Annotated in this window: 36 protein-coding genes (1 of these 36 running past the window's edge); 16 read left to right on the top strand and 20 right to left on the bottom strand. The window is 67.8% G+C overall.

Annotation, left to right across the window (positions count from 1 at the left end; all coding sequences use genetic code 11):
- Positions 1–349, top strand: partial view of a hypothetical protein gene (locus A6A40_RS23415; RefSeq protein WP_108548296.1) — the 3' portion only. Its footprint begins 80 nt before the window's first position; only the last 349 of its 429 coding nucleotides appear in the window; its start codon lies beyond the left edge, outside the window; it ends in the stop codon at positions 347–349.
- A gap of 187 nt (positions 350–536) precedes the next feature.
- Here the strand turns inward: A6A40_RS23415 and A6A40_RS23410 are convergent, their stop codons facing one another.
- The 4 genes from A6A40_RS23410 to A6A40_RS23395 form a co-directional block, all read right to left on the bottom strand.
- Positions 537–2,861 carry an O-linked N-acetylglucosamine transferase family protein gene (locus A6A40_RS23410; protein ID WP_108548295.1) on the bottom strand — a complete coding sequence of 775 codons (2,325 nt, stop codon included), beginning with the start codon at positions 2,859–2,861 and terminating at the stop codon, positions 537–539.
- A gap of 84 nt (positions 2,862–2,945) precedes the next feature.
- The gene (locus tag A6A40_RS23405) at positions 2,946–4,982 is read right to left on the bottom strand and encodes a hypothetical protein (protein ID WP_108548294.1); all 2,037 of its coding nucleotides are present in this window, start codon (positions 4,980–4,982) and stop codon (positions 2,946–2,948) included.
- 2,210 nt (positions 4,983–7,192) lie between these two features.
- The gene (locus A6A40_RS23400; protein WP_108548293.1) at positions 7,193–9,652 is read right to left on the bottom strand and encodes a beta strand repeat-containing protein; all 2,460 of its coding nucleotides are present in this window, start codon (positions 9,650–9,652) and stop codon (positions 7,193–7,195) included.
- A gap of 82 nt (positions 9,653–9,734) precedes the next feature.
- The gene (locus A6A40_RS23395; protein WP_108548292.1) at positions 9,735–14,165 is read right to left on the bottom strand and encodes a beta strand repeat-containing protein; all 4,431 of its coding nucleotides are present in this window, start codon (positions 14,163–14,165) and stop codon (positions 9,735–9,737) included.
- Positions 14,166–14,932: 767 nt separating this feature from the next.
- Here A6A40_RS23395 and A6A40_RS23390 point away from each other — a divergent pair.
- From A6A40_RS23390 to A6A40_RS30535, 6 genes are all read left to right on the top strand, one after another.
- Positions 14,933–17,107 (top strand): tetratricopeptide repeat protein, encoded by a 2,175-nt coding sequence (locus tag A6A40_RS23390; RefSeq protein WP_236783990.1) that lies wholly within the window; start codon positions 14,933–14,935, stop codon positions 17,105–17,107.
- Positions 17,108–17,148: 41 nt separating this feature from the next.
- Positions 17,149–20,175 (top strand): class I SAM-dependent methyltransferase, encoded by a 3,027-nt coding sequence (locus tag A6A40_RS23385; RefSeq protein ID WP_108548291.1) that lies wholly within the window; start codon positions 17,149–17,151, stop codon positions 20,173–20,175.
- Positions 20,176–20,299: 124 nt separating this feature from the next.
- The gene (locus tag A6A40_RS23380) at positions 20,300–21,253 is read left to right on the top strand and encodes a glycosyltransferase family 2 protein (RefSeq protein ID WP_158279357.1); all 954 of its coding nucleotides are present in this window, start codon (positions 20,300–20,302) and stop codon (positions 21,251–21,253) included.
- Complete coding sequence (locus A6A40_RS23375) at positions 21,250–22,143, top strand: glycosyltransferase family 2 protein (protein WP_211112048.1); 894 nt, start codon at positions 21,250–21,252, stop codon at positions 22,141–22,143. Before A6A40_RS23380 ends, A6A40_RS23375 begins: the two co-directional genes overlap by 4 nt.
- A gap of 71 nt (positions 22,144–22,214) precedes the next feature.
- Positions 22,215–23,111 (top strand): glycosyltransferase, encoded by an 897-nt coding sequence (locus A6A40_RS23370; RefSeq protein ID WP_108548288.1) that lies wholly within the window; start codon positions 22,215–22,217, stop codon positions 23,109–23,111.
- Entirely contained in the window at positions 23,108–23,962 is an 855-nt protein-coding gene (locus tag A6A40_RS30535) for a hypothetical protein (RefSeq protein ID WP_146191623.1), read from the top strand. Before A6A40_RS23370 ends, A6A40_RS30535 begins: the two co-directional genes overlap by 4 nt.
- A gap of 30 nt (positions 23,963–23,992) precedes the next feature.
- Here A6A40_RS30535 and A6A40_RS23365 read toward each other — a convergent pair whose 3' ends face one another.
- The 7 genes from A6A40_RS23365 to A6A40_RS23335 all read right to left on the bottom strand — a co-directional run bounded on the left by A6A40_RS23365 (position 23,993) and on the right by A6A40_RS23335 (position 31,253).
- Positions 23,993–25,030 carry a glycosyltransferase family protein gene (locus tag A6A40_RS23365; RefSeq protein ID WP_108548287.1) on the bottom strand — a complete coding sequence of 346 codons (1,038 nt, stop codon included), beginning with the start codon at positions 25,028–25,030 and terminating at the stop codon, positions 23,993–23,995.
- Positions 25,031–25,062: 32 nt separating this feature from the next.
- Positions 25,063–26,082: a GDP-mannose 4,6-dehydratase gene (locus A6A40_RS23360; RefSeq protein WP_108548286.1), complete on the bottom strand. Its 1,020-nt coding sequence runs from the start codon at positions 26,080–26,082 to the stop codon at positions 25,063–25,065.
- On the bottom strand, positions 26,070–27,026 hold the full coding sequence (locus tag A6A40_RS23355; protein WP_108548285.1) for an NAD-dependent epimerase/dehydratase family protein: 957 nt from the start codon (positions 27,024–27,026) through the stop codon (positions 26,070–26,072). The genes A6A40_RS23360 and A6A40_RS23355 overlap by 13 nt, the downstream gene beginning before the upstream one ends.
- A 13-nt stretch (positions 27,027–27,039) precedes the next feature.
- Positions 27,040–28,410 (bottom strand): lipopolysaccharide biosynthesis protein RfbH, encoded by a 1,371-nt coding sequence (gene rfbH, locus A6A40_RS23350; protein WP_108548284.1) that lies wholly within the window; start codon positions 28,408–28,410, stop codon positions 27,040–27,042.
- A 47-nt stretch (positions 28,411–28,457) separates the two neighbouring features.
- On the bottom strand, positions 28,458–29,540 hold the full coding sequence (gene rfbG / locus A6A40_RS23345) for a CDP-glucose 4,6-dehydratase (RefSeq protein WP_108548473.1): 1,083 nt from the start codon (positions 29,538–29,540) through the stop codon (positions 28,458–28,460).
- Between the two features lie 8 nt (positions 29,541–29,548).
- Complete coding sequence (gene rfbF / locus A6A40_RS23340) at positions 29,549–30,319, bottom strand: glucose-1-phosphate cytidylyltransferase (RefSeq protein ID WP_108548283.1); 771 nt, start codon at positions 30,317–30,319, stop codon at positions 29,549–29,551.
- Between the two features lie 124 nt (positions 30,320–30,443).
- Positions 30,444–31,253: an FkbM family methyltransferase gene (locus A6A40_RS23335; RefSeq protein WP_158279355.1), complete on the bottom strand. Its 810-nt coding sequence runs from the start codon at positions 31,251–31,253 to the stop codon at positions 30,444–30,446.
- Between the two features lie 221 nt (positions 31,254–31,474).
- Here A6A40_RS23335 and asnB point away from each other — a divergent pair, with 221 nt between their 5' ends.
- Positions 31,475–33,406 (top strand): asparagine synthase (glutamine-hydrolyzing), encoded by a 1,932-nt coding sequence (asnB, locus tag A6A40_RS23330; RefSeq protein ID WP_236783989.1) that lies wholly within the window; start codon positions 31,475–31,477, stop codon positions 33,404–33,406.
- The gene (locus tag A6A40_RS23325; RefSeq protein ID WP_108548281.1) at positions 33,403–35,151 is read left to right on the top strand and encodes a hypothetical protein; all 1,749 of its coding nucleotides are present in this window, start codon (positions 33,403–33,405) and stop codon (positions 35,149–35,151) included. Before asnB ends, A6A40_RS23325 begins: the two co-directional genes overlap by 4 nt.
- Positions 35,152–35,178: 27 nt before the next feature.
- Here the strand turns inward: A6A40_RS23325 and A6A40_RS23320 are convergent, their stop codons facing one another.
- From A6A40_RS23320 to A6A40_RS23300, 5 genes are all read right to left on the bottom strand, one after another.
- Complete coding sequence (locus A6A40_RS23320; RefSeq protein ID WP_236783988.1) at positions 35,179–36,189, bottom strand: glycosyltransferase family 2 protein; 1,011 nt, start codon at positions 36,187–36,189, stop codon at positions 35,179–35,181.
- A gap of 137 nt (positions 36,190–36,326) precedes the next feature.
- Positions 36,327–37,274, bottom strand: a complete 948-nt coding sequence (locus A6A40_RS23315; RefSeq protein WP_108548279.1) for a lysylphosphatidylglycerol synthase transmembrane domain-containing protein — start codon at positions 37,272–37,274, stop codon at positions 36,327–36,329.
- A gap of 131 nt (positions 37,275–37,405) precedes the next feature.
- A complete protein-coding gene (locus tag A6A40_RS23310) occupies positions 37,406–38,191 on the bottom strand; it encodes a class I SAM-dependent methyltransferase (protein ID WP_108548278.1) in 786 nt (261 codons plus the stop codon).
- Positions 38,188–39,051 carry a class I SAM-dependent methyltransferase gene (locus A6A40_RS23305; protein ID WP_418208630.1) on the bottom strand — a complete coding sequence of 288 codons (864 nt, stop codon included), beginning with the start codon at positions 39,049–39,051 and terminating at the stop codon, positions 38,188–38,190. The genes A6A40_RS23310 and A6A40_RS23305 overlap by 4 nt, the downstream gene beginning before the upstream one ends.
- 71 nt (positions 39,052–39,122) lie before the next feature.
- Complete coding sequence (locus A6A40_RS23300) at positions 39,123–40,322, bottom strand: glycosyltransferase family 4 protein (protein WP_108548472.1); 1,200 nt, start codon at positions 40,320–40,322, stop codon at positions 39,123–39,125.
- Positions 40,323–40,551: 229 nt separating this feature from the next.
- Here A6A40_RS23300 and A6A40_RS32225 point away from each other — a divergent pair, with 229 nt between their 5' ends.
- On the top strand, positions 40,552–42,147 hold the full coding sequence (locus tag A6A40_RS32225) for a tetratricopeptide repeat protein (RefSeq protein ID WP_108548471.1): 1,596 nt from the start codon (positions 40,552–40,554) through the stop codon (positions 42,145–42,147).
- 3 nt (positions 42,148–42,150) lie between these two features.
- Here the strand turns inward: A6A40_RS32225 and A6A40_RS23290 are convergent, their stop codons facing one another.
- The gene (locus tag A6A40_RS23290; RefSeq protein WP_108548276.1) at positions 42,151–42,951 is read right to left on the bottom strand and encodes an FkbM family methyltransferase; all 801 of its coding nucleotides are present in this window, start codon (positions 42,949–42,951) and stop codon (positions 42,151–42,153) included.
- A 445-nt stretch (positions 42,952–43,396) separates the two neighbouring features.
- Here A6A40_RS23290 and A6A40_RS23285 point away from each other — a divergent pair, with 445 nt between their 5' ends.
- From A6A40_RS23285 to A6A40_RS23260, 5 genes are all read left to right on the top strand, one after another.
- Complete coding sequence (locus A6A40_RS23285; protein WP_108548275.1) at positions 43,397–44,785, top strand: tetratricopeptide repeat protein; 1,389 nt, start codon at positions 43,397–43,399, stop codon at positions 44,783–44,785.
- A 216-nt stretch (positions 44,786–45,001) separates the two neighbouring features.
- A complete protein-coding gene (locus A6A40_RS23280; protein WP_108548274.1) occupies positions 45,002–45,679 on the top strand; it encodes a ParA family protein in 678 nt (225 codons plus the stop codon).
- 264 nt (positions 45,680–45,943) lie between these two features.
- The gene (locus tag A6A40_RS30810) at positions 45,944–46,120 is read left to right on the top strand and encodes a hypothetical protein (RefSeq protein ID WP_158279354.1); all 177 of its coding nucleotides are present in this window, start codon (positions 45,944–45,946) and stop codon (positions 46,118–46,120) included.
- Between the two features lie 756 nt (positions 46,121–46,876).
- On the top strand, positions 46,877–47,293 hold the full coding sequence (locus tag A6A40_RS23265; protein ID WP_108548271.1) for a hypothetical protein: 417 nt from the start codon (positions 46,877–46,879) through the stop codon (positions 47,291–47,293).
- Between the two features lie 122 nt (positions 47,294–47,415).
- A complete protein-coding gene (locus tag A6A40_RS23260; protein WP_108548270.1) occupies positions 47,416–48,870 on the top strand; it encodes a CDC27 family protein in 1,455 nt (484 codons plus the stop codon).
- 65 nt (positions 48,871–48,935) lie between these two features.
- Here A6A40_RS23260 and scpB read toward each other — a convergent pair whose 3' ends face one another.
- The 3 genes from scpB to A6A40_RS30805 all read right to left on the bottom strand — a co-directional run bounded on the left by scpB (position 48,936) and on the right by A6A40_RS30805 (position 51,258).
- On the bottom strand, positions 48,936–49,769 hold the full coding sequence (gene scpB, locus A6A40_RS23255; RefSeq protein ID WP_108548269.1) for an SMC-Scp complex subunit ScpB: 834 nt from the start codon (positions 49,767–49,769) through the stop codon (positions 48,936–48,938).
- Between the two features lie 11 nt (positions 49,770–49,780).
- Positions 49,781–50,722 (bottom strand): DUF1403 family protein, encoded by a 942-nt coding sequence (locus A6A40_RS23250; RefSeq protein ID WP_108548268.1) that lies wholly within the window; start codon positions 50,720–50,722, stop codon positions 49,781–49,783.
- A 389-nt stretch (positions 50,723–51,111) separates the two neighbouring features.
- Positions 51,112–51,258, bottom strand: a complete 147-nt coding sequence (locus A6A40_RS30805) for a hypothetical protein (RefSeq protein WP_158279353.1) — start codon at positions 51,256–51,258, stop codon at positions 51,112–51,114.
- A 331-nt stretch (positions 51,259–51,589) separates the two neighbouring features.
- On the opposite strand from A6A40_RS30805, the gene A6A40_RS23245 reads away from it, so the two are divergent.
- Positions 51,590–57,671 (top strand): beta strand repeat-containing protein (locus A6A40_RS23245; RefSeq protein WP_146191619.1); only part of this gene is annotated, 6,082 nt, incomplete at its 3' end.

The raw sequence follows: 57,671 nt of genomic DNA, 5'->3' as shown, positions 1-57,671 counted from the left end.
GCACATCGCCCTGACCGAGGAGGATGCGGCCGGGGACGGCGCCGTGCGGCTGGAGGGCGTCTTCCTGTTCAACGAAAGCCGGCTGGGGCCGGAGATCGCCACCCTGCCGGTGGAGGATGCGCGCGAACTGGCGCGGTCGATCCTGGACGCGGTGTTCCAGGGACGCACGCAGCATGTCCTTTCCGAGACCGCGAAGGTCGCCGTGGTCTTCAACCCGAACGGCTTCGTCCTGCGCTTCGGCGAAGGCGACGCCCTGCGCGAGCTGTTCATCGGGTCGCCCGCCATCATCCGTCTGGCCCAGGGCATCCTGCGCCTGGCCGACCGCCTGTCGGCGCTGCCCGCCCATTGATGTCATCGGGGATAAAGCCCGACAGATCAGGCTTTATCCCCGCCCTCAACCGGCGGACGCGGCCGTCCGGCCGCTTGCGTTCGAGAGGCATGGGACTCGAGAGGCATGGGACTGCGAGGCCGGAAGCCCCGCACCGCCGCCTCCGATCCTGACGGCCCCGGTCCCGACCGGTCGGGAGCGGCCGGGATTACGAGCCGCAGCCGTACACACGCGAGCGGATCAGCTCATGCATGTCTCCGGCATGGCGCTCCCAGTCGAGGAAGGCCGGGGGGCGCGCCATAGCGGCCGAGATCCGGGAGGAGATGCGGGCGCGATGCTCCGGATCCTCGGCAAGGCGGCAGGCGATGTCGACATAGCCGGCGACATCGCCGGCGACCAGCTCGCCGAGCCCCAGCTCATCGAGCAGGGACGCCCCCATGGCGGAGCGCATGGTGGTGTCCGCCAGGGTCACGACGGGCATGCCCAGCTCCAGCGGTTCGATCAGAGAGGTGGAGCCGGAGAAGGGGAAGCTGTCCAGGCAGATGTGGAAATTGCTCATGCCGGTGCGGATGCCGATCCGGTTCAGGCCCGGCGTGTCGATGATGCGGACGCGCGATGCGGCGATCCCCCGCCCGACGAGCTTACCAAGCAGATACTCCGAGAAATCCTGCTTGGGATAGCTCTTGGACCATGACGGCGCGAACGGAAACAGGACGAGGCGTGCGGAGGGAACGCGGACGAGGATGTCGAGCCACGCCTCGATGGTTTCGGGCGTCAGCTTGTACAGCGAGGCGCAGGAGGTGAAGACCACCTCGCCGGGCGAAACGGGCAAACCCGGCTGTCCCGTTCGCGCATTCCCCGGCATCGGGCTGCTGCCATAAACAAAGCAGTGGGCCGTTCGCGGCAGCTTGACCAGTTCCTCGGTATAGTGCTGTTGCGGGAACCTGTCGCGCTCCAGCCCGGCTGCCGACACATAGATGTCCATCGCCGCAAAGCCGCTGGTCTGCACCGAGGCGATGCCGGCCATCTGGACACGCGCCAGCCGGTGAGCCGCCAGCATCGCCGAAACCGATGGGGTTCCGGCCAGGTTGGACGCGAAATGCAGGACATCCAGCTCATCGCTCCGGATGATGTCGACCATCTGTCCGAGATTCTGCGGCAAATCGACGATCCGTGCGACCTTGGCGACCGCATCGCGCTCGAACTGCCCGTTATCCGGCTCCACGACATAGACCGTGATCTCCATGTCGGCGGCGGGGCGCTGGAGCAAAGGCAGGATACAAAACAGCTCCGGCGTCGGCAGGAAGGCGAGGAGAAGGATGCCGAGACGGATGGTCGTGCCGCGGCGCGGCGGCAGGCTGTGTTCCAGACGATAGCCGAGGCGGTGCAGGGACCACTCGATGATTCTGGCGCGATGCCGGGCGAGCGGGCGGAGATTGCGGCGGCTGAAATAGCTTCCGGACGTCTGGCCGGACCGGGCGAAGGCAAAGGCGGCCTCCGGCCAGGGCTGCCGTCCCTGGCTTGTCTGAAGCCCGTGGTCGAGATAGCTCAGCCAAGCCGTCAGGAAGTCCGCATAGCGGTCGCTCTCCCCCGGCTGCGAGAAGAAGACGGGCGCGCGGCAGTTGGCCGCGACGAAGCCGTCGACCAGGGGCGCCGGAAGGAGATCGAGGTTGAAGCGGGCGGGCAGATGGTGGGCAGGTTTGAGCAGCAGTGCCGCAAGCTGGCAGGCCAACTGCTCATGCCGTGCGATCCCGTCGCGGTAGACCTCCTCCAGCAGACTGCAGAAGGACTGTTCCGCCTCGCCCAACCCGACGGGAACGGGGGCTGCCAGCAGTTGCCTGTAGCGGTCCACGGCGTCCGAGGCGCAGAAGGCGCGAAGCTGGTCGGGCGTGGCGCGCGCCAGTTCCATGGCGAGCCCCAGCCGCTCCGGCACCGCCGTTCCGCCGTCGAAGCGCGCGACCGCAGCCAGAGCCGCCGCAAGAGCCGAAGACCGGACGGAAGACTGGGCATCGGCCCCGGTGTCGGCTTGGCTGCCCGCCGGCTTGACCACCTCCAGCAACACCTGGACATGCACGACCTGGTCGGGCGTGGCGCTGCTGGACAGCGATTTGATCCGGAAAGCGCCGCGGAAGCCATATTTGCGGCACAGGGCAAGATAGGCCGGATGCTCCAACGAATAGTAGAAGAAGGAATTGGCGTTCCAGTAGCTGATATGGGTGGGATCCTGGAAGGCCCCCCGTCCGTCGGTCGACGGTACCCGGATGTCGACGATGGCGCCCCCGCGGCACACGCGCCAGATCTCGTTCATGGTGTGAAGACGGTCGGGCAGATGCTCGACCACGTCATGGGCGCGCAGATAGGCGACGCTGTCCGTCTCGAAGGGGAAGCGGCCGGTCAGATCGCAGACGAGATCGACGCCCGGACCGGGAGCCACATCGACCCCGATGAATCCGTCCGGCTTATGGTCGCCGCAACCGAGATCGACACGCAAGCCGGCGCTGTCACAGGAGATGTTGGCAAGACCATGGGGCATGATGGCGGGCCGCTTTCCGGGGATTGGTTTTCAAGAAGGACGTTTTCAAGAAGGACGGGGGGCCGGAGAGATGGGAGGCGGCCGTCATCGGTGGACGAAGCGGCGGGCAAGACGGTTGAGCAGCACCCGTCCGGGATAATCGACGTAGCGCAGGGTCAGCGGACCATCGCCGGCCGCGGTCACCCGCATGAAGCTGAGCGAGGGGACGTCGTCGAAGGGTTGATACGGGATCACCGGCAGACGGACCGCCCCCTGCTCCGCCCGGAACTCCGGGAAATGGCGATACCGGATGGTGTATGTCGTGCCGGCCGTCGCCTCGATCACCAGGCGGTTGCCCTCCCGGCGCCACGGGGCCTGCGGCGTCACGATGCCGATATCGACCTCCGTCCGGCCCATCAGGATCATGCCCGGAACGTCCACGTTCAGCAGGTCGCGCAGGGGCTTGTCCATCTGGGAGAAATCGAACCCGGCGAGAACCGTCCAGCCGCTTTGCGACAGCATCTCCATGGTGGCGCGCGACAGCGCCACCACATGGCTGATCCCCGCCGCCGAACAGGTTTCCAGAAAGCGGTCCGGCGGTGTCTGGATGGCGTTCAACCTCAGGAGCCGGTTCATCGACAATTCATGCTCGAGGGTGAAGGTGTATTCCTTGGTCGCCAGCTCGATGTCGCGCCTGGGCAGGATGTCGTCGGTCATGAACCAGAAGCCGCGCATCCACACATCCGGATAGGCCTGCTGCATCGCCGTCGAGTTGCGGATCGTCTCGACGGCGATGCGCGACCGGTCGGGAATCGCCGCGAAGAACGCATCCAGCGCCGCACTCTTCGGGCGCGCGATCGGCCGGATCAGCGGAAAGGCGTCGCTCATGTCGAGGCCGTGGCGGAGGATGGCGTACCACCGGTCCCGGGAACTGGCCAGCCCGCTCTCGGCAAGCGACCGCATCGACTGGCCGAGCGGAACACAGCAATAGGGATTGTCGCGCATGCGGTGCGCGCCGATGAAGCAGATCAGCAGGCACCATGGATTGCCGGTGGCGCAGGCATAGGCGATGCCGATGGCAACGAACAGCAGGTCGAAGCTCTGGAAGTCGCTGAGAAAGAGAAAGCGGCGACTGGTGTAATAGGCCAGGAAGCAGGTGAGCCCCAACAGGGCGGCGGCCGGATCCCGGTTCAGCCAGGCGCCGACGATCAGCGACAGCGCCACCGGTCCGGCGGCGACGATCTCATCGAGAACCGGCAGATGACCCTTGAGCACCTTTCCGCCATTCAGCGCCGCGCCGACATCCCGGCTCGCAAACCGGCAATAGCGCACCGTCTTGACCAGATAGGGGAAGCCCGCCTTGGAAAAGCGCAGCAGATGCAAGGCCAGTCCCGGCAGGACGCCGATGATGAGGTCGCCCGCGTCGCCATGTTGAAGCGCCCAGACCAGCAGGGCCGGGCCGGTGATCGCGGCCGTCAGGAGGGAACCCATCAGATTGGCCACTGCCAGCAGCGACCAGAGCAGGGCCGCCACCAGCGTGTTCCCGGAGAAGGCCAGGAAGAGGACCATCAGGATCGGCCCGTACCACAGCGTCTCGGTCTTGCCGCCGCCGCTGGTGTAGCTGAAGACGATGACGGGGGATGCGGCAAAGGCCAGGGCGGCGAACGGAGCGCCATACAGCGTGAAGCCGAGTGCGACCGCCAGGGCGGTGGCGGCGATGAACAGTCCCCAGCCGAGCGCGTTGGCGGCACGGTCGCCAAGACGATGCAGCAGACGATAGGTGATTGAACTGTTGCCGAAACGCTCGCGCATCGTCAGGCCGAACGCATCGCCCCAGGTATAGCCGTAGCGGCCGTGGAGGGCGAAATTGGAGGCGATCCGGCGATAGGCGGGACGGATCAGCGTATCGATGCTGCTGAATCCCATGAACTCGTCATCGCGAACCCCGCCGCCGTTGGGGCGGAGCGCCGTCACCATGCGCGCCAGCGTCGCCGGAATGCGCAACGCCGTCAGGATGGTGAAGAAGCCGAACAGACAGGCCGCCGCCGGAACCGCACCGATCGTCAGGCGCGACGGGCGGACGGACGCCACGGTCTTCAGCCAACCGGACAACTGCGCGAAGTTCGATACAAGAACTTTCATGAGGGCTGCTCTCGGTAGGCGAGGAATCGCATCAGTCGACCGGTGGCAAGTCACCGCCGCCGGCATCGTTCCATCCACGAAGCTCAATGCCCAGCAGTCAACTTATAGATGCTTTTTCCTATCATTGCATTCTTTCCGGCCGGAGCCGGAGGGCGGCGAGGCTGGACGCCGGGGACATCGGATACCCCACCGCTGTCGATGATGCGCAAAAGGAAAGGGGCGCCCTTGCGGGCGCCCCTCCCTTTTACCGCGATGCCTAGGCTCGACCGCCGGATCAACCGAGGTTGATGTCGGAGAGCGAGAGCGGCGTGCTGCCGTTGTACACGCCGAGCAGGCGCACCTCGGTGGCGGCCACCTGGCCGTCGCCGTTGGTGTCGACCACCTGGTAGAGACCCGTGGCCGTGCCGTTGTTGGCCAGAACCAGGGTGCTCGCACCAGCCGACGAGTTCGTCAGCGTACCCAGCGCCGTGCGGAAGTTGGCGAGGTTGGCATCCGACAGGCTGCCGCTGACCGCCGAGGACAGGCTGACCAGTTCGTTGGTCATGCTCACCCCGTTGGTCGCCGCGGTCGCCGTGGCCAGGGCCGCGTCGCCGTTCTTGTCCGCCGCGGTCCGGGCGGCATCCGTCAGCTGCACCTTGTCGGTGCCCGACTGGAAGTTCGACACCGAGATGAAGCCGGTGTTCGCGCCCAGAGCAGCGATGTCGCTGAAGGACGAGTACACCACCGTATCGGTGCCGCTGCCCGACGCCAGGCTGATGCTGTCGCCAGTACCACCCTGGAAGCGGATCGACCCGCTGGTCACCGTGATCGCATCGGTGCCGAGGCCGCCGATCAGCGTCTCGACGCCCGAGACCGACATGGTCACGCCGGTGTTGCCGGTGGTGATCACGTCGTTGCCAGCACCGCCGACCAGCGTCTCGACGCCGCGCAGCAGGACCGTCGAGCCGCCGTCGCCCAGCGTGACCACATCCGTGGCCGCACCGCCGATGATGATCTCGATGCCGCTCTCGGCACGCATGGTCACGCCGGTGTCGCCCAGGACCACCAGGTCGCTGCCCGCACCACCGATCATGGTCTCGATGCCGCGGGTGATGACGGTGTTACCCGACGCACCCAGCGTCACGACGTCCGAACCGGTGCCGCCGACCAGGAACTCGACGCCAGACGCCAGCATCGTCACGCCCGCCGAGGCGGTGAAGACGATGTCGGTGCTCGCACCGCCGGTCAGGGTGTCGATGCCCGACACGGTGATGACGTTGGCCGTGTCGCCCAGCGTGATCACGTCGGTGCCGGCCGTGCCGATCAGCGTCTCGACGCCACGGGTCAGCAGGGTGCTGCCCACGGTGCCCAGGGTGACGACGTCGGTGCCCGCGCCGCCGATCAGCAGTTCGATGCCCGAACCCAGCGCCATGGTGACGCCGGTATCGCCCAGGAACACCCAGTCGGTCCCCGCACCGCCCGACAGCGTGTCGATGCCGCGGGTGGTGACGGTGTTGCCCGAGGAGCCCAGGGTGACGACGTCGGTGCCCGTGCCGCCGACCAGGAACTCGATGCCAGAGGCCGTCATCGTCACGCCGGCGGTGCCGGTGAAGACGATGTCGGTGCTCGCACCGCCGGTCAGGGTGTCGATGCCCGACACGGTGATGACGTTGGCCGTGTCGCCCAGCGTGATCACGTCGGTGCCGGCCGTGCCGATCAGCGTCTCGACGCCACGGGTCAGCAGGGTGCTGCCCACGGTGCCCAGGGTGACGACGTCGGTGCCCGCGCCGCCGATCAGCAGTTCGATGCCCGAACCCAGCGCCATGGTGACGCCGGTATCGCCCAGGAACACCCAGTCGGTCCCCGCACCGCCCGACAGCGTGTCGATGCCGCGGGTGGTGACGGTGTTGCCCGAGGAGCCCAGGGTGACGACGTCGGTGCCCGTGCCGCCGACCAGGAACTCGATGCCAGAGGCCGTCATCGTCACGCCGGCGGTGCCGGTGAAGACGATGTCGGTGCTCGCACCGCCGGTCAGGGTGTCGATGCCCGACACGGTGATGACGTTGGCGGTGTCGCCCAGCGTGATCACGTCGGTGCCGGTCGAACCGATCAGCGTATCGATCGCACGGGTCAGCAGGGTGGCGCCCGAGGTGCTGATGCTCAGCACGTCGGTGCCCGAGCCGCCGACCAGGATCTCGACGTTCAGGCCCAGCGTCATCGTGTTGCCGGTGTCACCCAGGAGCACGAGGTCGGTGCCCGCACCGCCGATCAGCGTCTCGATGCCGCGGATCGTGGTGGTGTTGCCGGCCGAACCCAGGGTCAGGACGTCGGTGCCGGTGTTGCCGATCACGAAGTCCGCACCCGAGACGGTCAGGGTGCTGCCCGCCGTGCCGGTGAAGATGATCTCCAGCCCCGTGCCGCCGATCACCGTCTCGATGTTCAGCGCCAGCAGCGTGCCGCCGGCGGTGCCGATCGTGATGATGTCGGTGCCCAAGCCGTTGCCGATCAGCGTCTCGATGCCGCGCAGCAGCACCGTGTTGCCGGCCGTGCCCAGCGTGACGACGTCGGTGCCGGTGCCGCCGACCAGGATGTCGATGGCCGACACCGAGACCGTATTGCCGGCCGCGCCCAGTGCTGCCCGCCGTGCCGGTGAAGATGATCTCCAGCCCCGTGCCGCCGATCACCGTCTCGATGTTCAGCGCCAGCAGCGTGCCGCCGGCGGTGCCGATCGTGATGATGTCGGTGCCCAAGCCGTTGCCGATCAGCGTCTCGATGCCCGACACCACCATGGTGTTGCCGGCCGTGCCGAGATTGACGATGTCGGTCGCCGTACCGCCGGTCAGCGTCTCGATCCCGCTGACGAGCAGCGAGTTGAAGGTGTTGCCCAGCGTGACGACGTCGGTGCCGCCCAGGCCCGCCAGCGTCTCGATGCCGCGCAGGATGACCGTGTTGCCGGCCGTACCCAGCGTGACAACGTCGGTGCCGGTGCCGCCGATCAGGATGTCGATCGCCGAAACCAGGGCCGTCGTGCCGCCCGAACCCAGGAACACCAGGTCCGAACCCGTGCCGCCGGTGATCGTCTCCAGCGCATTGGCGAGGAAGGTGGCGCCGGCCGAGCCGATGACGACGACGTCGCTGCTGCCGATGCTGCCCGTCAGGGTTTCGAGCGCCGAGACCAGCATCGACGTGCCGGCCGTGCCGAGATTGACGATGTCGGTCGCCGTACCGCCGGTCAGCGTCTCGAGAGCCGAGACCAGCAGGGTGGCGCCGGCCGTGTTGGTCAGCGTGACAACGTCGGAACCTGCGCCGCCGGTCAGCGTGTCGATCAGCGAAATCGACAGCGTGTTGCCGGTACCGCCCAGCGTGACGACGTCGGTGGCCGCAGTGCCGGTCAGCGTCTCGATGCCGCGCAGCAGCACCGTGTTGCCGGCCGTGCCCAGCGTGACCACGTCGGTGCCAGCACCGCCGATCAGGATGTCGATGGCCGACACCAAGACCGCGTTGCCGGCCGAGCCCAGGAACACCAGTTCCGAACCCGTGCCGCCGACGATCGTCTCCAGCGCGTTGGCCAGGAGGGTGGCGCCGGCCGAGCCGATGACGACGACGTCGCTGCTGCCGATGCTGCCCGTCAGGGTTTCGAGCGCCGAGACCAGCATCGTCGTGCCGGTGGTGACACCGAGCGAGATGACATCGGTACCAGCACCGCCGACCAGCGTCTCGACCAGACCCGCCACCTGCATGGTGGTGCCGGTGTCGCCGATGGTGACGACGTCGCTGCCAGCACTGCCGGTCAGCGTCTCGATGCTGCGCAGAGTGACCGTGTTACCGGCCGTGCCGCCCAGCGTGACGACGTCGGTGCCAGCACCGCCGATCAGGAACTCCAGACCCGAAGCCTGCAGCGTGTTGCCGGCCGAGCCCAGGAACACCAGTTCCGAACCCGTGCCGCCGGTGATCGTCTCCAGGCCCGAGGCGAGCAGCGTGCCGCCGACCGTGCCCAGCGTGACCACGTCGGTGCCCGTGCCGCCCGACAGGGTTTCCAGCAGCGAGACCAGCAGGGTGTTGCCGGCGGCGCCCAGCGTGACGACGTCGGTGCCGACCTGACCGGTCAGGGTCTCGATGTCCGACACCAGCAGGGTGTTGCCGAGAACCGAACCGATGGTGACGACATCGCTGCCGTTGCCGCCAACCAGGGTTTCGACCGCCGACACGAAGGTCGTGTTGCCGCCGTTGCCCAGGGTGATGACGTCGGTGCCCGTGCCGCCGGTGACCGTCTCGAACAGACGGACTTCAGCGGTGTTGCCGGTGTTGCCCAGCGTCAGGATGTCGGTGCCGCTGTTGCCGATCAGCGTCTCGATGCCGCGCAGCAGCACCGTGTTGCCGGCCGTACCCAGCGTGACGACGTCGGTGCCGGTACCGCCGATCAGGATGTCGATGCCCGACACCGAGACCGTGTTGCCGGCCGTGCCCAGGAACACCAGTTCCGAACCCGTGCCGCCGACGATCGTTTCCAGCGCGTTGGCGAGGAAGGTGGCGCCGGCCGAGCCGATGACGACGACGTCGCTGCTGCCGATGCTGCCCGTCAGGGTTTCGAGCGCCGAGACCAGCATCGTCGTGCCGGTGGTGACACCGAGCGAGATGACGTCGGTACCAGCACCGCCGACCAGCGTCTCGACCAGACCCGCCACCTGCATGGTGGCGCCGGTGTCGCCGATGGTGACGACGTCGCTGCCAGCACTGCCGGTCAGCGTCTCGATGCTGCGCAGAGTGACCGTGTTACCGGCCGTGCTGCCCAGCGTGACGACGTCGGTGCCCGCGCCCCAAGCCGTTGCCGATCAGCGTCTCGATGCCCGACACCCCCATGGTGTTGCCGGCCGTGCCGAGATTGACGATGTCGGTCGCCGTACCGCCGGTCAGCGTCTCGATGCTGCGCAGAGTGACCGTGTTACCGGCCGTGCTGCCCAGCGTGACGACGTCGGTGCCCGCGCCGCCGACCAGGATCTCCAGACCCGACACCAGCGCCGTGGAACCGGCGGTGCCGAGGAAGACCAGATCGCTGCCCGTGCCGCCCGTGATCGTCTCGAGCAGGTTGGCGAGCAGGGTGTTGCCGGAAGAGCCCAGCGTGACGACGTCGGACCCGGCAGCGCCGGTGATCGTCTCGAGCGCCGAAACCAGCAGGGTGTTGCCGGCGGTGCTGGTGAGCACGACCACGTCGGTGGCGGCGCCGCCGGTGATCGTCTCGAGCAGGGTGACGGACACGGTGTTGCCGGAGGAACCCAGCGTGACGATGTCGGACCCGGCAGCGCCGGTGATCGTCTCGAGCGCCGAAACCAGCAGGGTGTTGCCGGCGGTGCTGGAGAGCACGACCACGTCGGTGGCGGAACCGCCGGTCAGGGTCTCGACCAGCGAGACGGCCAGGGTGTTGCCGGTGTCGCCCAGGGTGACGACATCGGACCCGGCAGCGCCCGCCAGGGTCTCCAGACCACGCAGCAGAACCGTGTTGCCGGCCGTGCCCAGCGTGACGACGTCGGTGCCCGTGCCGCCCACCAGGATTTCGACCGCCGAAACGGTGGTGGTGTTGCCGGACGTGCCGAAGAGGACCACGTCCGAACCGGCGCCGCCGATGATGGTCTCGAGCAGGGAAACGGTGAGGCTGTTGCCGGCCGCACCCAGCGTGATGACGTCGGTGCCCGCGGTGCCGCCGGTCAGCGTCTCGACCGCAGTGACCAGCATGGTGCTGCCGGTGGTGACGATCGTGACGACGTCGGTGGCGGCGCCGCCGGTCAGCGTCTCGATGCCGCTGACGATCAGCGTGTTGACGGTGTCACCCAGCGTGATGACGTCGGTGCCGCCCAGGCCGATGATCGTCTCGACGCCGCGCACCAGGATGGTCGCACCGGTGGTCGCGACGGTGATGACGTCGTTGCCGGCGCCGCCGATCAGGGTCTCGACCGCGGAGACGGTGGTGGTGTTGCCGGACGTGCCGAGGAAGACCAGATCCGAACCGGCGCCGCCGATGATGGTCTCGAGCAGGGTGGCCGTGACGGTGCTGCCGCCCGCAGCCAGCGTGATGACGTCGGTGCCGCTCTGGCCCGTCAGCGTCTCGACCGCGCCGACCAGCAGGGTGCTGCCGGTGGTGGCGATGATGACGGTGTCGGAGGCGGTGCCGCCGGTCAGCGTCTCGATGCCGCCGACGACCAGCGTGTTGACGGCGTTGCCCAGCGTGACGATGTCGGTGCCGGTGCCGCCCGTCAGCGTCTCGACCGCGCGCACCAGGATGGTGGAGCCGAGCGTGCTGGTGAGGACGAGGTCGTTGGCATCGCTGCCGACGAGGGTCTCGACCGCGGCGACGGTGGTGGTGTTGCCGGCCGTGCCGAAGAGCAGGACCAGATCCGAACCGGTGCCGCCGGTGATGGTCTCGAGCAGGGTGGCCGAAACGGTGTTGCCGCCCGAACCCAGCGTGACGACGTCGGTGCCGGCCTGACCCGTCAGCGTCTCGACCAGGTTGACCAGCAGGGTGCTGCCGGTGGTCGCGATGGTGACGACGTCGGTGCCGTTGCCGGCGGTCAGCGTCTCGATCGAGCCCACCAGGACGGTGTTGCCGGCCGAGCCGATGGTGATGACGTCGGTGCCGCCCTGGCCCGTCAGCGTCTCGACCAGGTTGACCAGCAGGGTGCTGCCGGTGGTCGCGATGGTGACGACGTCGGTGCCGTTGCCGGCGGTCAGCGTCTCGATCGAGCCCACCAGGACGGTGTTGCCGGCCGAGCCGATGGTGATGACGTCCGTGCCGGCCAGACCGGTGATCGTCTCAACCGCGGTGATCAGCAGGGTGCTGCCGGTGGTGGCGATGGTGACGACGTCGGACAGCGCGCTGCCGGTCAGCGTCTCGATCGTCGACACCTGCACGGTGCCGCCGGACGTGCCGAGGATGACGACGTCGCTGCCGTTCTGACCGGTGATCGTCTCGACCAGGTTGACCAGCAGGGTGCCGCCGGCCGAGCCGATGGTGATGACGTCGGTGCCGCCCTGGCCCGTCAGCGTCTCGACCAGGTTGACCAGCAGGGTGCTGCCGGTGGTCGCGATGGTGACGACGTCGGAGCCGGCGCCGGCGGTCAGCGTCTCGATCGAGCCCACCAGGACGGTGTTGCCGGCCGAGCCGATGGTGATGACGTCGGTGCCGCCCTGGCCCGTCAGCGTCTCGACCAGGTTGACCAGCAGGGTGCTGCCGGTGGTCGCGATGGTGACGACGTCGGAGCCGGCGCCGGCGGTCAGCGTCTCGATCGAGCCCACCAGGACGGTGTTGCCGGCCGAGCCGATGGTGATGACGTCGGTGCCGCCCTGGCCCGTCAGCGTCTCGACCAGGTTGACCAGCAGGGTGCTGCCGGTGGTCGCGATGGTGACGACGTCGGTGCCGCCCTGGCCCGTCAGCGTCTCGACCAGGTTGACCAGCAGGGTGCTGCCGGTGGTCGCGATGGTGACGACGTCGGAGCCGGCGCCGGCGGTCAGCGTCTCGATCGAGCCCACCAGGACGGTGTTGCCGGCCGAGCCGATGGTGATGACGTCGGTGCCGGCCAGACCGATGATCGTCTCGACCGCGGTGATCAGCAGGGTGCCGCCAGCGGTGGAGATGCCGACCAGGTCGGAGCCGGACGAGCCGGTGATCGTCTCGAACAGGCTGACCGCAACGGTGTTGCCGGACGTGCTGCCGAGGATGAGGACGTCGGAACCGGCGGCGCCGGCGATCGTCTCGATCGCGGTGACCGACAGGGTGTTGCCGGACGCGCTGCCGAGGATGACGACGTCATTGCCCGCTGCGCCGGTGACCGTCTCGATCAGGCTGACCGACAGGGTGTTGCCGGACGAGCTGGTGAGCGTGACGACGTCGGTGCCGGCGGCGCCGGTGATCGTCTCGATCAGGCTGACCGACAGGGTGTTGCCGGACGTGCTGCCGAGGATGACGACGTCATTGCCCGCTGCGCCGGTGACCGTCTCGATCAGGCTGACCGACAGGGTGTTGCCGGACGAGCTGGTGAGCGTGACGACGTCGGTGCCGGCGGCGCCGGTGATCGTCTCGATCAGGCTGACCGACAGGGTGTTGCCGGACGTGCCGCCGAGCGTGACGGCATCGTTGCCGGCGGCGCCGGTGACCGTCTCGATCGCGCTGATCGACAGGGTGTTGCCGGACGTGCTGCCGAGGATGACGACGTCGGTGCCCGCCGCGCCGATGACCGTCTCGATCAGGCTGACCGACAGGGTGTTGCCGGACGAGCTGGTGAGGGTGACGACATCGTTGCCGGCGGCGCCGGTGATCGTCTCGATCAGGCTGACCGACAGGGTGTTGCCGGACGTGCTGCCGAGCGTGACGACGTCGGTGCCGGCCTGACCCGTCAGCGTCTCGACCAGGTTGTCCAGCAGGGTGCCGCCGGCCGAGCCGATGGTGATGACGTCGGTGCCGCCCTGGCCCGTCAGCGTCTCGACCAGGTTGTCCAGCAGGGTGCCGCCGGCCGAGCCGATGGTGATGACGTCGGTGCCGGCCGCGCCGGTGACCGTCTCGATCAGGCTGACCGAGAGGGTGTTGCCGGACGTGCTGCCGAGCGTGACGACATCGTTGCCGGCGGCGCCGGTGATCGTCTCGATCAGGCTGACCGACAGGGTGTTGCCGGACGTGCTGCCGAGCGTGACGACATCGGTGCCGGCGGCGCCGGTGACCGTCTCGATCGCGCTGACCGACAGGGTGTTGCCGGACGTGCTGCTGAGGATGACGACGTCGGTGCCGGCGGCGCCGGTGACCGTCTCGATCAGGCTGACCGACAGGGTGTTGCCGGACGTGCTGCTGAGCGTGACGACATCGGTGCCGGCGGCGCCGGCGATCGTCTCGATCGCGCTGATCGACAGGGTGTTGCCGGACGTGCTGGCGAGCGTGATGACATCGGTGCCAGCGGCGCCGGTGATGGTCTCGAGCAGCGACACCAGCAGGGTCGAGCCGCCCGAGGCGATCGTGATCACGTCGGTACCCGCGGCGCCGGTGATCGTCTCAAGCAGGGACACCAGCATCGTCGAGCCCGACGTGGTCAGCGACACCACATCGGTGGTCGAGCTGCCCACGAGGGTTTCCAACAGCGAAACCTGCAGGGTGGAACCGGCAGTCAGCGTGATGAAATCGGTACCAGCAGTACCAATCAGGGTCTCAAGCGCCGAGATCGACACCGTGTTACCGGACGTCCCAAGCGTGATGACGTCTGATCCCGTGCTGCCGATGATGGTCGAGAACTGTCCTAGTGTTAGGGTTGAACCCGTTGTTACTTCAAAAAAGGTTCCAGCCATACTAATCCCCTTCAGGTTTGGTTCGCCGGCGGATGAACCATCTTTAAGGCGCGCGTCACGCTCGGCTGAAGGCAGGCAGAGTCAGTCCTAGCGCGAGCTAACACACCGTGCCCTTGTTATCCGAAGGAATGGACCTAAGGCAACGCGTTTCTACCGAAGTGGGTAGGGCTGGCCCGCCAGTCGGTTGCCGAAGCTCATACGGCAACATCCGCCCCCCTATGGCCCTCTCCCGCAAACCTTTGGAAACTCTATGGAAACAGCCTCTATGGCCGATCCGCAACAGGCCGGATGAAGTTGGGGCGGCCCACGGAACCAAAGGCTTACGGACATCCTGGCCGAAGTTCGCAGACAGGTTTGCCACTCGAATCGAATCACAGGCCATGAGCATTTGTACAACTCTCCCGGCCGTCGTCACTTCGTCCAGTATGGTCTGGTTCAAGCCTTTCCAGTCATCAAGATTACAATTTCATAACATGGACAGTATTACCGTCGCCGCCGGGCCTCGGATGCATTTGCGATCAGGATCGCGCTTGGAGAATTCGGGAACACCCGCTATTCCCTTGCGGCGGCCCGACGATCCGGGAACAGGAGCCGGATGAGACTGGCCACGGAACCGCTCCTACAGGACCGATTAGGAAGACCGATCAAGCATGGCGACCATTCAGGAGGCGCTCGCCGCGGCGGTGCGGCACCACCAATGCGGCCAGATCGCCGTTGCGGCCCGGATCTACCGCCGCATCATCGAGGTCGCGCCCGACCAGAGCGACGCCCTGCACCTGATGGGGCTGGCCGTCCGGCGCACGGGCAAGGCCGGTGCCGCGCTGCGCCTGCTGGCGCGCGCGTTGCGTCTCGATCCCGCCATGGCGGAGGTGCGCCTCAACCTCGGCAACATGCTGCGCGACTTCGGCTCCGGGCACGGTGCTGCGGTGGCCTACCGCAGCGCCATCGCCCTGCGGCCGGATCTGACCGCCGCTTATGAGAGCCTGGGCGCGCTGCACCGCGGACAGGGCCGCTCCACCGAAGCCGAACGCGCCTACCGCCTTGCGGTCCGCATCGACCCCATGACGGCGGAAGGCCACAACGGGCTGGCCAACGTCCTGCAGGAGCGCGATGACCTGGACGGTGCCGTTGCGGCCTATCGCCGCGGCCTGGCCATCGCTCCTCTCCATACAGCAGCCTGCAACAACCTGGGCATCGCCCTGCGCGGACTGGGCCGGCAGGACGAGGCGAGGGTCTGGCACGGCCGCGCCGTAATGCTGGATCCGTATTTCGCTCCGGGCCACACCAGCCTCGGCCTCAGCCTGCAGGAGCAGGGGCGGCTGGAGGAGGCGGCGCGCGCCCATGCCCGTGCGGTCGCGGTCGATCCGGCCTTCGCCGGCGGCTATGCGAACCATGGGAATGCCCGGTTGAATCAGAACCGGCTGATCGAGGCGGTCGCCGGCTTCCGCCGCGCCGTCGCCATCGAGCCGGCCGGCCCGGACGCCCGCCGCAACCTGGGCATGGCCCTGCTGGTCGCCGGCAGCTTCGAGGAGGGGTGGCGCGAATACGAGTGGCGGCTTCGTTGCAAGGACGCCCCCACCCACGCCGCCATGCCCAAGCCGCGCTGGAACGGCGAACCGCTGAACGGCCGCCGCATCCTGCTGCACGGGGAACAGGGGCTGGGCGACGCCCTGCAGTTCTGCCGCTATGTCCCGCTGGTGGCGGCCCGCGGCGGCCGGGTGATCCTGGGCCTGCCGGCACCGCTGGAGCGGGTGATGGCCGGCCTTCCCGGCGTGGAGCGCTTCGTCAGCGGCCAGCTCCCCACCGACGCCTTCGACCTGCATCTGCCGATGCTGAGCCTGGGCGAGGTGTTCGGCACCCAGATGGACACCATCCCACACCGCGTTCCCTACCTGACGGCGGAGCCCGATCTGGCGGCGCGCTGGGCGGACCGTCTGAAGGGGCTGGCGGGGCTGAAGGTCGGCATCGTCTGGGCGGGATCGCCCACCCATGGCAACGACAGGAACCGCTCCGTCGGGCTGGCGCCTTTCGCCAGGCTGGCCGCCATTCCCGGCGTCAGCCTGGTCTCCATCCAGAAGGGACCGACCGAGGGGCAGGCGGCGAACCCGCCAGGCGGCTTCCCCTTGCTGAACCTGTCGCCCGGCATCAGGGACTTCGCCGACACCGCCGCCATCATGGCCGGCCTCGACCTCGTCGTCTGCGTCGACACCTCCGTCGCCCATCTCGCCGGTGCGCTCGGCGTTCCGGTCTGGGTGCTGGTCCCCTTCGCCCCCGACTGGCGCTGGATGCTCGACCGCCAGGACAGCCCCTGGTATCCGACCATGCGCCTGTTCCGCCAGGACCGGCCCGGATCCTGGGACAACGCCATGGACCGTCTGCTGCAAGCCCTGCGCGAACGCATCGCCGATTCCACCCACACCCGAAACGGACCTTCCGACATGCCGATCCTGGCGCCTGTCTCCTGGGGCGAACTGCTGGACAAGATCACCATCCTCGACATCAAGGCGGAGCGCATCGCCGACGCCGACAAGCTGGCGAATGTCCGGCGCGAGCGCGAGGCATTGGTCGCCGTGGCCGCCCAGGCCGACACCGGCCGGCCGGAGATCGCCGCACTGATCGACGGGCTGCGCGCGGTCAACACCACCCTATGGGAAGTCGAGGACGAGATCCGCGACTGCGAGCGCGCCAAGGATTTCGGACCGCGTTTCGTCGAGCTGGCCCGGCAGGTCTACCACACCAACGACCGCCGGGCGGCGCTGAAGCGCGATCTGAACCGCCTGCTCGGCTCCGAACTGGTCGAGGAAAAGTCCTACCAGGCCTACTGAGGTCCGGCAGCCTTCCCCCTCCAACCCAAGGGTTCCGCTCCATGACCACCGACACCGCAACCGAGACCACCAGCCTTCCACCCGGCCAGGGCGCCCCGGAACGGCAGGCCTTGGACCAACAGGTCATGGAACAGCGCCTGTCGAAGCTCTTGGAGCTGTGCCGGGCCGGCCGGCCGGAGGAGGCGGAGGCTCCCTACCGCGATCTGTGCGCCGCCCCCCCTCGGGATGCGGACGGGCTGCTGTCGCTGGCCGAAGCCGCCCGCATCCTGGCCCGGCCGGCCGACAGCGTGGCCTGGGCGGAGGCGGCGGTCCGGTCGCAGCCGGACCGGGCGGAGGGCTGGAGCGTGCTGGCCCTGGCGTTCATCGCCGCCGGCCGTTCCGACGACGGCTATGCCGCGGCTGCCGAGGCGCTGCGGCGGACGGGGAACGGCGCGGCTGACGAGACGGCTGCGATCCAGGCCGCAACCCAGGCCCACCGCGCCCAGGCGCTTGCCCGGCTGCGCCTCGGCCAGCTGGCCGAAGCGGCGGCGGCCTGCGACGCGGCCCTGCGCCTTGCCGACGGGGCCGCCCAGCCGACCCGGTCGCTGCGTCAGGCGCAGGCCGAGACGCTGGGCACCCTGGCGCTGGTCCGCATGCTGGAGGGACGCCCCGATGAGGCCGAGGCGCTGTTCCGCCGGGCGCTCTCCCACCGGCCGATCCTGCCGGAGATCCTGGGCAACCATGCCTCGCTGCTGGCCCGGCTGGGCCGTGACGAGGAGGCGCTGGAGCAGGCGGAGCAGGCGGTGGCGCTGCGTCCGCGGCTGGCGGGAACGCTGCATCTGATCGGCACCCTGCACCATCGCGCCGGCCAGCCTGAATCGGCCATCGCCGCCTTCCACCGGGTGCTGGCGGTCGATCCCGGCCATCTCGACGCCCGGCTGCGGTTGGCCGACAGCCTGCGCGTCGCCGGCCATTGGGAGGAGGCGGCCGGCGTCTGCCGCGACGGGCTGGCCCGCATCGCCAACCCGGACGACCCCAACCGGACACCGCTGCTGGCCAATCTGGGCGCCGCCCTGCAGAGCAGCGGCGACACCGCCGGGGCGCTGGACGCCTACCGCGAGGCGCTGCGCCTGTCCCCCGACCTGCCTGAGGTCCACAACAACCTCGCCCGCCTGCACCAGGAAACCGGCAACCCCGACGCCGCCATCGAGGAGCTGCGCCGCGCCACCGCCGGGCGGCCGGCCAACCAGCCGCTTCCCCTGCCGCTGCGCCGCGCCCTGCTGTCGCTGCTGGTCGCCGCCGGCCGCACGGCCGAGGCCGAGGCGGAAGCCTTCGGCATCGCCCGCACCGCGCCGGAGGACGCGGAACTGTGCTTCGACATCGCAGCCCTGTTCCTGCAAGGCGGCTGGCGCGACCAGGCTCTGCCCTATGTGCGCAAGGCGATCCGCCTTGCCCCCGACGTACCGCGCAACTGGATCGCCTTCGCCGAGACGCTGCGCGACGCTGACCTGCCGGGACAGCCCGGTGGAGCGGACCAGGGCCTGCGCGCCGACCTGCTGGCCGCGCTCGGCCGACCGGAGGTGGAGGGCGCCGGACTGTCGCGCGCCATCGCCGGCGTGCTGACGGGCTCGCCCGTCTTCGCCCATCTCGCCGCCCTGCCGGAGGAGTCCGGTCCCGCCCTGGACGACGTCAGCCGGGCCCTGCTGGCCGACGGCTCGCTCGCCGGCCTGGCGGAGGATGCGCTGCTGCTGGCCCATCTGCGCACAGCAGCGGTCTGCGATCCCACCCTGGAACGGGCGCTGACCCGGTTGCGCCGGGTTCTGCTGCTGGCGCTGACCGGACCCGGCCTGCCCGACCGGCCGGCCTGGCGCACCCTGTGCGCCGCCATCGCCGAGCAGTGCTTCCTCAACGAATATGTCTTCGCCGAGACCGACGGCGAGTTCCAGGTCCTGGCGGTGCTGCTCCGCGCGGCGGAAGCGGTGCTGGCGGGCGGCGAACAGCCGCCGGCGGTGCTGGTCGCGCTGCTCGGCGCCTACCGGCCGCTCTACCGCTGGGAACGGGCGGCCGCCCTGCAATCCATGTCCTGGCCCGAGGAGATCGCCCGGCTGCTGAACCGGCAGGTCGCCGAACCGCTGGCCGAAGCGGCGATCCAGGGGGAGCTGCCGGAGCTGACCCCGATCAGCCACCCGGTGTCGGTCGGCGTGCGCGCCCAGTATGAAGAGAACCCCTATCCGCGCTGGATGACCACCGGCCTGCTGCCGGAGCCGGTGCCGCTGTCCCGTTTTCTGCACACCCTGTTCCCGCATGCCGCCCTGCCCGCCTCCCCCGCCTGGGACGCGCCGGGCTGGGAGGCGCCGGAGGTGCTGGTCGCCGGCTGCGGCACCGGGCGCGAGGCGGTGTGGGCGGCCTCAACCTTGAAGAACGCAAAGGTGCTGGCGGTCGACCTCAGCCGCCGCAGCCTCGCCTACGCCACGCGGCAGAGCCGGCGGCTGGGCCTGAACAATGTCGAGTTCGCCCAGGCCGACCTCTTGGAGCTGGGGACGCTGGGCCGCCGCTTCGACGTGGTGCACAGCGTCGGCGTGCTGCACCACATGGAAGACCCGATGGCGGGCCTGCGCGTGCTGCGCGGGCTGCTGCGCCCGCATGGCGTGATGGAGGTGGGGTTCTACAGCGCCGCCGCCCGCCGGCCGATCCAGGCCGCCCGCGCCTTCATCGCTGAGCGCGGCCACCCGCCGACCCTGGACGGCATCCGCCATGTCCGCCGCGACATCCTGGCCCTGCCGGACGGCCATCCGGCGCGCGCCGTCGCCCGGTCCCCGGACTTCTACGGCACCAGCGCCTGCCGCGACCTGCTGATGCATGTCCACGAGCTGCACGTCACCCTGCCCTGGCTGGCCGGTGCGCTCGAGACGCTGGGCCTGGAGTTCCTGGGCTTCCGGCTGGCCGATCCCGCCGTGGCGGCGCTCTACCGCAAACGCTTCCCCGAGGATCCGGCGATGACCTCGCTCGCCCGCTGGGACCGGCTGGAGGCCGAGCATCCGATGATCTTCGGCGGGCTGTACCAGGCCTGGGTGCGGGTGCGGGCATGAGAAAGCGGGCGTGAGGGAGCGGGCCCTGAGGGCGGGGTCCGGTTGACCCTGCCGGTTGCGGGGTGATATCGCTTCGCCGCCCGGAAAAGACGCGGCGAAGATGGACGCGGCAGAGAAAGACGTCATGGAACAGCGCGTAAAAGACAGGGTCTCGATCTGCATTCCGACCCGCAACCGCCCGGCCCTGCTGCGCGAGTTGCTGGACACGGTCTTCGCCCAGACCTACGGCAATTACGAAGTCATCATCACCGACAATTCGGACAATGACGAAACGCGCGGCCTCGTCGCCGGCCGCTATGCCGATCCGCGCGTCCGCTATCACAAGAACGAGACCAACCTGGGGATGGACGGCAACGCGCGCCGTGCCTTCAGCTTCATCACCGGCGAGTTCTTCACCTTCACCGCCGACGACGATTTCTGGGATGCCGACAATTTGCGCCGCAAGGTCGATTTCCTGCGCCGGGTGCCGGAGGTCAACGCCTGCTTCTCCAACGCCCACCACATCCTGATGGACGGGCGCCCGCACCCGCAGCCCTTCCACACGACGCTGCGGCCGGGGATGGAGGCGGTGATCGACGGCTATTACCTGAACCCGGTGTCGCTGCACGTCCCGCCGTCGCCGCCGCTGTTCGTCAACACCCTGACCGGCCTCTACCGCACCGCCCAGTTCCTGGCGCCGATGGTGGAATCCTGGGAATGCGGGTCGGAGGAATACGCCCACTGGTATCTCGGCCTGTCGGGCCAGCGGCTGGGTTATCTGTTCGATCCGCTCATCACCATCCGCGACGGCGAGCACAATTGGGAAATCCAGACCGGCAACGGCGCGGTGACCAATTACCGCAAGTCGCCCGAAGTGCGCGCCGCCCAGCTGAACCGCATCTACACCACGCTGCGCGCAAGGCGCGGGGCGGAGCTGACGAGGATCGACCGGCAGGTCGAACTGGCGGTCTTCACCTTCCTGGTCGAGCAGATCGGGCAGGCGGCGGTCCAGTATATCGGCAATTTCCCGCTGATCACGGTGGCCGACTTCAACGCCTACATCCAGGAACGCAACCGGCGTCAGGCGGTGCAGGCATGAGCGGCACGATGCCTTCCCCTCTCGTCAGCATCCTGATCCCGGCCTACAACCGCGAGCGCGAGATCGAGGAGACGATCCGCTCGGCTCTCGCCCAGACGGTGCGCGACATCGAGGTGGTGGTGGTGGACAACGCCAGCACCGACGGCACCTGGACGATCTGCCAGCGGCTGGCGGCGGAGGACGGACGGCTGCGCCTGTTCCGCAACGACGCCAACATCGGCCCGGTCAACAACTGGCGCCGCTGCGTCGCCGAGGCGCGGGCGCCCGTCGCCAAGATCCTGTTTTCCGACGACCGGCTGGAGCCGGCCTATCTGGAACGCACCCTGCCGCGCCTGCAGGACCGGATCGCCTTCGTCTTCACCCCGGCGAAGCTGGTGGACGAGGCCGGGGAGCCGCACGGCACCATCCACCAGTATTTCGTCGACACCTTCCCGTCCGACACCTTCGTCTTCGAATATCTGTCGAACTTCGGCAACCTGCCGGTATCGCCCTGCGCCGCCCTGTTCCGCACCGCCGACCTGCGCGACGGCATCGTCAGCGACCTGGGTCCCGGCCCGGCGGGCAGTTCGGCCGCCGATTTCGAGGCGCACGGCGCCGGCCCCGACTGCCTGATCTACCTGACCGCCGCCAGCCGCTACCCCTGGGTCGCCTATGTCACCGAGCCGCTGGTCACCTTCCGGCGCGGCGGCATCACCTCCGACCTCGTCGCCAGCGGGCGCTTCTACGCCTGCTACCATCATGCGCTGATGTGGTTCATGAGATCGCCGATGGCCCCCACCGCCCCCCGGTTGGCCGCCGCCGCCCTGTGGCGGCAGGAGGTGCGAGTCGCCCGCCGGGTCATCCCCTATGAAGAGCATTTGCGGGCTTATGGGGTGAAGCCGGCCTGTTGAGCGAGTGCGGCCAGCCATAGCGTCAGCTCTTTGCCGAATCTCGGAATCTTCACAGATCTCAAGGTCTCTATATGATGGACACATCCAGCCGCATCGGCATCAGAATAACCACATACAATCGTGCCTCTTATCTGCAGGATTTTTTTTCCCGCAACGAAAAAATTATTTCGGCGCCGAACGTCAATGTTCGGATTTTTGATAACCATTCCATGGATAATACCGAAAATATCGTTTGGGATCAGGTCTACAAGAGGAAAAACCTATCCTATTACCGGTGGCCTGAGAATGTCGGCTTCGACAGAAGCCTCGCCCTCGCTGTCGAAAAAGAAGATACCAACAGCGACTACATTTGGTGGTGCGCAGATGACGACATCATCGCACCAGAATCGCTAGGCACAGTTAGAAAAATAATCGATGAAATCGACCCCGATGTCATATTTGCTAATTATTCTGCATATAATGCATTAGGTGCAGATGATTTCAATCTTATTTCTCAACCTCAATATAAAGTTGCATGCAACGGAAACTATGGAATTATTTCAAATCTTTCAAATTTGTTCCGGTCCATACTTCAAGAAGTTCCGTCATTTGGATGCTTTATCGTCAAGAGATCTTTGATTGATTTCATGGACACGAAATCACATATCGGAACGCACCATGCCTATATCGGGTTTGTCCTCAATGCACTCGCGAGAAAGGCACGCGAGATAAGCCCTGCCCGCGTCGGCATCACCCGTGACCCTCTTTTCTTTATCAATAAAAATGAAAACACAAAAACTTGGAGCGGGAAGAACGATCACGTCCTCATAGGAATACGCCGACTTCTTTCGGAATTTGCTCCCGAATACGACGAAGCGATCAAGGAACTCTGGCCCAACTATGAAAATTTATACTTTAATTATTATTTTGGAGACAAAAGGAATCTGCTGAAAGAACTTCGCTTGCTCGAAAAATTTTTCTTTGAATGATCAAATTGATTTCTGGAGATCTTCTGGTGAATATCAATAAAAACCCAATAAGCCGCCAAACGACAGTTGCGATATTCATAAATAGCCACGTTGAAATGTTCAGAAAAAATCTGAGATATATGAACCTTTCCCTATACAAAATCGTGGTGATCTCTCCAATTCCTCGCGATGAATTGGAAGAAAATCTTCAAATCAATTTCGATCATATTCAGGTTCCGCCGAGTCAGGACTTTGACAGAAACTTCCTGTCTCTTTGCGAATTCGCAAAAGATATGGAGGACGATAACTGGATCGTTCCGCTCGCCGATGACGATATCATTCTTAATTTCCAAACCGTCGACGGAAAACGCCTTAGTGATTTCTCGGAAGAACTGGCAAAATCCAAAGGAAGAGGGGCGAGTTTTGCTCTATTTGAGCATGCCGAATACTCGACAAACGGCATAGAAAGACATTCTATCATGAGGGAGAGTGCGCAGTTCCCTCAGAGGGATCGGGAGATGGTGAGAATAGACTCCATGACATCCTCGTACTTGATATCTTTCCCCAGATTTTGTGGCATCGCTTATCAAGCAAAGCTGCTCAAACTTCCGGAGATCGCCAGCTATGCTGGGACATTGCATGCCTATGCGGCTCCGATGTATCTGAGTGTCATGAACGGTATCTGGGGAGAATTCATACCATCTCCGAGATTTGCTTACTACGCCCCGGAAAACAAATCCTGGTCATGGACCAACAAAGGCAGGATATTCCTTGGAATTATGCATTTCGCCAGCCTGTCAACGTCTCTTGGGTATGATGGGACGGCATTTTCGGACTGGCCGCACCGATTTCGCTTCCTGCTGCACTCCTGATTCGGGTGCAGCAGGCAAGCCATTGAACCGTCACGCCGCCCGTACCGCGATGTCCCGCTGGATGCGGTCCCAGATGCCGGTGAAGATGCGGTCCCAGGAATGCTGTTCCAGCACCTGCCGGACGACGCCGGCGCTGCGCCGCTCATACTCGTCCTGCGGCATCGCCAGGGCGCGGGCGATGATGGCGCGGTTGGCCCCGGCGTCCTGGGTCAGCTCGATGGCGTAGGGGGAGCGGAAGCCGCTTTCCGGCGTCACCATCGGCACCAGACCGCGGGCGCAGTTCTCCAGGATGGCGGTGGCCTGGGCGTCGCGCGAGCTGGCGTGGATGTAGAAGGCGCAGTTGTCCTTGATGAAGCGGTCCTGCTGGGCCGACGTGTTGTCCACCCAGCCGAGCGAGACGAACTCGTGCCCGTTCACCCGGACGCGCTGGTAGGGGTGGGCGCGCAGCGCGCTGCTGCCTGCATGCAGCACGGCGCCGGTGCCGGCGACGCTGTTCAGCAGCAGGTCGAAGCCCTTGTGCGGGGCAAGGTCGCTCATGTGCAGCAGGCCGCGCATGCTGGCTTGCGAATAGCCGCGCGGCGGGGCGAAGCGGTGGCCTTCGCAGCCCATGTCGATGCGAACGATGCGGTCCTTGACCCGGCCCAGCATGTCGTCGGCCGGCAGGGCCTGGATGCGCTCGTACCAATAGTCGCCGCAGATGCCGAAGATCAGCCGCGCCCCCTGGAGCTGGCTGTCCATGAAGGGGCTCCAGCTCTTGTGCTCCTCCACCGGTTCGGGCAGCAGCGGCAGCATCAGGTAGGTGTTGGGATGGGCCGGTTGGCCGAGCTCCAGCGCGTTGTCGCGCACCCAGTCGTCGGCAAGCCCGCCGACGGAATCGAAGCTGGTGTGGCCCAGCAGGATGTCCGCCGGGTTCCGCGTGACGCGGGAAGCGTTGAAGCTGTCGAGATGCACGTCGGTGAAGCGGCCGAGCACGCGGCGCGCATGCTTGCAGATCTCCGCGTTGTTCGCCTCGTACTTGTCGTAGCTGTCGCGGCGGAAGATGTAGGGCGTCCAGAAGAAATGCAGCATGCTCGGTCTCTGTCGATCTATTGCTGGACGATCTATTGCTGGGCGATCCAGGCCAGCATGTCGGAAACGCCGCGGCGCGCGTCCACCTTCGGCTCCCAGCCCAGCAGGCGGCGGGCCTTGGCGATGTCGGCGACGAAGATGCGCTGGTCGCTGATGCGCGGCGGCAGCCGTTCGAACCGCATCTCCACCCCGTGCAGCTCCTCCAGCAGGCGGAACAGCTCCAGCAGCGACAGGCTGTTGGCCATGCCGCCGCCGATGTTGAACACCTGGCCCGCCACCGCGTCGGCCCGCTCCACCGCGCTGAAATAGAGGGTCTTCATGTCCTCGGCATGCAGCACGTCGCGGACCTGCTTGCCGGTGCCGCTGATGGTGAAGGGAGCCTTCAGCTGGCCGAGCCCGGCCTGGACAGCCAGACCGCAGAACCAGCCGACCCAGCCCTGGTCGGCGGTGGCGAACTGCCGGCCGCCATACATGGAGGAATGGCGGAACACCACGGTGCGCAGGCCGAACACCCGGTGATGGTCCAGCATCATCTGGTCGGCGGCGCCCTTCGAGGTGCCGTAGGGCGAATGGAAGTCGAGCGGCGCGGTCTCGTCGAAGCCGTTCGGGAAGGCCGGGGCGACGTAGCGGGTCTCCGTCTCCTCGTAGGGCGTCCATTCCAGGTCGCCGTAGACCTTGTTGGTCGAGCTGTAGAGGACGAGAGCCTCCGGCGCCGAGCGGCGCACCGCGTCCAGCAGGTTGAAGCTGCCCAGCGCGTTGACCTCGAAGTCCAGACGCGGATCTGCCAGCGAGGTGGTCATCGCCACCTGCCCCGCCAGATGGAAGACCACGTCCGGCCGCAGCTCCGCCACCGCGCGCTGCACGTCGTTGGGATTGCGGATGTCGCCGTGGCGGAATTCGAACTCGCCCTGGCCGCGTAGCCAGTCGAGGTTCAGCGTGCTGCCCCGGCGGGACAGATTGTCGAAGACGCAGAGATCCTCGCCACGCTCCAGAACGGCGGCGGCGAGGTTGCTGCCGAGGAAGCCGCAGCCTCCGGTGATCAGGTAGCGCACGGGCTAACTCCGGAACTTTCAGGTGGGTCGAGGAAGGCCAGGGTCTGCCGCATCCCCTCGTCCAGCGGGGTCGACGCCCGCCAGCCGAGCCTTGCGGCCGCCTTGCCGGCATCGGCGACGATGCTCATCACCTCGTCCGGGCGGTAGGGCAAGGCGCCCCACAGCAGGGCGTCGCCGCCATGGCCGACGGCGCCCGCGGCGGCCTCGCCCAGGGCGCGGATGGTGATCGGCGCGCCGGAGCCGAGATTGACGATCTCGCCGGCCGGGAAGTCCGCCAGTTCCGCCAGCCGCAGGCAGGCCTCGGCCACGTCGCCGACATAGACGTAATCGCGCAGCTGGCCGCCGGCGGTCAGTTCGGTGCGCCGGCCGTCGCGGCAGGCGCGCAGGATCATCGGCACGAATTTCGTGTCGTTCTCCAGCGGGCCGTACATGCCGAAGGGCCGCACCACGGCGAGCGCCAGCCCGTGCGACGCGGCAGTGCCGAGTGCGGCCAGCGTCGCCGCCGCCTTGGTGATGCCGTAGAGGCTGCGCGGGGCCGGCAGCGCGTCCTCGGCGATCGGGCGGTCGGAGGGGCCGTATTCGTAGCAGGTGCCGACATGGACGAAGCGGCCCACACGCGCCTGGGCCGCCGCGCGCACGAGGTGCAGCGTGCCCTCCAGGTTGGTGCGGGCCGACGCCGCCACCTCCTGGAACCGGTAATCGACGCCGTAGGCGGCGCAATGGACGATCAGGTCGGGACGCGCCTCGGCCACCGCCGCCGCGATCTCCTCCCCCGATGCCGTCAGGTCGAGCCGCACCGGCTCCGCCGCCACGCCGAGGCGGGCGAGACGCCAGTTGTCGCCGCCCTCCCGGCCGGCGGCGAGTACCGTCCAGCCGCCACGGGAAAAGCGGGCAGCGACATGGGCACCGAGGAAGCCGCCGGAGCCGGTGACGAGAACGCGCATCGCCCGGCCGCCCTCAGCCGGCCGTCCGTGCCCGGACGAAGCCGCGGATGACGTCCAGCATATAGTCGATGTGGGCGGCGGTCAGGCCGGGATAGACGCCGATCCACAGGGTGCGGGCGGTGACGACGTCGCTGTTGGTCAGCTCGCCGACGACGCGGTGCGGGCGGCCCTTCATATAGGGCTGGCGCAGCAGGTTGCCGCCGAACAGCTGGCGGGTGCCGATGCGGGCGCGGGTCAGCTCGCGCGTCAGCTCGTCGCGGCTGAAGGGGGCGTCGGCCGCCACCGTCAGCGGGAAGCCGAACCAGGACGGGTCGCTGTTCGGCGTCGCTTCCGGCAGGATCAGCACATCGGCAAGCTCGGCCAGACCGGCCTTCAGCCGGGCGAAGTTGACCTTGCGCGCCTCGATGAAGCCGTCCAGCCGGTCCATCTGGCCCAGCCCGACCGCCGCCTGCATGTCGGTGATCTTCAGGTTGTAGCCGAGATGGGAGTAAATGTATTTGTGGTCGTAGCCGTGCGGCAGGTCGCCGAGCTGCCAGTTGAAGCGCTGCTTGCAGGTGTTGTCCTGGCCCGGCTGGCACCAGCAGTCGCGGCCCCAGTCGCGGAAGGATTCCAGCGAGCGCTTCAGCTTGGCGTTGCTGGTGAAGACCGCCCCGCCCTCGCCCATCGTGATGTGGTGGGCCGGATAGAAGCTGAGGGTGCCGATGTCGCCGAAGCTGCCGACCAGCTTGCCGTCATAGCGCGCGCCCAGCGCGTCGCAGCAATCCTCGACCACCCACAGCCCGTGCTTCTCGGCGACGCGGGTGACGGCGGCGAGATCGAAGGGGTTGCCCAGCGTGTGGGCCAGCATGATGCCGCGGGTGCGCGGCCCCACCGCCTCTTCCAGCAGCCGCATGTCCATGTTGTAGGTCGGGATGTCGACGTCGAGGAAGACCGGCACCATCCCGTTCTGCAGGATCGGGTTCACCGTGGTCGGGAATCCGGTGGCGCAGGTGATGATCTCGTCGCCCGGCTTCAACGCGCGGTCGCCCAGCAGCGGCGAGGTCAGCGCGGTCAGCGCCAGCAGGTTGGCCGACGAGCCGGAATTGACCGTCAGCACGTTGCGGGCGCCCAGGAACTCGGCCAGCCGCTTTTCGAAGGCGTCGTTGAAGCGGCCGGTGGTCAGCCAGAAATCGAGGGCGGAGTCGACCAGCAGCGACATTTCCTCGCCGCCATAGACCTTGCCGCTGACCGGGACCGGCGAGCGTTCCGGGTCGAAGGGCCGGTCGGCATGGGCGACCTCCGCATATTCGGCCACCAGATCGAGGATCCGGCGGCGCAGGTCTTCCCGGCGATCCGCGGAACCGGCTGACGACGAGGAGGCCGGCGAGGAGGAAGAGGAGGTCATGACGGTCTCACGGAAGAAACGGTGATGCGAAAAGGACGCCGGCCGCCTCAGGCGGCCGGACGGGCCTCGTTATACGCAAGAAGCTGGGCGGACATAAGGGCGGGGATGTCCTGGCCGCGGCCATAGGCGCGATACCACTCGACGGTGCGGGCCAGCGTCTCCGCCAGATCCCAGCGCGGCGCCCAGCCCAGCCGCTGCCGCGCCTTGGCGCAGTCGAGCGCCAGGAAGCGGTTCTCGTGCGGGCCGGCCGGGCCGCTGTTGTCGACCCAGGCGGCGCCGTCGCCCCACAGGGAAGCCAGCCGGTCGGCCACCCAATGGACCGGGCGGGCGCTGCCCTCGGCCGGGCCGAAGTTCCAGCCCTCGGCATGGGTCGCCGGTTCGGTCCAGGCGGCCTCCGCCAGCATCAGATAGCCGTGCAGCGGATCGAGCACATGCTGCCAGGGCCGGGTGGAATGGCGGTTGCGCACCACCGCCGGACGGCCGTCCAGGAAGGCGCGGATCAGGTCGGGGACCAGCCGGTCCTCCGCCCAGTCGCCGCCGCCCACCACGTTGCCGGCGCGGCCCGACACCAGGGCGACCGGGCTTTCCCCCGGCGGGAAGAAGGACTGGCGGAAGGCGGCGGTCACCAGCTCCGCACAGCCCTTGCTGTTGCTGTAGGGATCGCGCCCGCCCATTGGCTCGTTTTCGCGATAGCCCCAGACCCACTCGCGGTTCTCATAGCATTTGTCGCTGGTGACGTTGACCACCACGCGCACGCTGTCGACCCGGCGCACCGCGTCGAGCAGATGCACCGTGCCCATGACGTTGGTGGCGTAGGTCTCCACCGGGTCGCGGTAGGAGCGCAGCACCAGCGGCTGGGCCGCCATGTGGATGACGATGTCGGGACGGGCGGCGGACAGCGCCGCCTCAAGCCGGTCACGGTCGCGGATGTCGGCGATCTCGCTGCGGTGCAGCCGGTCGCGCAAGGCCGCCGCCTCGAACAGGCTGGGGGTGGTCGGCGGCTCCAGCGCATAGCCGGTGACGCGCGCGCCCATGGCGGAGAGCCAGAAGCCGAGCCAGCTTCCCTTGAAGCCGGTGTGGCCGGTCAGGAAGACCGACTTGCCGGACCAGAACGACGCAGTCGCAGCCATCGGGGCGGTCACCAGCTCTTCCAGGGCGGGTTGCCGGCGGTCCACAGATCCTCCAGCAGGCGCTTGTCGCGGATGGTGTCCATGCACTGCCAGAAGCCGTCATGCTTCCAGGCGTGCAGCTGGCCGTCCTCGACCAGGCCGCGCAGCGGCTCCTGCTCCCACATGGTGTCGTCGCCGTCGATGTAGCGGCCGACCGTCGGCGACAGCACGAAGAAGCCGCCGTTGATGCGGGCGCCGTCGCCGGGCAGCTTTTCCTGGAAGGCGGAGATGCGGTCGCCCTCCAGCTCGACCACGCCGTAGCGGCCGGGCGGATGCACCACGGTCATGGTGGCGGCGCGGCCATGCGCCTTGTGGAAGGCGACCGAGGCGGAGATGTCGACATTGCCGACGCCGTCGCCGTAGGTGAGGCAGAAGGCCTCCTCCCCCTCCAGATAGGGCAGCACCCGCTTGATGCGGCCGCCGGTCAGGGTGTTCTCGCCGGTCTCGACCAAGGTGATCCGCCAGGGTTCGGCCAGACGGCGATGGACCTCGACCGTGTTGGTCCGCAAGTCGATGGTCACGTCCGAATTGTGCAGGGAATAGCTGGAGAAATACTCCTTGATCGCATAGCCCTTGTAACCCAGGCAGATGACGAAGTCATTGATGCCATGAGAAGAATAGATCTTCATGATGTGCCAGAGGATCGGCTTGCCGCCGATCTCCACCATCGGCTTGGGCCGCAGGTCCGTTTCCTCGGAGAGCCGCGTTCCAAGGCCGCCGGCAAGTATTACAGCTTTCATTTCCTGCAGCTCTTCCAGTTCAGGAGTGGACCAGGGCAGACTATTAATCAATTTATGAAAAAACGGTCAAGCACAGGCGCTCGAAGCCGTTCGCAGACACCAAAGGTCACGATGGAGAGTTGCCTTAGCGCCACCAGGCATGATCGTCGGTGATCTCGGGATCGGGGATGTGGATGTCGCTGCCCGACGGCAGGGCGAGGAGGTTCACGGCGCCGATCCCCTCGAAGATGTCCACCGGGTTGCCGGCGAAATTGCCGGGGTGGAACAGGCGGGCGGTGTGCCACCACACCCGGTAGCCCATCGAGCGGATCAGCCCGATCAGGGTGGGGGAGCGGTCGCGCCGGTCGTTCTCCACATACAGCACCGGACGATGGCGCGCGATCAGCCCGGCCGCCCCGCGCAGCACCTCGGCCTCCATGCCCTCGACGTCGGCCTTGAGCAGGCGGCAGGACGGCAGGTCCAGACTGTCCAGCGTCACCAGCGGGACCGGTTCGCCATGCTCCCAGCCGCCGAGGCCAAGGGCGCCGAAATTGTTGGAGCGGCCGGGGTCGAGCGTCGGCACCCGGATGGCGCCGGCCTCGCTCCCCACCGCCATGCGCCGGGTCCGCACATTGGCGATGCCGTTCAGGGCCAGGTTGGCGGAGAGCAGGTTGAACAGCATCTCCTGCGGTTCGAAGGCGACGACGGACCCGGACGGCCCGACCATGCGGGCCAGCGGCAGGGTCTGGGCGCCGATGTTGGCCCCGACCTCCACCGCCACGTCGCCCGGACGCAGGATCGAGCGGAACACCGCCACCTCATGTTCGGCATATTCGCCGTAGAGATCGAGGGAGCGGCCGACATACTGGTCGTTGCGGTTGTAGACCATCAGCCCATGGCGGCAGGGTCGCATGCGGTTGAAGCCGCCTTCCAGATCCACCGGCCCGCCGATCATCCGTCTCGTCTCCACCCCGCCTGCCCCCGAGCCCAATGGCCCCATGGCCCTTGCTGTAATCCAAAGCCGGAACCGGACGCCACGACTTTCCACCCGTGCGACCTTCCGCCCGCGCGGCCCATCATCGCATCGCCGGCATTTCGCCATGGCACCCGGCCGGGCGAGACGCTACACCTAGCCCCCGTCGCCACCTTCGGCAGTCCCCTCGGGAGAGCAGCCCCATGTGCGGTTTCGCCGGCTTCGCCGGACCCGGCGGCGAGCGCGACCTCGCCACCATGACCAGCATCATCCGCCACCGCGGCCCCGACGACGACGGCGTGCATATCGACGACAGCGGCGCGCTGCCGGTGCATCTGGGCTTCCGCCGCCTCGCCATCATCGACATCGAGGGCGGCCACCAGCCGATGGCGACGGCCGAGGGCGATCTGGTCATCGTCTACAACGGCGAGATCTACAACGCGCCGGACCTGCGACGCGCGCTGGAGCAGGCCGGCCACCGGTTCGTCACCGACCATTCCGACACCGAGGTGCTGCTGCACGGCTACCGGGAATGGGGCCTGGACATGCTGGAGCGGCTGAACGGCATGTTCGCCTTCTGCCTCTACGACCGCCGCGGCGGCCGGCTGGTGTTCGGGCGCGACCGATTCGGCAAGAAGCCGCTGTTCTATGCCGAGACCGCCGACGGGCTGGTCTTCGCGTCGGAGGCCACCGCCGTCCTGTCCCACCCGTCGGTGCCGGACGGGCTGGACCGCACCGCGTTGGTCAAGTATTTCGCCTACGGCTTCATCCCGGCGCCGCTGACCGCCCATGCCGCGGTGCGCAAGCTGCCAGGCGGCTGCAGCATGGTCTACGACCTGGCGAGCCGCCGGCTTTCGGTCAGCCGCTATTGGGAATACCGGATGGTGGTGGACGACCGGCCGCCGGGCGGTCCCGATGAGTGGGCGGAGGAGCTGCGCGAGCTGCTGGACCGCGCGGTGGAACGCCGCATGCTGAGCGACGTGCTGGTCGGCTTCTTCCTGTCCGGCGGCATCGACAGCGCCGCCATCGTCGCGCTCGCGGCCCGCCACCGCGACCCGGCGTCGATGAGGACCTTCACCATCGGCTTCGACGAGCCGAGCTTCGACGAGAGCGGCTATGCCGCCGACGCGGCGCGCCATTACGGCACCGACCATGCCTGCCGCACGCTGAACCTCGACACCGCGGCGGGGATGCTGCCGGAGCTGCTCGGCCGGCTGGACGATCCGATCGCCGACCCGTCGATCCTGCCGACGCATCTGCTGTCGCGCTTCGCCCGCGAACGGGTGACGGTGGCGCTGACCGGCGACGGCGGCGACGAGCTGTTCGCCGGATACGATACCTTCGACGCGCTCAGGACGGCTCGGCTCTACCACCATGCCGTCCCCCGCCCGCTGCACCGGCTGGCGGAGGCGGTGGCCCACCGGCTGCCGCGCTCGGACCGCAACATGAGCTTCGACTTCAAGCTGCGCCGGGCCCTGCGCGGGCTGGGGCACCGGCCAGCGCACTGGATGCCGTCCTGGCTGGGTCCGGCCTCGGTGGAGGAGGTGTCGCGGCTGTTCGGCGCCGACCTCTCCGCCGACGACCTCTATGACGAGGCCGACGCCCTGTGGCGCTCGGGCGCCAGCCGCCACGACGTCGACCGCTCCATCGAGTTCTACGGCCGCTTCTATCTGGGCGAGAACCTTCTCATCAAGGCCGACCGCGCCAGCATGTTCTGTTCGCTGGAGACGCGCTCGCCCTTCCTCGACCGTGACCTCGTCGCCTTCGTCAGCCGGCTGCCGGCATCGGTCAAGCTGCAGCCGAACGGCCTGATGGGCGGCACCCGCAAATGGATCCTGAAGAAGGCGATGGCCCCGCTGCTGCCGCCGGCGATCCTGTCCAGGCCCAAGAAGGGCTTCGGCATCCCCTTGAGCCGCTGGCTGCGCCACCTGCCCCAGCCGCCGCTGGAGACGGCGGCGCGCATCGGGGTGGACGGCAAGTGGCTGGCGGCCCGCTGGGACGAGCACCGCAGCGGACAGGCCGACCACCGCGGCCTGCTGTGGGCCTGGACCGCGCTCGCCACCGCGCTCAGCGGCAGCCGGGAGCGGACGGGCGCGGATCGGGTCGAGCCGGAGACGGCAGGAGGGGCGGCATGAGCCTCGGACGTTCGTTCAGGGGCCGGTCCGCTTCCCGGCAGGCCGGCTCCCATCTGGCCGGCTCCCGTCTCGGCTCCCGTCTGGCCGCCATCACCGGCGGGTTCCTGGTGCTGCTGGGCGCCCTGCTCTATTACGCCGGCTACATCGACGCCGGCTTCAACACCGCCGACGACGGCCATTACGCCCAGGTCGCCTATGAGCTGTGGCTCGGCACGGACCCGCATGCCCTGCGCTTCGGCTATGGGCTGCTGTGGTTCAAGATCGGCCAAGGGCTGTTCGCGCTCGGCGGGCCGAGTTGGCTTGCCGTCCAGTGGCTGTTCCAGGGATTGAGCGCCCTGACCGGGCTGCTGGTCTATGCCACGGTGCTGACGCTTACCGGGCGGATGCTGCCGGCGCTGCTGGGTGCCGCGGTGGCGGTCGCGGTGCCGGCCTTCCCGCCGACCGTCTTCTATGCGGCCTGCGTGCTGCTCAACGTCTTCCTCCAGGTGAGGCTGGCCAAGGGCTGGCAGCGGATGACTCCCGCCAACCTGATCGCGCCGGCAGCCGGCCTGTCCGTCACCTTCCAGATCCGGCCCGATTTCGGTTTCGTCTTCGCCGCCACGCTGGCCGGGCTGATCCTGCTGGGGGCCGTGGCCGGCGGCCGGCACGCTTGGCCGGGCCGCCTTGCCCGGCTGACCGGAAGCGCCCTCGCCGTTGCCGCCCTGGCGCAGGCGCCCCTGATGGCGATGGCGGCGGCCGGCGGCTATCTGGACCTGATCGTGAGCGAGTATCTGCGCTATCCGGAGCTTCTGCTGCGCTACCTCTCCAGCGGGGTGGGCGGGGGAAGCGGCAGCGGGGCGGCGGATGCAGGCGGAGCCGGCACCCTCTTGGGGCGGCCGCCGCTGTCCGACCTGCTGAGCGGAAGCTGGACCGCCAACTGGACCGGCGGCACTCCCACCGCGGCGATGGCGCTGCTGGTCCATCTGCCGCTGGCGACGGCCGCCGGCTTTGCCCTCCTGACGCTGGCGCGGCTGCGCCGGGCGGAGAGCGCGGACGGCGTGCCGGCCCGGCTGGTGGTGTTGGCCGGCGGGATCGCCGCCCTGCCCCACTACTACCTGTTCCGTCCCGACCTCGCCCACATCGCCAACTTCATGCCCGGCCATGTCGTGCTGGTCTGCGTCCTGCTGGCCGATCTGGCGGCCCTGGCCCGGCAGGCGGACTGGAGCCCGTCGGGGCTGGCCACGCGCGCCGGCGTGCTCGGGGCCGGGGCACTGCCCGCTTTCGGGCTGGCGGTCTATCTGTGGGTCGGGCTGACCATGCCGGGCACGGGTTCCATCGCCAACGCCGCCGGCCGCACCGTGCCCTTCACCGCACAGAACGGTGTCGCCGTCCGTATCAGTCCCGGCGAGCAGCCCCTGCTGGAAGGCCTGCGCGCGGCGGTGGAAGGGCATTCCAACCCCGGCGACCGCATCGTCTGCGTCCCCTTCTGCCCCGGCATCGCCTTCATGACCGGGCGGCGGATGCTGCTGCGCGACTGGTATGTCGACGATTCGCTGCTGGTCACCGACCCCGGCTGGATCGGGCGCGCCATCGCCGCGACGCGCGAGGCCCGGCCGCCAGTGGTGATCGTCGTGGATTGGGCGATCAACGGCACGGAGATCTCGCGCTTCGCCAACTGGGCGCGGCCCTATGTCGCGATGCTGGAGGCAACGGCCACCGGGCGGGTGGCGCTGCCGGGGATCACGGTCTACCTGATGCCCCGCTGAAACGGGCGGGCCGGAAGGCGCGACGCCTCAGCGCGGCGTCTCCGGCCGCTCGTCGAAATTCAGCATGGTCTTGATGGAATAGTGGCTCTTGCCCTGGCTCTCGAAATAGATGCGGACCAGCAGCTCGGCCAGCAGCCCCATCAGGATGCACATGACGCCGGTGACCAGCCCCATCGTCACCAGCAGCGGCAACGGCGTCAGGATGAAGGAGATGCCGTCGACCAGCTTCAGATAGATGGCATAGATGCCGGCCAGCACCGACAGCCCCATGAACATCAGGCCGGCGAAGCCGAAGATGTAGATCGGCTTGGTCTCGTACTGGGTCAGGAACTTCACGACGACGAGGTCGAGCACGACCTTCAGCACCCGCTCCAGCCCGTATTTCGACTGGCCGTGGCGGCGCGGATGGTGGCGCACCGGCATCTCGGTCAGCTTCGCTCCCTGCCAGCGGGCGTAGATCGGCACGAAGCGGTGCATCTCGCCATAGAGCCGGTAGCCCTGCAGCATCTGCCGCCGGTAGGCCTTCAGCGTGCAGCCATAGTCGTTCAGCTTCACGCCGGAGATGGTGGAGATCAGCTTGTTGGCCATCCGGCTCGGCAGCGTGCGCAGCAGGAAGCCGTCCTGCCGGTCGGCGCGCCAGCCCGACACCACGTCGTAGCCCTCGTCCAGCTTGGCGAGCAGGCCGGCGATGTCCTGCGGGTCGTTCTGCAGGTCGCCGTCCATCGGCACGATGACCTCGCCGCGGGCATGGTCGATGCCGGCCATCATCGCCGCGGTCTGGCCGACGTTGCGGCGGAAATTGATGACGCGGATGCGGCGGTCGGACGCCACCCGCTGCAGCTCCGCCTCCGTCCCGTCGATGGAGCCGTCATTGACGAAGATGACCTCGAAGCTGCGCCCCAGCCCGTCGAGCGCCGGAATCAGCCGGCCGCACAGAGGGGCGATGTTGTCCTCCTCGTTGTAGACCGGGATCAGGACCGAGACGGAAACCGTGCCGGCGTCCATGGCGGTGGATCCGGGGTTGAGCAGGAGGGTCATCGAACGGGTCCGGAGGCTGCTGGTCATCTGTGGGGGCGATGCCGGGCCATGGTATGGCCGCTGGATCCGGCAAGCGCAACGGCTAATTGGGCGCAGGAACGGACGACGGTCCATCACGGACAGGCGCTTGCCGCCGCTTAGACCGCGCGGCGCGCACGCAGGACGGTCAGGTCGATGACGGCGCCCAGCAACGCCACCATCACCTGGAAGGCGAGGATGCCGAAGCCCAGCGCCAGCGACTGGGCATGCGGCACGCCGACCAGATCGAGCAGGCCGACCAGCGACGCCTCGCGCAGGCCGATGCCGGCGACGGTGACGGGCATCAGCACGATCACCGACATCAGACCGATCACGGCGCTCCACACCGAGAAGGGCTGGTCGATGCCGACCGCCAGCCCCAGGGACTGGCTGCCGGCGACCGCCGCCAGCTGCACGGCGATCCCGCCTGCGACCGCCAGCAAGGCCCGCCCCGGCCGGCGCGTCTGGTCGCGCCAGGCCTCCAGAAAGCGGCGCAGCGGCCCGAGGAGCCAGGCCTCGCGCCTCGGCCCGGCACGCCAGCCGAGCAGGGCCAGCAGCAGGGCGCGGGCCGGCGCCCAGGCCAGCAGCACCGTTGCCACGACCAGCCCGGCGAACACCAGCCCGACCGCGGCCAGCAGCCCATCGCCGAAGCGCGCCGACTGCATCGCCAGACCGCCGCCGGTCAGCAGCAGAAGCCCGGCGATCCCCGTCACCTTGTCGAATGCGACCGCCGAAACGATGTGGCCGCCACCGGTTTCCCCCCGCTTTTCGTCACGGCTGAGCCGGTAGGCCTTCACCGCCTCCCCCGCCAGCTGACCCGGCAGGACCAGCGCGTAGAGCTGCGCCACCAGCGTGTAGGCGAGCAGCCGCCCCGCCCGCACTTCCGGCAGCAGCACCCGCAGCTTCAACGCGTTCAGCACATGCATCAGGAAGAACAGCAGCCCGGCGAGCCCCATCAGCCCCGGCGAGGCCATCGCCAGCACCCGCCCGACCTCGGCCATGTCGACCCGCCACAGCAGCAGGGCGACCAGCAGCGCGCTGACAAGGACCTTCAGGCGGGGGCGCATTTAAAGATGCCTTTTCATGAAGTCATGAAGTGATGTGAGGGGTTTATTTGTGGAAGCCTCGCTGCGTGCCCCCTCCCCACCCCTCCCCCGCGAAGCGGGGGAGGGGTGGGGAGGGGGCACCGCCCCTGCACTCACGACCCCGGCCGGCGCGCCAGCACGTAGATGTAGTCGCCGTGCGACCAGGAGTTCAGGCGGAAGATGTGGTAGAGCGCCTCGGCGAGGAAGCGGCGGCCGGGGCCGTAATCGCCCTCGGTGCCCTGGCCGCTGGCGGCGCCCAGAACGTTGCGGTAGAGCGGCGAGAAGAAGGGGAAGCCCCATTCCACCACCCGCTCGATCTCCAGCCCGACCGACCTGATCTTGGCCTGCAGCTCGCCGTGGGCATAGTTGCGGTGATGGCCGACCGTGCGCTCGAAGTCGCGCATCCGCCCCTGCAGGGTGGAGACCAGCAGGTAGCGGCCGGTCATGGCGGCGAGGTTGCGCAGCGCCGCGACGTCGTCCTCGATATGCTCGACCACGTCGGTGCAGACCACCAGATCGAAGCGGCGGTCGATATGGCCGGCGGCGACGTCGAGCAGGCCGAACTCGGCGTTCGGCGCCCGACGGCGGGCGACGTCGATGGCCTTGGCGGAAAAGTCGAGACCGCTGTAGCTGGCCTGCGGCTTCAGCGGCATCAGCGTGGCGAGCAGCGAGCCCTGGCCGCAGCCGACGTCGAGCAGGCTGTCGTACTCCAGCGGGCGCACCATCTCGGTGACGATGCGGCGCAGATGCCGGCCGGTCGGGCCGTATTTGCGCATGTCGTTCCAGCGCCGTTCCCAGCTGTCGTCGTAATCGACGCCGCCGGGATGGTCGGCCGCCGCAGCGGCCATGGGAGTGGGAAGGGGAGTGTGGGTGGCTGACTTGAATGCGTCGTCGCTCATGCGGGCCTCCGGCGCAGGATGAATTCGTTGCAGCCCGTCGGCACGCGCGGCGGACGGACCTCCAACATGTCGAAGCCGAGCGCGTCCATCCGCGCCCGCACCTCGTCGGCACTGGCATATTCGTAGGGGTAGCCGCCGAGCCAGTCGGTCACGTCCACCCAGAACTCCATGCCGCGCTCCTTGCGCAGCGGGTTGGAGCCGGTGATCGCCCAGGTCGCCAGGAACATCAGCGAGCCCAGCGTCCAGTCCCAGAGCTTCCGCAGGAAGCCCGGCGACAGATTGTAGACGATCTTGATCAGGGTCCAGATCGGCGAGGTCCAATGGCGGTTGTAGAGCGCCAGCACGAAGGTGCCGCCCGGCGCCACCAGCGGGGCCACCGTCTCGATCGCCGGCCACATGGAGCCGGTGTGGTGCAGCGAGCCCCAGGCATAGACCACGTCGAAGCGGCCGAGCGAGCCGACGAAGCCGCTGTCGAGCGCGGAGCTGCGGCGGAACTCGATCCGCTCTGCCAGGTCGGGCGCGAAGCGGCCCAGGTTGCGGCGGGCGACCTCGACCCCGGTGGGGTTGACGTCGAAGCCCAGCGCGCGGGAAACGCCCAGCTTGCCGGCGGCGATGGTGAACAGGCCGGAGCCGGAGCCGACGTCGCAGAAGCTGGCGTCCTTCAGCCGGTCGGTCCCGACCAGCCCCTTCAGGCTGTCGATGGCCGCCGCCAGCCGCGGCTCGTCCAGCACGGTGCGCGAGTAATGGTCCCAGTTCTCGCCGAAATCGAAGGCCAGGGCGGGTGTCCCGGCCGGGGTTCCGCCCCCGCCGTCCGCCGTCTTCACCGGTTCCGCCACGCTGTCCGATCCCTTGCTGTCCAAGCCCACTCTGCCGCGCCGCCATACGCTCCCGAAAGCCGCCCGATGTCAACAGCACCTGAAGCGGATGGGCTTCACTCCGCCTGCGCCGACCGGCCCCGCTCCGCTGCTTTGCTCCCGGCAAGCGACAGGTCGCGGTAGGCGGCGGCGACGGCGCGCCAGGAGAAATGCTCGACCACCCGGCGGCGGCCGCCCTCGCCCAGCCGGCGGCGCAAGGCAGGGTCCTCGGCCAGACGGGCGAGTGCTGCGGCAAGCGCGGGCGTGTCGTCGGCGTCCAGCATCAGGCCGGTCTCCTCCTCCACCACCAGATCGCGGTTGCCGGCGATGCGGGTCGCCACCACGGGCAGGCCGGCGGCCATCGCCTCCAGCACCACGTTGGGCATGCCCTCGTCGCGCGAGGGGAAGACGAAGGCGTCGGCGGCACGGTAGGCGGCCGGCAGCTCGTCACGGCCGAGCCAGCCGCGGAAGGCCACCCGCTCCGACAGGCCGAGCCGGGCGGCCTGGGCCTCCAGCTCCGGCCGGGCGGGGCCGTCGCCGACGATGGTCAGGCCGATGCGGCCGCGCGTCCCGGAGGGCAGGGAGGCGAGCGCCTCGAACAGCACGTCCAGCCCCTTCTGCCGCACCACCCGGCCGACGAACAGCAGGGACAGGCGGTCGCCGTCATTTCCGGCATCGACCGGCCCGGCGCCGGCGGGCGAAAAGCGGACAGCATCGACGCCGTTGGGGATGATGGCGACGGGCTGGTCGGGAGCGAAGCGGCGGGCGAGGTCGGCCAGCCCCTCGCTGTTGGCGACGACGGCCGAGGACCGGCGCCACAGCCAGCCGATCACCGGCCCGGCCAGCCGGTGATAGAGCGAGATGCCGTCATACTGGAAGCCCGGCACGTCGCCGCCGCGCAGGCTGACGACATAGGGCACGCCCGACAGCGCCTTCACCATCCAGGCCGCCGGGCCGCAGGGCAGGCCGAAATAGGCGATGGTGGCGTCCGGGCGCCAGCGGGCGGCGATCCACGGCGCCATCGCCAGCGAACTGGCGAGGAAGGCCAGCATCTCCACCACCGAACTGCGGTCGCGGCGGCGGCGCAGGGTGGGGATGCGGCGGATCTCCACCCCGTCGGCCCGGCGCTCCACCCGCGGCAGATCGCCGAAGGCGGAGGTCAGCACCAGCACCTGTTCACCCAATGCCGCCAGTTCGCGGGCGGTGTTGTCGGTGGCGTTCGCCGCCCCGCCGCCCAGCGGCGGAAACTCGTAATTGATCAGCAGAATCCGCGCCATGCCGCCCGCCATGCTCCCCGTTCGACGAGCGCCATTGATGGGCGGTGAGCGGCGGCGATGCAAGCGGTCAACCGGCTTCATCCGCCGGCTTCATCTGCCGGCCCCATTTGCCGCCCCCCTGCATCCGGCCGGTGCCCGTCCTTTGCAGCACCGGGCATCTCTGCTACTGATCGCGTCGGTTCCCGATGCTGTCCGGAACCAGGTCCTCAACCGGGGCGATGCGGTCCTCATGAACATCCAGCAAGCCTTCGCCACGGCGCTTGGGTTCCATCAGAACGGCCAAGCCGAAGAAGCCGCCCGGCTCTATGGCGAAATCGTCGCCGCCGACCCCCGGTTCGCCCCCGCCGTCAACAATCTGGGGCTGCTGCGCTCCGACGCAGGCCACGATCGGGAAGCGGTGGCCCTGTTCCGCCGCGCCCTGAGCCTGACCCCGGATTCGCTGAATGGCTGGAACAACCTGGGGCCGCTGCTGACCCGGCTCGGCCGGCTCGACGAGGCGGTGCGGGCCTACCGCGCCTCGGTCCGGCTGAAGCCCGACCAGCCGGCCGTTCTCAACGAGATGGGCATCCAGCTGGAGCGGCTGAAACGCGCCGGCGAGGCCTGCGACGCCTTCGCCCGCGCGGCGGCCCTGGCGCCCGGCGATGCCGAGATCGCCAACAATTACGGCGCCATGCTGCGCATGACCCACCGGCTGGACGAGGCGGCGGTATGTTTCCGACGCACCATCGCGCTGAACCCGCAATATGCCGGGGCCTACAGCAATCTGGGCTCCACCGTGAAGGACAAAGGCGCCTTCTGGGAGGCTCTGCTGGCCTTCAGGCGGGCCACCCGGCTGGACCCGGACTTCGCCGGCGCCCATTGGAACGAAGCCCTGGTCCGGCTGCTGCTGGGCGATTTCGTCCAGGGCTGGCGGGGCTATGAATGGCGCTGGAAGCATGGCCGCCTGCCTTCGCCACAGCGCAGCTTCGTCCAGCCGCGCTGGGACGGGTCGCCGCTGAAGGGCCGGCGGCTGCTGGTCTATTGGGAGCAGGGCTTCGGCGACGTGCTGCAGTTCGTCCGCTATCTGCCGCTGCTGGCCCAAGCAACTGGTGGGGCAACTGGTGGGGCAGCCGGTGGAATGGCCGGCGGACAGCCGGTCTATCTGGAGTGCCAGCGGGCATTGCTGCCGCTGCTGCGCCGCCTGCCCGGCACCATCGCGGTGGAGACCGGCGGGCCGCTGCCCGACTTCGACGTGCAGATCCCCGTGCTGAGCCTGCCGGCGCTGTTCGGCACCCGGCTGGAGACCGTGCCGGCCCGCGTTCCCTACCTGACGGCGGAGCCCGATCTGGCGGCGCGCTGGGCGGACCGTCTGAAGGGGCTGGCGGGGCTGAAGGTCGGCATCGTCTGGGCGGGATCGCCCACCCACGGCAACGACAGGAACCGCTCCGTCGGGCTGGAGCCTTTCGCCAGGCTGGCCGCCATTCCCGGCGTCAGCCTGGTCTCCATCCAGAAGGGACCGACCGAGGGGCAGGCGGCGAACCCGCCAGGCGGCTTCCCGCTGCTGAACCTGTCGCCCGACATCAGGGACTTCGCCGACACCGCCGCCATCATGGCCGGCCTCGACCTCGTCGTCTGCGTCGACACCTCCGTCGCCCATCTCGCCGGTGCGCTCGGCGTTCCGGTCTGGGTGCTGCTGCCCTTCGCCCCCGACTGGCGCTGGATGCTCGACCGCCAGGACAGCCCCTGGTATCCGACCATGCGCCTGTTCCGCCAGGACCGGCCCGGATCCTGGGACGACGCCATCGACCGGCTGGAGCACGCGCTCCGCAGCCGCATGTCCGGATAAGGGTCAAAGGGCGGCGTAGGGTCCGTCGCGGTGGACCATCACCAGATCGACCTGCCACATCCGTTCGTCATTGGGACGGTAAAGCGGATCGACGATGTCCCAGACCTGGAAGCCGTAAGGCGCCATGGCATCGATGATGGGAAGCAGGCGGGCATCCCCGCCGGCGACCGTCGCCTCGATCACGAAGACGGCGTCAGGCTGCATCAGGCTGGCCGCCCCGGCCAGAACCTCCAGCTCCAGCCCGTCGACGTCGATCTTCACCAGCATCGGCCGGGCATAGCCGCGCTCGGCGCACAGCCCGTCCAGCGAGATGGCGGGCACCGTGCGCCGGTTGGGCAGGGTGCTGTACGACTCCGTCCCCTCGGGAACGACGGAGGAATAGAGCCGGTCGTCGGACACCGCCAGCGGAACCGTGCCGCCCTGGCGGGCGACGGCGGCGATGCGGTATTCGGCGCTGCGCAGTTGCCCGCACAACGCCTGCAGAGCCGGCTCATTCTCGACCACCGGTTCGATCAGCACATGGTGGGCGTCGGGATACACCTCGTAGAGCGGCGGGGTGCCGGTCTGGGCGCCGACATCGATGACCGTGGCCGGCCGGAACCCCCGCCCGCGCAGCAGTGACAGCGTCTTGTGCTTGCTCTGGCGGAGCGCCGTCCGTTGCGACCGGATCAGCGCCAGCAGGGTCACTGCCATCGGGTCCGCCGGACTGACGCGCAGGATGGCGCGGTAGAACTCCTCCGCCCGTTCCAGGTCGCCGGAGAGATGGACGTCGAATGCGATCTTGAGACCGTCGGCGATGCTCACGGCGACTGGCTTCCCGGATTGGCGACCGCCCGAACCCACATCCGCCCGCAACCGCATTCCGCGGCCGGGATGGGCAAGGATTTGCGCAGGACGGCGACTGGATGGCTGATCATAAAAGTGCCGCGCCGGACGGACCGGCGCGGCACAGTTTCGGCTGGAACCCTTTCCCGGGTCCATAGCAACAGTTGATGATAATTACCCATTCTTTCAAGCGCGTTCTTGTGAAATGGCCAGGTTTCCGCTTCGCCGGCCATGCATTTTCCGCAAGCCGGTGCCCGCACCCGTCTTCCGGGCGTCGCCCCCGCCCAAAAGCGGGGATCCGCGGGACCATCGGTCCCGACTCGGGGGGGGGCCGCTCCGGGAAGGACAGGCGGCTCCGCTTGCCAGCGGCGGGGATGCCATGGGATGAAGCGCCGCCTCTCCCTTTCGCCGACCGGTCCTCGCCATGCCACAAACTCCCGACACCACCCTTCAGGACGCGCTCGACGCCGAACGGGCGGGGAACCGCGAGACCGCCAGGACGCTCTGCCTCCGGCTGCTGGAGCGGGCTCCCACCGGTCCGCAGGCGCCGGCGGCGCACGATGCGCTCGCCAGACTTCTGGTCGGTCACGACATGGCGGCGGCGGCCGACCATGCGCTCGCCGCCTGGCGGCTGACGCCACAGGATCCGACCCGCCGCTCCAACCTGTGGCAGCTGCTGACCCATCTGGGCGAGGCCGGCGATGTCGCCCGCCTCCAGGGGCGTGAGGACTGCGTCGGGCTGGTGGCGCTGGGCAACGCGCTGCGCCGCGACGGTCAGGCGCTGCGGGCCGAGCGGGCCTATCGCCGGGCGCTGGATCTCTATCCGGAGCTGTCCTTCACGCTGAGCAGGCTGGCCTGCCTGTGCGCCGAGCAGCACCGGCTGGAGGAGGCCGACGCCCTGTTCGTGCAAGCGGCGGAGCGCCATGGCGGGCGCGACGCCGTCACCCGCACCGATCCCGCCTTCCTCCAGTCCCTGCGCGCGGCACCTCCGCCCACCGGCATCCGCGCCACCGTCCAGGAGGGCGCCGGAGCCGCCGCCCGGCCCCTGGTGGTCTATGCCTGCTGCGACGCCGTCTATGCGCGCAAGTTCCTGCCCACCATGGTGCGGTCCATCGCCGAGGACAGCGGACTGGATTGCGCCATCGCCCTGCATCTGGTCAATCCCGACGCCGAGGCAGAAGCGACGGTGGCCGCCCTGGCCGCGGCCCATGGCGCCGACCGCTTCATCATCCTGCGCGAGAGCATCGACCTGTCGCCGCTGGGCGATAATGCCAAGACCTATTACGCCTGCAGCCGTTTCCTGGTGCTGCCCGACCTGCTGATCCGCTGGCAGCGGCCGGTGCTGATGCTGGACGTCGATCTGCTGGCGATCCGCGACCTGAACCCGCTGCTGGCGACCTCCGCCCGGTCGGATCTGGGCATGATGAGCCATGCGCTGAAGCGGCTGGACATCTGGAGCCTGCTCTATGCCGACGTGCTGCACATCCGGCCGACCACGGGGGCGCTGCGTTTTCTCGACCTCACCCGGCGCTACATCCGCCATTTCCTGGACCGCGGCCTGCCGGTCTGGTTCCTCGACCAGGCCGCCCTCGCCGCCGTGCATCTGGCCGGCTTCACGGCGGAGGCGGCACCGCGCCTGACGATCTATCCGGCCGACATCCACAGCAGCACGGTGATGGTCGACGGCGAAGGCCGGTATTGGACCGACGACAGCGCCTATTTCTATTCGGTCCGCGCCACCGGCGGCGGCCAGCATGCAGTCCACCGGCTGAAGCGCCGCGCCGGCACCACCGCCGACGTGAAGCCGGGGTGAAGCCGGGGTGAAACCCGACCCGCCCGCGACCGCGGCATCACCGGCAGGGCGTGGCGGGCGCAACAGGACAACAAGTCATGACTTCATGAATCATGATTTCATGCTTCTTCTTCATGACGTGAAACCACTTCCATCTTTCCTGTTCTTGCGTGTAAATCCGCGAAGCTCCCGCTCGGGGCAGCGCTTTTTCCATCCCCTGCTACCGGGAACCACCGCATGGCTCGGATCATCAGTTTCGCCTCCACCAAGGGCGGCGTCGGCAAGACCAGTCTGGTCATGGCGCTCACCTCCGAACTGCGCCGGCGCAAGGCGAGCGTGCTTCTGCTCGATTGCGACCCCAACCGGCATCTGGCCGAGTGGGCGCGGCGCCGCAACGATGCCGGCGTGCGGGTGCTGGACGAGATCACGGAATCGAACGTCCGCCAGACGGTGCAGGAGAATGCGCCGAGCTTCGACTACACGCTGATCGACCTTGCCGGCTTCGGCAACCTGACCATGCTCTATGCCTTCTCGGTCAGCGACGGGGTGCTGATCCCGACCCAGCAGTCCTTCATGGACGTGAAGGAGACGGTGCGCACCTTCAAGGTGGTGGCGGATTCCGTCGGCGTGCTGAAGCACACGCCCGCCTCCAGCGTGGTGATCGTCCGCACCCAGGCAGCCATCGAATCCCGCGTCGACCGCCATGCCCGCGGTCTGCTGGACGAGCATGGCGTCCCGGCCTTCCGCACCGAACTGATCGAGCGCTCGCTCTTGAAGGAGATGACCTACACCGGCCACGGACCGGGCGAGGTCAACCCGGACAGCAACGCCGACCTGAACGTCCGCGCCCTGACCGACGAGTTCGTCGCCTTCCTGGAAGCCTCCCCGGCCAACCCGCTGATCCCGCGGGGGTGAGGCGGGCAGGGCTTCATGGCATGGAATCATGATTTTTGAACAAGATTCCTTATCATGATTTCATGATATTAAATCCGGTCAAACCGCCCCAGACTCCCCGCCTGGCCCCGGCCGACTGCCTGACGGAAACGGGAGCTGCCGGCGACGCAGAACTGCGCCAGACCGCACAGCCCCTGCTGACCGCTGGCCCTGCATGTGCAGTCAGCCCCGAGCGGCCATGGTGAAACGCTGGCAAGGATCCGGCAGGCGCCGCGGAGATGGCTGGTGGACAACGCCGTCGAACAGGAGGGGGGGGTGGAAGAGGGTGCCGATCGCGAAAGCCTCGGCATCGGCCTGGAAGCTATCGGCCATCGCCTCTCCCAATTGGGCCAGGAGGGGGAGGCGCGCGGGGATGAGGACGTCCCTTCCAAGGGTTACGAATCCCATATGCGATTGCCCTGACTGACCAGGGGGCACCCATTTGGCATGTCCTATTTTCACGCTTATAAATCATGAAAATAGGACATGATGATTTCAGATGATTTCCTGCCCCCTCCAGAGGCGCTGACATACAGGCTTGATTGCCGCCCCCATCCCTGAGCGACCGTCATCCCCGCGAAGGCGGGGATCCAGTAGTTCCCGAGCGGACCCAATGGGTAAACCTGACTCCCCGATTTCGCGGGGATGACGCCCAAAGGGCGCGCCGGCCATGTCGGAATATGGGGATGGTCCTGCATGTTAGCGCCCATGCTCCCCGGTGGGAGGAAGCAATGCTTTTCCCCGCACACCCGTCTCCGCGCCATGCCCCTCGAGCCGGACGGCCAAAATGGACGGACAGGCAAGCGTCGACGCAAAGCCCCCGTGGCCCAAGGGTGAAGCAGCCACACAAGAGCAGGCAACCATCCCACCATCTCATTTCATGATTTGTTTTCTCGATAAAGTGCCATGGCTTTATCCAATCGAACACCCAGCCATACGGATTGCCCGCAACCGGACCGCCCCGCCGACCGCGCGCATCATCTCATGCCCTTATTTCATGACATCTCTCCATCACATTGCCCGCCATCCCCCCTGTGGTTCCTGCGCCACGCCGGCCGGCTTTCCGCCACGATGCGCTCCGCCCCGCCACATGGCGCGAAGACAGGACACCAAGTCATGATATTGCTTCATGGCTTACCCCGCCGGCTCCAAGCCGGTGCCGCCCTGACCGGAGTGCCCATGTCGACCGACAGCCCCGCCAAGCCTCCCCTGAAGCCTGCCGCCAAGCCGGCCCGCCCTCCGCTGGGCGGGATCGGGATCGGCGGGCTGGGGACGGACGATGTCGATCCGATCCGCCAATACGGATTGAGCAAGGGCTTCCTGCCGACCGAGACGGAACCGCCCGCGACGCCCGCTCCCTCTCATCCGCAAGCCCCCACTCCCCAGCCGGCACCGGCGCCCATCCCCGCCCCCACCATCGTCCGCCCTGCGCCGACCCGGCCGTGGCAGGCGATGCTGCCGGACTATCTGGTGGAGGAGCTGCGCCAGGCCGCCGCACGCGAAGGCACCGCCCAGAAGGTGATCGTGCTGAAGGCGCTGCGGCAGGCCGGCTTCCGGATCGACGACATCGACCTGCAGGACCTGCGGCGACGTTGACGCTCGCGGCCCGACACACAATGCACACAGGCGTGGCCGAAGGGACGGTTTGACTCTCCAGGAGTAGCCGTCTATGCCCTGCACACGCTCCAGACCGACTGCCGACCACCAGCGACGACGAGATGAAGGCAAACATCACCCAGGCCGCCCCGGCGCCGTCCCCTGCGGCGGCCTCGCCCCTTCAGGCCTCGCCCCGTCCGGTATCGTCCGTCCCGGAGCCTGCCCCGGCGGCCGCTCCCAAGGCGGCGCCCCAGCCACCCGCCCAGCCCCAGGGCTCCCACGGTCTCAGCATCGACATGCTGGAACGGATGCTGGAGCAGCAGCCGAAGGACCCCAACGTGTGGAGCGCGCTGGGCGCCCTGCTGCGGCAGGCCGGCAAGCCGGAGCCGGCGATCGCCTGCCAGCGGCGCGCTCTGGAGATCGACCAGCGCCATGTCGGCGCCTGGACCAATCTCGGCAACGTCCTGGGCGACGTGGAGCGCTATGACGAGGCCATCGCCGCGCAGGAACATGCGGTGGTGCTGTCGGGCGGCAATCCCAGCCTGCTGTCCAACCTGGTGGTGGCGCTGCGCCACGGCTGCCGGTTCGAACGCGCGCTGGAGATCCTGGACGTCGCCCTGCGCGCGCGGCCCGGCGACTCCGGCCTGCTGTGGGACCGCGCCCTGACGCTGCTGCAGGTCGGCCGCTACACCGAGGGTTTCCGCGATTACGACTCCCGCCTGTCGCTGCCGGCCTATCAGAACCGCATCGCCGAAGGGCCGATGTGGGACGGCGGGCCGCTGAACGGCAAGACCATCCTGCTGACCACCGAACAGGGCTTCGGCGACGTGCTGCTGACCGCGCGCTATGTGCCGCTGGTCAAGGCGCGCGGCGGCCGGGTCCTGCTGGAATGCCACCCGGAGCTGCGGCGGCTGCTGTCCGGGCTGGAGGGCATCGACGGCTTCGTGCACGCCGGCACCGCCTATCCGGCCTACGACGTCCATTGCCCGCTGATGAGCCTGCCGCACCGGCTGGGCACGACCGTGGAAACGGTGCCGCCGCCCACCCGCCTGACCGTTCCGGATGAGGCGCGCGAGAAGGCAGCCAGGCTGGTGCCCGGCCCCGACGGCACGATCAAGGTCGGCATCATCTGGTCCGGCCGCGTCACCTTCAAGGACAACGCGCGGCGCGCCACCACGCTCAGCCGCTTCCTGCGCTTCCTCGACGTGCCGAAGGTGCGGCTCTACAGCATCCAGAAGGGCCCGCCGGAGGCGGAGCTGGCGACGCTCGGCACCTCCACCCTGATCACGCCGCTGGGGCCGCACTTCAACGATTTCGCCGATACCGCGGCGGTGCTGGAGCGGCTCGATCTGGTGATCATGACCGACAGCTCGGTGGCGCATCTGGCCGGCTCGCTGGGCCGCCCGGTGTGGAACCTGCTGCAGTTCATGCCCTACTGGGTCTATTGCGACAAGGGCGACACAACCCCCTGGTACCCGTCGATGCGCCTGTTCCGCCAGACCACGCCGGGCGACTGGGACAGCGTGTTCGCCGCCGCCGAACAGGCCCTGCGTCAGGTGGCTGCGCTCAGGGGCTGAGGCAGGCGCCTGCCTGTCTCAAGCCCCCCTGCTCCTCACCGGCCCCGGCGCCGGACGCCCCACCCTCATGGCGATGCCGTGTCGGTGGAGGCCGCCCCGGCATCATCGGGCTTCAGATCCTGCAGCCGCGCCGTCACCCGGTCCGATGTCGCGGCCACCTCGGCGAGAGGACCGGCGAGGTCGATGGCCGGCGGGCGGGGCCGGGGAGACCGGTGGGCCGGCGGAAGCGACGCCCGCCCCGCAGGCTCCGGTGAGTCCGGAGCGCCGGCAGGGGTGCCGTCGAGCACACCGGTGTCGGCCAACCCCATCGCGCGCAGGTCGTCCAGATCGGGCAGGTCGGCCAGGCTCTCCAGCCCGAACCGATCGAGGAAGGCGTCGGTGGTCACAAAGGTCAGCGGAGCGCCCGGACGCGGGCTGCGCGGGCCCGGACCGACCAGTCCCGCCGCACGCAGGCGCCCGACGGCGTCGGCATCGACGGTGCGGCCGAGCAGCCGCTCGAGGTCGCGCCGGGTCACCGGCTGGTGATAGGCGATGGTGGCGAGCAGCAGCTGGTCGGCCGGACCGAGGGCGGGGAGGCCCGCACCGGCGGGACGCACCGCCTGCAGCACCGGGGCGAGATGCGGGCGGGTGCGGTGATGCCAGCCGCCGGCGACCGCCATCAGGTCGTAGGGCCGGGTGCGCAGTTCCTCGCGAATGTCGGCGATCACCGCGTCGAGCGGGCAGTCGTCGCCGACCACCCGCGCCAGCACCGCCCGCGGCACCGGGGTCGGCGAGGCGAAGATCACCGCCTCGACCCGGTTCATCCATTCCCGCCACCGCAGCTCGGGCGGCAGACCGACCAGGTTCCGGTCGAACGGCAGGTCATCGGCGGTTTTCTTTGCAGGGGGCTGCTGTGCCATGGTCCCTCGCCTTAGAGCCCATAAAGGCGCGCGGTGGTTCGGCCGGTCAGTTCGCGGACGACGCCGAGGGCGACCAGCCGGTCGAACAGGCGGCGCGCGGCGCGTTCGGCGATGAGGTCGCGCACCCCGGCCACCGACAGCGCGTCGCGGGCGAGCAGGCGGTCGACGACCTGTCCGGCGGCGCGGGCGCGCAGTCGTGGCCGCACCGCCTGGAGGACGGCGGCGCGGTGGCCCAGCAAAGCAAAACGGTCAAGCGCCCTGGCGCTGCCGCGAAGCACCGCACCCGCGAGGCCCGCCCCGTCCTGCGCGGCGGCGAGCTCCGCGAGGCCGACGTGTCCCTGCGGCAGGCCGAGAGTGACCAGCGGCAGGCCAGAGGGCCAGCCGAGCCAGCGGGCGAGGACGACATCGGCCGCCCATGCCGCAAGAGCCCTGCGGTCCGGGCGGACCGCCAGCACCGCCTGGAGAGCGGTGGCGGCAGCTGCAAGCGGACAGGAAAGGTCGGCAGCGGTGGCGAGCGCTTGGGTGAGCACGTCCGGCAAGCCGTCGGTGCGGGCCCCCAGCCCGGCGATCAGGTTGGGCAACTCGCCCCACCGGGGCCCCGGCGGACCGGCGGCCAGCCAGAGATAGGCGCCCAGCACCGGAGCGGCCGGGCCGGCTGGCTGCGCCGGGCTGACGGCGACCAGATCGCGCAAGGCCGCCTCGTCCTCGGGGCGCCCGCTGCGGGCAACGGCGACAGCCGCCGCCATGAACGCCAGACGGTTGACCCAGGCCCCGGCATGCGGGGCGGCTGAGGCGACCGCGGCGTCGAGCACGGCAAGAGCGGCGCCGATATGGGCAGGCCCGGCGGGGACGGCGTGGTCCGCTCCGCTGCGCTCGGGGAGGGAGCGGATCGCCCAGGCAGGGAGGTGGAGCGGGAGGATGGCAGCGGCAGGGGAGAGCTCAGGCGGTGGCATCGGCCATGGCGGGGAAGGGGAAGGGGAAGGGGAAAGGGAAGGGGAAGGGGGCACGCTGGCGACACCTCCTTCTTGATAGCAGCCGAACAAGGCGACGGCGCTTGTCAGCGCTTATAGCATGGAAAAGCGCCGTAGCTAAGGGATCTGACATTACGTCCGATAATCTTGACTTATCGGATATAAGGCCCCGGTCACCGGGCTACATTCAGGATCAGGTTTTGTCGCTCTGGATATCCGCCGCCATGGTCTCGGGCGCCGTTCCCGCTTCTGCTCTCTCCCAAGGCCAGGCTGTCGGTTTTCTGTTCCATTGCTCCCGCAATCCCTAAAACGCTGGATCGGGTGGAGCCGGCGGTCGATGGCGATGTGCGACTTGCAGACGAAGGCCGGAATCAGATCGGCAGTTCCTCCGCCGGGCGCTTCCCCTCCCAGGTCAGCCACGACCTTGGAACCTTCACGATGGAAGCGTCGAGGATCTGGCAGCCCAGTGTGAAGTAACCACGCTCCTTCAGTTCCGCGCCGAAATGGGCGCTCCCCACTCTACCGCCCCTCTCGCGCTTGATGGTTGAAAATCCCCCTTGATTATTCGTATTAAAAATTTCGGATATGTTTGATTTTTGTTTTAATTACTACGGGGTGATGCCCAATTCTTTTCAAATCACATCACAGGACACTTTTCATTCCAGAATTTTTCTTTGGTTGCAAATTTGACGATTTACAACATTGACAATATAGAAGCAGACCCCCTTACTTAAACGAAAGGATAACACAAGATCAGTATCCTGGCTGTTGAGCATCGGCTTGAGAAATTACACATAAAATATGCATCCCATAAATATGGGATTGCATAAAGCAGGTGGAGAAGGGTTGATGTCGGGAACGTATAATGTCACAGCCACCGATGGTTCCACCCTGACCCTCGGCGGTTATGACACGATTATAGGAAATTCTGGAACCGACGTCATAACGCTGAACGATACGTCCGGCGCCTCTCTTCAGATAAGCCTTATTGAAACCATCGTCGGAACGACTTTCACCGATTGGGTTATTCTTCAAGGCGGAGCAACGGTTTCAATCTCTTCGGCCGAAACCATTGTGGGGGACGCCACTGCCACCGACGTGGTCGTCCTGAGCAATGCAAACGATATGGTGGCGGTCCGCAATATAGAGACTCTGCTGGGTGGCGGCGGCAGCGATCTTGTCGCCCTGGACACTGGCGGCAACACGATCTCGACCTCGTCGCTCGAAACGATTCTAGGCGGCAGCGGCACCGACATCGTCACCCTGGGCACGGCCAGCAGCACAATCTTGATGCGCGATATCGAAACGCTGACCGGCAGCAGCGGAAACGAGTTAGTGATGCTTCTGACTACGGGCATCACGGTCCAGATTTCGTCGATCGAGTCGGTGATCGGCGGCAGCGGCACCGATGTCGTGATCATTGGGACGGCGGGCACGACGCTGTCCATCCGCAGTATCGAGACGGTGACCGGCGGCAGCGGCACCGATGTCCTGACCTTGCTGTCGGGCGGCCATTCGATCCAGGCGGGCAACATCGAAACGCTGATCGGCCATACCGGCACCGACCGCATCGATCTGGACGCCGCGGGCAATACGATACTGGCGTGGAGATTGGAGACGCTGACCGGCAATGCGGGAACCGATGTCATCACCTTCGGTTCCTCCGGCAACACCGTTCTAATTGGCGATATCGAGACGCTGACCGGCAGCACCGGCACCGACGTCTTCACCCTGCAGACCGGCGGCGCGACGATGATCATCGACCGCCTGGAATCCATTACCGGCTCCTTCGGGACCGATGTGATTTTCTTTGGAGACGCCGGCAATACGCTGTTCACGAGGCTGCTGGAAACCATCATCGGCGGCACCGGCATCGATGCGGTGACGACCGGCACCGGCGGCAGCACGGTATTCGCGACCGGCATTGAAACACTGACCGGCAGTTCCGGCCTTGATCTCATCAACCTCGACACTGCCGGCAACACGATCACCGTCTGGCGGTTGGAGACCTTGCTGGGGAGCACAGGAACCGACGTCGTGCTGATGAGGTCGTCTGGAGCCACTCTCCATATCGGCAATATCGAGACGCTGATCGGCAACACCGACACCGATATCGTTATGCTGAGCACTTCCGGCTCCACGCTTCTTATTTCCGGGCTCGAGACACTGACCGGCGGCAGCGGCACCGATGTCGTCACGCTGGCAACCGGCGGCAACACGCTGCTCGTCGGCGGCATCGAGACGTTGATCGGCAACGGCGCCGGCGACATCATCACCTTCAATTCGAACGGCAACACGCTGCTGGTCGATGGCATCTGGACGCTCACCGGCGGCAGCGGCACCGACGTCGTCATGCTGACGACCGCCGGAAACACGCTGCTCGTCGGCGGCTTCGAGACGCTGAACGGCGGATCGGGAACCGATGTCATCACCCTGGCGACGGCAGGCAACACCCTCGAGGTCGGCAGCGTCGAGACATTGATCGGCGGTTCCGGCACCGATGTCGTCACGCTGGCGACGACAGGCAACAGCATGCTCCTCGCCGGCGTCGAGACGCTGACCGGCGGCAGCGGCACCGACGTCGTCACGCTGGCAACCGGCGGCAACACGCTGCTCATCGGCGGCATCGAGACGCTCCTGGGCGGCAACGGCACCGACATCGTCACCCTCAGCACCTCCGGCAGCACGATCAGGGTCGATCTCGTGGAAACGCTGCTGGGCGGCAGCGGCAGCGATGTCGTGATCTTGCAACCGGGCGGCAACTCGATCCTGCTCGGCAATGTCGAGACGGTCACAGGCGGCAGCGGCAGCGATCTTGTCGCCCTGGACACTGGCGGCAGCACGATCTCGGCGACATCGCTCGAAACCATTCTGGGCGGCAGCGGAACCGACATCGTCCTCCTGGGCACGGCCGGCAGCACAATCAGGGCGCGGGGCATCGAAACACTGATCGGCGGCAGCGGAACCGACATCGCGATCCTTCTTGATACGGGCAGCACGGTCCAGATTTCGTCGATCGAGACGCTGACCGGCGGCGGCGGCAGCGATGTCGTGATCCTTGGGACGGCGGGCACGACGCTGTCCATCCGCAGTATCGAGACGGTGACCGGCGGCAGCGGCACCGACGTCGTCACGCTGGGAACCGGCGGCAACTCGATCCAGGTGGACCACATTGAAACGTTGAGCGGCGGCTCCGGCGGCGATCTTGTCGCCCTGGGCACTGCCGGCGGCACGATCTCTCTCAGGTTGGTCGAAACCATTCTGGGCGGTAGCGGCAGCGACGTCGTCACCCTGGGCAGCGGTGGCAACACATTCAGGGTGCGCGATATCGAAACCCTGACCGGCAGCGACCAAACCGACGTTGCGACCCTTTTCGATAGTGGTAGCACCATCCTGGCTTCGGCGATGGAATCGCTGATCGGCGGCAGCGGCACCGACGTCGTGATCCTTGGGACGGCGAACACGACACTGAACACCAACAGGCTCGAAACGCTGATCGGCAGCACGGGCGTCGATGTGGTGACCATCTCCGCTACGGGCATCACCGCCTTGGTGTCCGGCATCGAAACACTGGTCGGCGGTACCGGCGTCGAACGCATCGATCTGGACGCCGCGGGCAATACGATGCTTCTCTCGCGGCTGGATACGCTGACCGGCAATGCGGGAACCGATGTCATCACCTTAGGTTCCGCTGGCAGCACCATTCTAATCGGCGATATCGAGACGCTGACCGGCGGCAGCGGCACCGACGTCGTCACCCTGCAGACCGGCGGCACGACGATGATGATCGACCGCCTGGAAACCATTTTCGGCTCCTCCGGGACCGACATGCTTTTGCTGGGAACCGCCGGCAACACGATGTTGGTACGGGTCGTGGAAACGATCATCGGCGGCACCGGCATCGATGTGGTGACGATCGGCACCGGCGGCAGCACGGTATTCGCGACCGACCTTGAAACACTGACCGGCGGTTCCGGCCTTGATCGCGTCGATCTGGGCACCGCGGGCAATACGATGTTTGTCTGGCGGTTGGAGACGCTGATCGGAAACCTGGGCACCGACGTTGTGACGATCGGGTCGGGTGGCGCCACGATGCTCACCGGCGGCCTCGAAACGCTGAGCGGCAATGTCGGCTCCGACGTCGTCATTCTGGACGGCGGCGGCTCCACGCTTCTCTTGTCCAGGGTCGAAACACTCCTGGGAGGCAGCGGAACCGATGCCGTCACACTCGACACCGGCGGCAACACGCTGTTCGCCAGCGGCATCGAAACGCTGATCGGCAGCGGCGGCACCGATATCGTCACCTTCAGCACGAGCGGAAATACCCTGCTGATCGGTGGGCTGTTGACGCTGACCGGCGGTTCCGGCAGCGATGTCGTGACCTTGCGGTCGGGCGGCAACAGCATGCTGGTCGCCGGCATCGAGACACTGACCGGCGGCAGCGGCACCGATGTCGTCACGCTGGCAACCGGCGGCAACACGCTGCTCGTCGGCGGCATCGAGACGCTGATCGGCAACGGCGCCGGCGACATCATCACCTTCAATTCGAACGGCAACACGCTGCTGGTCGATGGCATCTGGACGCTGACCGGCGGCAGCGGCACCGACGTCGTCATGCTGACGACCGCCGGCAACACACTGCTCGTCGGCGGCTTCGAGACGCTGACCGGCGGATCGGGAACCGATGTCATCACCCTGGCAACGGCAGGCAACACCCTCCAGGTCGGCAGCATCGAGACGCTGAGCGGCGGTTCCGGCAGCGATGTCGTGACCTTGCGGGCGGGCGGCAACAGCATGCTGGTCGGCGGCATCGAGACGCTGGCCGGCAGCAGCGGCACCGACGTCGTCACGCTGGCAACCGGCGGCAACACGCTGCTCGTCGGCGGCATCGAGACGCTGATCGGCAACCTGACCGGCGGCAGCGGCACCGACATCGTCACCCTGGGCGCTGACCGGCGGCAGCGGCACCGACGTCGTCATGCTGACGACCGCCGGAAACACGCTGCTCGTCGGCGGCTTCGAGACGCTGAACGGCGGATCGGGAACCGATGTCATCACCCTGGCGACGGCAGGCAACACCCTCCAGGTCGGCAGCATCGAGACGCTGACCGGCGGTTCCGGCACCGACGTCGTCATCCTGACGACCGCCGGAAACACGCTGCTCATCGCCGGCATCGAGACGCTGACCGGCGGCAGCGGCACCGATGTCGTCACGCTGGCAACCGGCGGCAACACGCTGCTCGTCGGCGGCATCGAGACGCTGACCGGCGGCAGCGGCACCGATGTCGTCACGCTGGCAACCGGCGGCAACACGCTGCTCGTCGGCGGCATCGAAACGCTGATCGGCAACGGCGCCGGCGACCTCGTCACCGTCGGTTCGAGCGGCAACACGCTGCTGGTCGATGGCATCTGGACGCTGACCGGCGGCAGCGGCACCGACGTCGTCACCCTGGCGACGGCAGGCAATACCCTGCGGATCGGCAGCACGAGACGCTGGCCGGCGGCAGCGGCACCGACGTCGTCACGCTGGCAACCGGCGGCAACACGCTGCTCGTCGGCGGCATCGAGACGCTCCTGGGAGGCAGCGGCACCGATGTCGTCACGCTAGGAACCGGCGGCAACACGCTGCTCGTCGGCGGTCTCGAAACGCTGATCGGCAACGGCGCCGACGACCTCGTCACCGTCGGTTCGAGCGGCAACACGCTGCTGGTCGATGGCATCTGGACGCTGACCGGCGGCAGCGGCACCGACGTCGTCACCCTGGCGACGGCAGGCAATACCCTGCGGATCGGCAGCATCGAAACCTTGATCGGCGGCCTCGGCACCGATGTCGTCACGCTGGCGACGGCAGGCAACACTCTGCGGGTCGGCAGCATCGAGACCTTGATCGGCGGCCTCGGCACCGATGTCGTGACGTTGGGCACGATTGCGAACACGCTGCTGATCGATTCGATCGAAACGCTGATCGGCGGTTCGGGCACGGATGTCATCATGGTCGGTTCGGCGGGAGCCACCCTGACCGTCGCCGGCATCGAAACCATCGTCTCAGTCGGCCGGACACTTCATCTCACCGGTGTAGAGACCCTGGTCAGCATCGGGAAGTCCGACATCCTCTTCGTGGGCAACGGTGGCGAAACCCTGATCCTCGCGGAGCAGTACAGAACAATCATCGGTTCGTCCTCGGCCGACGTCATCACGCTTGGAACCACGGGCGGCACTCTTCAGGTCCGGGGATTGGAGACTCTGATCGGGTCGGGAGGCAGCGACGTCGTCACTCTCGGCACAGCCGGCAACACCACGACTCTGTCTCTGCTGGAAACAGTGACCGGCGATGCCGGTACGGACGTGATCCTGCTGGGCGGCGCCGGCAACACCATCCTGGCGGACCGCCTGGAAACGCTCAGCGGAAGCAGCGGTACGGACAGGGTGGCGCTGGGCACCACGGGCGCCACCGTGCTGATCGGCGGTATCGAAACGCTGGCCGGTTCGACAGGCACCGATGTCGTCGCCCTTGGGGCGGCCGGCGTCACCATCTTCGCCGAGGCTTTGGAAACCATCGTCGGCGGTGCTGGAACCGATCTGTTCGTCCTGGGGACGGCCGGCAGCACCCTTCTGGTGTCCGCAATCGAGACGCTGCAGGGCGGCACCGGGACCGACGTCGTCACGCTGGGCGCCCCCGGCAACACCATCGTGCTGCGCGGGCTGGAAACCGTGATCGGCCAGGGCGGGACAGACATCGTCACGCTCGGCGATCCGGGAGCCACCCTGTTTGCCTCGGCGCTGGAAGCCCTGGCCGGCGGCACCGGCACCGACATCGTGACGCTGGGCGCCGCCGGCAACACGCTGTCCGTATCGGCCATCGAGACTCTGACCGGCGGCGGCGGCAACGATGTCGTCACCATCGGTTCGGTCATCGGCAACACCATCCTGG

Source organism: Azospirillum humicireducens (assembly GCF_001639105.2).
GTDB lineage: Bacteria > Pseudomonadota > Alphaproteobacteria > Azospirillales > Azospirillaceae > Azospirillum > Azospirillum humicireducens.
This window is presented reverse-complemented; position numbering and strand designations above follow the sequence as displayed.

What these genes read in the sequence shown, in the direction of transcription:
- A6A40_RS23410 (WP_108548295.1), bottom strand. Translation starts at nt 2,861, where the DNA reads ATGCCCCATGGTCTTGCCAACATCTCCTGTGACAGCGCCGGCTTGCGT.
- A6A40_RS23405 (WP_108548294.1), bottom strand. Translation starts at nt 4,982, where the DNA reads ATGAAAGTTCTTGTATCGAACTTCGCGCAGTTGTCCGGTTGGCTGAAG.
- A6A40_RS23400 (WP_108548293.1), bottom strand. Translation starts at nt 9,652, where the DNA reads ATGCAGGTGGCGGGTCTGGTCGAGACGCTGGTCGGCGGTGCTGGTACC.
- A6A40_RS23390 (WP_236783990.1), top strand. Translation starts at nt 14,933, where the DNA reads ATGGCGACCATTCAGGAGGCGCTCGCCGCGGCGGTGCGGCACCACCAA.
- A6A40_RS23385 (WP_108548291.1), top strand. Translation starts at nt 17,149, where the DNA reads ATGACCACCGACACCGCAACCGAGACCACCAGCCTTCCACCCGGCCAG.
- A6A40_RS23380 (WP_158279357.1), top strand. Translation starts at nt 20,300, where the DNA reads ATGGAACAGCGCGTAAAAGACAGGGTCTCGATCTGCATTCCGACCCGC.
- A6A40_RS23375 (WP_211112048.1), top strand. Translation starts at nt 21,250, where the DNA reads ATGAGCGGCACGATGCCTTCCCCTCTCGTCAGCATCCTGATCCCGGCC.
- A6A40_RS23370 (WP_108548288.1), top strand. Translation starts at nt 22,215, where the DNA reads ATGATGGACACATCCAGCCGCATCGGCATCAGAATAACCACATACAAT.
- A6A40_RS30535 (WP_146191623.1), top strand. Translation starts at nt 23,108, where the DNA reads ATGATCAAATTGATTTCTGGAGATCTTCTGGTGAATATCAATAAAAAC.
- A6A40_RS23365 (WP_108548287.1), bottom strand. Translation starts at nt 25,030, where the DNA reads ATGCTGCATTTCTTCTGGACGCCCTACATCTTCCGCCGCGACAGCTAC.
- A6A40_RS23355 (WP_108548285.1), bottom strand. Translation starts at nt 27,026, where the DNA reads ATGCGCGTTCTCGTCACCGGCTCCGGCGGCTTCCTCGGTGCCCATGTC.
- rfbH (WP_108548284.1), bottom strand. Translation starts at nt 28,410, where the DNA reads ATGACCTCCTCTTCCTCCTCGCCGGCCTCCTCGTCGTCAGCCGGTTCC.
- rfbG (WP_108548473.1), bottom strand. Translation starts at nt 29,540, where the DNA reads ATGGCTGCGACTGCGTCGTTCTGGTCCGGCAAGTCGGTCTTCCTGACC.
- rfbF (WP_108548283.1), bottom strand. Translation starts at nt 30,319, where the DNA reads ATGAAAGCTGTAATACTTGCCGGCGGCCTTGGAACGCGGCTCTCCGAG.
- A6A40_RS23335 (WP_158279355.1), bottom strand. Translation starts at nt 31,253, where the DNA reads ATGATCGGCGGGCCGGTGGATCTGGAAGGCGGCTTCAACCGCATGCGA.
- asnB (WP_236783989.1), top strand. Translation starts at nt 31,475, where the DNA reads ATGTGCGGTTTCGCCGGCTTCGCCGGACCCGGCGGCGAGCGCGACCTC.
- A6A40_RS23325 (WP_108548281.1), top strand. Translation starts at nt 33,403, where the DNA reads ATGAGCCTCGGACGTTCGTTCAGGGGCCGGTCCGCTTCCCGGCAGGCC.
- A6A40_RS23320 (WP_236783988.1), bottom strand. Translation starts at nt 36,189, where the DNA reads ATGACCCTCCTGCTCAACCCCGGATCCACCGCCATGGACGCCGGCACG.
- A6A40_RS23315 (WP_108548279.1), bottom strand. Translation starts at nt 37,274, where the DNA reads ATGCGCCCCCGCCTGAAGGTCCTTGTCAGCGCGCTGCTGGTCGCCCTG.
- A6A40_RS23310 (WP_108548278.1), bottom strand. Translation starts at nt 38,191, where the DNA reads ATGAGCGACGACGCATTCAAGTCAGCCACCCACACTCCCCTTCCCACT.
- A6A40_RS23300 (WP_108548472.1), bottom strand. Translation starts at nt 40,322, where the DNA reads ATGGCGCGGATTCTGCTGATCAATTACGAGTTTCCGCCGCTGGGCGGC.
- A6A40_RS32225 (WP_108548471.1), top strand. Translation starts at nt 40,552, where the DNA reads ATGAACATCCAGCAAGCCTTCGCCACGGCGCTTGGGTTCCATCAGAAC.
- A6A40_RS23285 (WP_108548275.1), top strand. Translation starts at nt 43,397, where the DNA reads ATGCCACAAACTCCCGACACCACCCTTCAGGACGCGCTCGACGCCGAA.
- A6A40_RS23280 (WP_108548274.1), top strand. Translation starts at nt 45,002, where the DNA reads ATGGCTCGGATCATCAGTTTCGCCTCCACCAAGGGCGGCGTCGGCAAG.
- A6A40_RS23265 (WP_108548271.1), top strand. Translation starts at nt 46,877, where the DNA reads ATGTCGACCGACAGCCCCGCCAAGCCTCCCCTGAAGCCTGCCGCCAAG.
- A6A40_RS23260 (WP_108548270.1), top strand. Translation starts at nt 47,416, where the DNA reads ATGAAGGCAAACATCACCCAGGCCGCCCCGGCGCCGTCCCCTGCGGCG.
- scpB (WP_108548269.1), bottom strand. Translation starts at nt 49,769, where the DNA reads ATGGCACAGCAGCCCCCTGCAAAGAAAACCGCCGATGACCTGCCGTTC.
- A6A40_RS23250 (WP_108548268.1), bottom strand. Translation starts at nt 50,722, where the DNA reads ATGCCACCGCCTGAGCTCTCCCCTGCCGCTGCCATCCTCCCGCTCCAC.